This window comes from Pseudomonas sp. (assembly GCF_030698175.1).
Taxonomy (GTDB): Bacteria; Pseudomonadota; Gammaproteobacteria; order Pseudomonadales; family Pseudomonadaceae; genus Aquipseudomonas.
Map to the genome: position 1 here is coordinate 1 of NZ_JAUYNT010000020.1, position 56510 is coordinate 56510.

52 protein-coding genes, 1 pseudogene and 3 riboswitches are annotated in these 56510 nt (G+C 62.2%); of the genes and pseudogenes, 28 read left to right on the top strand and 25 right to left on the bottom strand.

What is annotated here, in order from left to right; all coding sequences use genetic code 11:
* Positions 1-195 precede the first annotated feature (195 nt).
* From Q8R10_RS09895 to Q8R10_RS09915, 5 genes are all read right to left on the bottom strand, one after another.
* Positions 196-411: a DUF2970 domain-containing protein gene (locus Q8R10_RS09895; protein WP_305653322.1), complete on the bottom strand. Its 216-nt coding sequence runs from the start codon at positions 409-411 to the stop codon at positions 196-198.
* Between the two features lie 171 nt (positions 412-582).
* A complete protein-coding gene (gene cobM, locus Q8R10_RS09900; RefSeq protein ID WP_305653324.1) occupies positions 583-1329 on the bottom strand; it encodes a precorrin-4 C(11)-methyltransferase in 747 nt (248 codons plus the stop codon).
* On the bottom strand, positions 1326-1742 hold the full coding sequence (locus Q8R10_RS09905) for a cobalamin biosynthesis protein (RefSeq protein WP_305653326.1): 417 nt from the start codon (positions 1740-1742) through the stop codon (positions 1326-1328). The genes cobM and Q8R10_RS09905 overlap by 4 nt, the downstream gene beginning before the upstream one ends.
* Before the next feature lie 13 nt (positions 1743-1755).
* Positions 1756-2481, bottom strand: a complete 726-nt coding sequence (locus Q8R10_RS09910; protein WP_305653328.1) for a CbtA family protein — start codon at positions 2479-2481, stop codon at positions 1756-1758.
* 154 nt (positions 2482-2635) lie between these two features.
* On the bottom strand, positions 2636-2821 hold the full coding sequence (locus Q8R10_RS09915; RefSeq protein WP_305653330.1) for a CbtB-domain containing protein: 186 nt from the start codon (positions 2819-2821) through the stop codon (positions 2636-2638).
* A gap of 98 nt (positions 2822-2919) precedes the next feature.
* A riboswitch (cobalamin riboswitch) is annotated at positions 2920-3292 on the bottom strand.
* A gap of 58 nt (positions 3293-3350) precedes the next feature.
* A riboswitch (cobalamin riboswitch) is annotated at positions 3351-3546 on the top strand.
* A gap of 99 nt (positions 3547-3645) precedes the next feature.
* Here Q8R10_RS09915 and cobW point away from each other — a divergent pair.
* The 7 genes from cobW to Q8R10_RS09950 all read left to right on the top strand — a co-directional run bounded on the left by cobW (position 3646) and on the right by Q8R10_RS09950 (position 13408).
* Positions 3646-4701: a cobalamin biosynthesis protein CobW gene (gene cobW / locus Q8R10_RS09920; RefSeq protein WP_305653332.1), complete on the top strand. Its 1056-nt coding sequence runs from the start codon at positions 3646-3648 to the stop codon at positions 4699-4701.
* 6 nt (positions 4702-4707) lie between these two features.
* Positions 4708-8454, top strand: a complete 3747-nt coding sequence (gene cobN / locus Q8R10_RS09925) for a cobaltochelatase subunit CobN (protein WP_305653334.1) — start codon at positions 4708-4710, stop codon at positions 8452-8454.
* Between the two features lie 211 nt (positions 8455-8665).
* Positions 8666-9694 carry an ATP-binding protein gene (locus tag Q8R10_RS09930; protein WP_305653336.1) on the top strand — a complete coding sequence of 343 codons (1029 nt, stop codon included), beginning with the start codon at positions 8666-8668 and terminating at the stop codon, positions 9692-9694.
* Between the two features lie 2 nt (positions 9695-9696).
* Complete coding sequence (locus Q8R10_RS09935) at positions 9697-10362, top strand: VWA domain-containing protein (RefSeq protein WP_371133321.1); 666 nt, start codon at positions 9697-9699, stop codon at positions 10360-10362.
* A gap of 234 nt (positions 10363-10596) precedes the next feature.
* Positions 10597-11439, top strand: a complete 843-nt coding sequence (locus Q8R10_RS09940) for a tetratricopeptide repeat protein (RefSeq protein ID WP_305653338.1) — start codon at positions 10597-10599, stop codon at positions 11437-11439.
* A 153-nt stretch (positions 11440-11592) separates the two neighbouring features.
* A complete protein-coding gene (locus Q8R10_RS09945) occupies positions 11593-12399 on the top strand; it encodes a PaaX family transcriptional regulator C-terminal domain-containing protein (protein ID WP_305653340.1) in 807 nt (268 codons plus the stop codon).
* 28 nt (positions 12400-12427) lie between these two features.
* The gene (locus Q8R10_RS09950) at positions 12428-13408 is read left to right on the top strand and encodes a fatty acid desaturase (protein ID WP_305653342.1); all 981 of its coding nucleotides are present in this window, start codon (positions 12428-12430) and stop codon (positions 13406-13408) included.
* A gap of 89 nt (positions 13409-13497) precedes the next feature.
* Here the strand turns inward: Q8R10_RS09950 and Q8R10_RS09955 are convergent, their stop codons facing one another.
* The 3 genes from Q8R10_RS09955 to Q8R10_RS09965 form a co-directional block, all read right to left on the bottom strand.
* Complete coding sequence (locus Q8R10_RS09955; protein ID WP_305653344.1) at positions 13498-13842, bottom strand: cupin domain-containing protein; 345 nt, start codon at positions 13840-13842, stop codon at positions 13498-13500.
* Between the two features lie 180 nt (positions 13843-14022).
* Positions 14023-15333: an MFS transporter gene (locus Q8R10_RS09960; protein ID WP_305653345.1), complete on the bottom strand. Its 1311-nt coding sequence runs from the start codon at positions 15331-15333 to the stop codon at positions 14023-14025.
* A 142-nt stretch (positions 15334-15475) separates the two neighbouring features.
* A complete protein-coding gene (locus Q8R10_RS09965) occupies positions 15476-15757 on the bottom strand; it encodes a hypothetical protein (protein ID WP_305653347.1) in 282 nt (93 codons plus the stop codon).
* Between the two features lie 403 nt (positions 15758-16160).
* Here Q8R10_RS09965 and Q8R10_RS09970 point away from each other — a divergent pair, with 403 nt between their 5' ends.
* A complete protein-coding gene (locus Q8R10_RS09970) occupies positions 16161-16760 on the top strand; it encodes a hypothetical protein (protein WP_305653348.1) in 600 nt (199 codons plus the stop codon).
* A gap of 172 nt (positions 16761-16932) precedes the next feature.
* Here the strand turns inward: Q8R10_RS09970 and Q8R10_RS09975 are convergent.
* The 6 genes and pseudogenes from Q8R10_RS09975 to cobG all read right to left on the bottom strand — a co-directional run bounded on the left by Q8R10_RS09975 (position 16933) and on the right by cobG (position 24011).
* Positions 16933-17213, bottom strand: a pseudogene (locus Q8R10_RS09975) (hypothetical protein).
* A 230-nt stretch (positions 17214-17443) separates the two neighbouring features.
* On the bottom strand, positions 17444-19420 hold the full coding sequence (locus Q8R10_RS09980; protein ID WP_305653349.1) for a tetratricopeptide repeat protein: 1977 nt from the start codon (positions 19418-19420) through the stop codon (positions 17444-17446).
* A gap of 107 nt (positions 19421-19527) precedes the next feature.
* Complete coding sequence (gene cobJ / locus Q8R10_RS09985; RefSeq protein WP_305653350.1) at positions 19528-21192, bottom strand: precorrin-3B C(17)-methyltransferase; 1665 nt, start codon at positions 21190-21192, stop codon at positions 19528-19530.
* 110 nt (positions 21193-21302) lie between these two features.
* Positions 21303-22055 (bottom strand): precorrin-2 C(20)-methyltransferase, encoded by a 753-nt coding sequence (locus Q8R10_RS09990; RefSeq protein ID WP_305653625.1) that lies wholly within the window; start codon positions 22053-22055, stop codon positions 21303-21305.
* Positions 22052-22678: a precorrin-8X methylmutase gene (locus tag Q8R10_RS09995; protein WP_305653351.1), complete on the bottom strand. Its 627-nt coding sequence runs from the start codon at positions 22676-22678 to the stop codon at positions 22052-22054. Before Q8R10_RS09995 ends, Q8R10_RS09990 begins: the two co-directional genes overlap by 4 nt.
* Complete coding sequence (gene cobG / locus Q8R10_RS10000; RefSeq protein ID WP_305653353.1) at positions 22671-24011, bottom strand: precorrin-3B synthase; 1341 nt, start codon at positions 24009-24011, stop codon at positions 22671-22673. Before cobG ends, Q8R10_RS09995 begins: the two co-directional genes overlap by 8 nt.
* A 212-nt stretch (positions 24012-24223) precedes the next feature.
* Between cobG and cbiE the strand changes: the two genes are divergently transcribed.
* Positions 24224-25429: a precorrin-6y C5,15-methyltransferase (decarboxylating) subunit CbiE gene (cbiE, locus tag Q8R10_RS10005; protein WP_305653355.1), complete on the top strand. Its 1206-nt coding sequence runs from the start codon at positions 24224-24226 to the stop codon at positions 25427-25429.
* Between the two features lie 169 nt (positions 25430-25598).
* Positions 25599-25817: a DUF1127 domain-containing protein gene (locus Q8R10_RS10010; RefSeq protein WP_305653356.1), complete on the top strand. Its 219-nt coding sequence runs from the start codon at positions 25599-25601 to the stop codon at positions 25815-25817.
* A 113-nt stretch (positions 25818-25930) separates the two neighbouring features.
* Here the strand turns inward: Q8R10_RS10010 and Q8R10_RS10015 are convergent, their stop codons facing one another.
* Complete coding sequence (locus Q8R10_RS10015; protein ID WP_305653358.1) at positions 25931-27055, bottom strand: chemotaxis protein CheX; 1125 nt, start codon at positions 27053-27055, stop codon at positions 25931-25933.
* 56 nt (positions 27056-27111) lie between these two features.
* On the opposite strand from Q8R10_RS10015, the gene Q8R10_RS10020 reads away from it, so the two are divergent.
* The 13 genes from Q8R10_RS10020 to Q8R10_RS10080 all read left to right on the top strand — a co-directional run bounded on the left by Q8R10_RS10020 (position 27112) and on the right by Q8R10_RS10080 (position 39485).
* The gene (locus tag Q8R10_RS10020; RefSeq protein ID WP_305653360.1) at positions 27112-28209 is read left to right on the top strand and encodes a cobalt-precorrin-5B (C(1))-methyltransferase; all 1098 of its coding nucleotides are present in this window, start codon (positions 27112-27114) and stop codon (positions 28207-28209) included.
* The gene (locus Q8R10_RS10025; RefSeq protein ID WP_305653362.1) at positions 28206-28943 is read left to right on the top strand and encodes a cobalt-precorrin-6A reductase; all 738 of its coding nucleotides are present in this window, start codon (positions 28206-28208) and stop codon (positions 28941-28943) included. Before Q8R10_RS10020 ends, Q8R10_RS10025 begins: the two co-directional genes overlap by 4 nt.
* A 134-nt stretch (positions 28944-29077) precedes the next feature.
* Positions 29078-29815 carry a ferredoxin gene (locus Q8R10_RS10030; protein WP_305653364.1) on the top strand — a complete coding sequence of 246 codons (738 nt, stop codon included), beginning with the start codon at positions 29078-29080 and terminating at the stop codon, positions 29813-29815.
* 236 nt (positions 29816-30051) lie between these two features.
* Positions 30052-30257, top strand: a riboswitch (cobalamin riboswitch).
* A gap of 200 nt (positions 30258-30457) precedes the next feature.
* Positions 30458-31069: a cob(I)yrinic acid a,c-diamide adenosyltransferase gene (gene cobO / locus Q8R10_RS10035; protein WP_305653366.1), complete on the top strand. Its 612-nt coding sequence runs from the start codon at positions 30458-30460 to the stop codon at positions 31067-31069.
* Positions 31069-32355, top strand: coding sequence for a cobyrinate a,c-diamide synthase (locus Q8R10_RS10040; RefSeq protein WP_305653367.1), 1287 nt, complete (start codon positions 31069-31071; stop codon positions 32353-32355). The genes cobO and Q8R10_RS10040 overlap by 1 nt, the downstream gene beginning before the upstream one ends.
* A complete protein-coding gene (bluB, locus tag Q8R10_RS10045) occupies positions 32352-33017 on the top strand; it encodes a 5,6-dimethylbenzimidazole synthase (protein WP_305653369.1) in 666 nt (221 codons plus the stop codon). Before Q8R10_RS10040 ends, bluB begins: the two co-directional genes overlap by 4 nt.
* Complete coding sequence (gene cbiB / locus Q8R10_RS10050) at positions 33014-33922, top strand: adenosylcobinamide-phosphate synthase CbiB (protein WP_305653627.1); 909 nt, start codon at positions 33014-33016, stop codon at positions 33920-33922. The genes bluB and cbiB overlap by 4 nt, the downstream gene beginning before the upstream one ends.
* Before the next feature lie 132 nt (positions 33923-34054).
* Entirely contained in the window at positions 34055-35050 is a 996-nt protein-coding gene (cobD, locus tag Q8R10_RS10055; protein WP_305653371.1) for a threonine-phosphate decarboxylase CobD, read from the top strand.
* Positions 35047-36507 (top strand): cobyric acid synthase, encoded by a 1461-nt coding sequence (locus tag Q8R10_RS10060; protein WP_305653373.1) that lies wholly within the window; start codon positions 35047-35049, stop codon positions 36505-36507. The genes cobD and Q8R10_RS10060 overlap by 4 nt, the downstream gene beginning before the upstream one ends.
* A gap of 92 nt (positions 36508-36599) precedes the next feature.
* Positions 36600-37121, top strand: coding sequence for a bifunctional adenosylcobinamide kinase/adenosylcobinamide-phosphate guanylyltransferase (gene cobU, locus Q8R10_RS10065; RefSeq protein ID WP_305653375.1), 522 nt, complete (start codon positions 36600-36602; stop codon positions 37119-37121).
* A complete protein-coding gene (gene cobT / locus Q8R10_RS10070; protein ID WP_305653377.1) occupies positions 37118-38176 on the top strand; it encodes a nicotinate-nucleotide--dimethylbenzimidazole phosphoribosyltransferase in 1059 nt (352 codons plus the stop codon). The genes cobU and cobT overlap by 4 nt, the downstream gene beginning before the upstream one ends.
* Complete coding sequence (locus Q8R10_RS10075; RefSeq protein WP_305653379.1) at positions 38173-38760, top strand: histidine phosphatase family protein; 588 nt, start codon at positions 38173-38175, stop codon at positions 38758-38760. The genes cobT and Q8R10_RS10075 overlap by 4 nt, the downstream gene beginning before the upstream one ends.
* A complete protein-coding gene (locus tag Q8R10_RS10080) occupies positions 38745-39485 on the top strand; it encodes an adenosylcobinamide-GDP ribazoletransferase (RefSeq protein WP_305653381.1) in 741 nt (246 codons plus the stop codon). The genes Q8R10_RS10075 and Q8R10_RS10080 overlap by 16 nt, the downstream gene beginning before the upstream one ends.
* A gap of 214 nt (positions 39486-39699) precedes the next feature.
* Here the strand turns inward: Q8R10_RS10080 and Q8R10_RS10085 are convergent, their stop codons facing one another.
* The 8 genes from Q8R10_RS10085 to Q8R10_RS10120 form a co-directional block, all read right to left on the bottom strand.
* The gene (locus Q8R10_RS10085) at positions 39700-40644 is read right to left on the bottom strand and encodes a homoserine kinase (protein WP_305653383.1); all 945 of its coding nucleotides are present in this window, start codon (positions 40642-40644) and stop codon (positions 39700-39702) included.
* Positions 40645-40822: 178 nt separating this feature from the next.
* Complete coding sequence (betA, locus tag Q8R10_RS10090; protein ID WP_305653385.1) at positions 40823-42505, bottom strand: choline dehydrogenase; 1683 nt, start codon at positions 42503-42505, stop codon at positions 40823-40825.
* Between the two features lie 195 nt (positions 42506-42700).
* Positions 42701-44176 (bottom strand): betaine-aldehyde dehydrogenase, encoded by a 1476-nt coding sequence (betB, locus tag Q8R10_RS10095; RefSeq protein ID WP_305653387.1) that lies wholly within the window; start codon positions 44174-44176, stop codon positions 42701-42703.
* Positions 44177-44408: 232 nt separating this feature from the next.
* Complete coding sequence (gene betI / locus Q8R10_RS10100) at positions 44409-45008, bottom strand: transcriptional regulator BetI (protein WP_305653389.1); 600 nt, start codon at positions 45006-45008, stop codon at positions 44409-44411.
* 44 nt (positions 45009-45052) lie between these two features.
* Entirely contained in the window at positions 45053-46231 is a 1179-nt protein-coding gene (gene choV, locus Q8R10_RS10105; protein WP_305653391.1) for a choline ABC transporter ATP-binding protein, read from the bottom strand.
* Positions 46228-47073, bottom strand: coding sequence for a choline ABC transporter permease subunit (choW, locus tag Q8R10_RS10110; RefSeq protein WP_305653393.1), 846 nt, complete (start codon positions 47071-47073; stop codon positions 46228-46230). The genes choV and choW overlap by 4 nt, the downstream gene beginning before the upstream one ends.
* A 113-nt stretch (positions 47074-47186) precedes the next feature.
* On the bottom strand, positions 47187-48125 hold the full coding sequence (locus tag Q8R10_RS10115; protein ID WP_305653394.1) for a choline ABC transporter substrate-binding protein: 939 nt from the start codon (positions 48123-48125) through the stop codon (positions 47187-47189).
* Between the two features lie 342 nt (positions 48126-48467).
* Positions 48468-49367, bottom strand: a complete 900-nt coding sequence (locus Q8R10_RS10120; protein WP_305653396.1) for a LysR family transcriptional regulator — start codon at positions 49365-49367, stop codon at positions 48468-48470.
* Between the two features lie 106 nt (positions 49368-49473).
* Here Q8R10_RS10120 and Q8R10_RS10125 point away from each other — a divergent pair, with 106 nt between their 5' ends.
* The 3 genes from Q8R10_RS10125 (at position 49474) to Q8R10_RS10135 (ending at position 51264) form a co-directional block, all read left to right on the top strand.
* Positions 49474-49956, top strand: a complete 483-nt coding sequence (locus Q8R10_RS10125) for a luciferase family protein (RefSeq protein WP_305653397.1) — start codon at positions 49474-49476, stop codon at positions 49954-49956.
* Between the two features lie 58 nt (positions 49957-50014).
* Positions 50015-50620 carry a short chain dehydrogenase gene (locus Q8R10_RS10130; protein WP_305653399.1) on the top strand — a complete coding sequence of 202 codons (606 nt, stop codon included), beginning with the start codon at positions 50015-50017 and terminating at the stop codon, positions 50618-50620.
* Positions 50621-50823: 203 nt separating this feature from the next.
* Positions 50824-51264: a hypothetical protein gene (locus Q8R10_RS10135; RefSeq protein ID WP_305653401.1), complete on the top strand. Its 441-nt coding sequence runs from the start codon at positions 50824-50826 to the stop codon at positions 51262-51264.
* A 5-nt stretch (positions 51265-51269) separates the two neighbouring features.
* Here Q8R10_RS10135 and choX read toward each other — a convergent pair whose 3' ends face one another.
* Entirely contained in the window at positions 51270-52211 is a 942-nt protein-coding gene (gene choX / locus Q8R10_RS10140; protein WP_305653403.1) for a choline ABC transporter substrate-binding protein, read from the bottom strand.
* Positions 52212-52524: 313 nt separating this feature from the next.
* On the opposite strand from choX, the gene Q8R10_RS10145 reads away from it, so the two are divergent.
* Positions 52525-53901: an L-serine ammonia-lyase gene (locus tag Q8R10_RS10145; protein WP_305653405.1), complete on the top strand. Its 1377-nt coding sequence runs from the start codon at positions 52525-52527 to the stop codon at positions 53899-53901.
* Positions 53902-54443: 542 nt separating this feature from the next.
* Positions 54444-55547 carry a GlxA family transcriptional regulator gene (locus Q8R10_RS10150; protein WP_305653407.1) on the top strand — a complete coding sequence of 368 codons (1104 nt, stop codon included), beginning with the start codon at positions 54444-54446 and terminating at the stop codon, positions 55545-55547.
* Positions 55548-55717: 170 nt separating this feature from the next.
* On the opposite strand, the gene Q8R10_RS10155 is transcribed toward Q8R10_RS10150, so the two are convergent.
* The gene (locus tag Q8R10_RS10155; RefSeq protein ID WP_305653409.1) at positions 55718-55978 is read right to left on the bottom strand and encodes a hypothetical protein; all 261 of its coding nucleotides are present in this window, start codon (positions 55976-55978) and stop codon (positions 55718-55720) included.
* Positions 55979-56510: the final 532 nt, after the last annotated feature.

Genomic DNA, 56510 nt, shown 5'->3' on the forward strand with positions numbered 1-56510 from the left:
CCCATCCCGAACTCAGTAGTGAAACGATTCATCGCCGATGGTAGTGTGGGGTTTCCCCATGTGAGAGTAGGTCATCGTCAAGCTTAAACACCAAACCCCTGATCATCGTAAGATGGTCGGGGGTTTGTCTTTGCGCGCAGACAAGTTACAGCGAGTATGTCGTTGTTAATTAGCTGCAATTAATTAACGACGAAATTAGATACCGGCGAAATACAGCACCAACTTCACCAGACCAAATACCACCAGCACGAAGCACAGTGTGAATAACAAGCCCAGCGCAATAAACTGACTGGGCTTGCCGTGGCCAAAGTCGCGTGCTCGGTTCTTCCCGCTCTGCACACCAAAGGCCGCCGCCAGCACGCTGTGCAGCATCTGCCAGAAAGTCGGTGGCTGTGGGGTTTGATCGTTCATATGCGGCTCCTGTTTGTTTAGAGCTTAGTCGCTATAACGTCAGCGGCTCACTGCAATCTTTGCAACTGCAGTTCAATGCCTTAAATAAGGAGCGTGCCATGTTCAATCAGGCAGGCGAAGGGGAGCCCGCTCAAAGCGTTACAGGCATTAAGGTGGCGTGAGTCTGAGCGGCTACGGGCGGTATAGGTGTTGGGTATCTGTGTGATACAGCGCCGAATCGGCGAACTGTTCAGCGCCCAGTACCCGTCCAATCAAAATCAACGCTGTGCGGCGAAAGCCTTTGGCTTGGACCTTGGCTTCGATATCGGCGAGCGTACCGCTGACCCAATCCTGGTCTGGCCAACTGGCGCGGTGTACCACGGCAATTGGGCAGTCGCTGCCGTAGTGCGGCAGCAGCTCGGCAATGATGCGGCTTAGGTGGCTGACACCCAGGTGAATCGCCATGCTCGCGCCGTGGCGTGCCAGATCACCCAACTGCTCGCCATCAGGCATCTCGGACTTGGTGGCATAGCGGGTGAGAATCAGCGTTTGCGAGATGCCCGGCAGCGTCAGCTCGCTTTCCAGCAACGCCGCGCAGGCGGCAGTGGCGGTGACGCCGGGGATAATCTGGAAGGGAATATTCAGCGCACGCAGATGACGGATTTGCTCGCCAATGGCGCCGTACAGTGACGGATCGCCGGAATGCACGCGGGCGACGTCTTGACCTTTTTCGTGGGCCTCGTGCAGCAGTTGAATGATGGCTTCCAAGTGCAACTCTGCGGTGTTGACCACGAGTTCGGCGTTATGGCCTTCGAGCAAAGCTTCTGGCACCAGAGAGCCGGCGTACAGAATGACCGGGCAACTGCGTAGCAAACGCTGGCCTTTTACTGTGATGAGCTCGGGATCGCCGGGACCGGCACCGATGAAATAGACGGTCATGGAGTCTCCAGAATGGTCGTCACGGCAATGGCGCAGGTGGCGTTGGCGTTATTCAGTCGCTCGCCAATCAGCTCTGCCCGGCGTGCGCTAAGTTGCTCCGCCAGTGCCAGTGCGCTGGCTTGGGCAACCCCGGCGCTGCCGGTTATCCGCAGGCTGAGGGGCGAGTGCAGGGTAAGGCGCTCAGTATAAAGGCCCAGCAGCTCTGCGCTGGCAAATACCAACGGCAACTGCAAGTGCATGGCCAATTGCTGCAGGCCGGGTTCATCTTGCTTGTGATTGCTGCTGGCCAGCGCGCTGAGATCAGTGATCTTTAGCTGGTGCTGGTCTAAGGCTTGTTGCAGCAGGTCAAACAACGGCTGCATCAAGCAACCCCGCCGACAACCAAGACCTGCGACATACAGCGGCTTGGTCACGGCGCGGGCTGATTCAGGCGGATTGCTGGCTGCGGCTGAAGAACCAGGCGCTCGCCAAGCCAAGGGCCGCCCAGAACAACGCATTGGTCAGCAGGGAGGCGGTTACAAATTGCTCAGCCAGCGCTTGTGGCGCCAGGCTTGCGTGTACCTCGGGTTGCGGTGCGCCGATTAGATGGGGCGCGGCCAGTAGCAACAAGCCTGCAACGCGCAGCGTCCAATGGCCGGCGAATGCCAGCAGGCTCAGGCCGGTCGCGGTGGCTAGCGCAGTGCCCACCCACCAGCTTTGGCGCTGGACTAAGTCCGCTGCTGCGGTGCCGGGCACCTCTGGTGGTAAGCCGGCAGCCGGGGCCAGGCAGAAGGTGGCAAAACCGGCAAAACCCCAGAGCAAGCCTTGCCAGGTTTTGTTCGGTGCGCGCAGGGTGAATAAACCTGTAAGCAGCAGCGCAAAGCCAATCGCCATCACCAGATTACTCAGGCCAGTCGACAGGGTGCGCTGCCAGCCATCTTCCGGAGCCCAGGCCTCGGCGTCGTGCTCATGGGGTGCGGCTTCAGCGTGCTCATGTTGATGGGCTGTCGGCATGCTCGATTCATGGTTCTGCTCGGCCACTGGCGCGGCGCTGTTCTCGTAGGTTTCTGCTTCAAGAATTATCGGCGTGACCCACAGGCTTTGCAGTAGGGTCAGTAGGAGGGCGGCGAGCAGGCCGGCAAAACCAGCGGTTTGAGCGATACGTTTAAACATAAGCAAAATATCTCAACATTTTTTTACCGTAAATAAACAGCGCCCGACTCAGCGCGGCGCGCGAGCAATCGCAATGCGCAAAATTCCCTAGGCAGGCGCAGACATCCTGCCGGCTCCGCTACTAGCGAATTGTCCAGCCGCGCAGCCTAAAGGCTCAGTGGCAAGGAAAGGCGGCGCTGTGGCGGGTGTCGTGAGCGGCGTTATGCAGCGCGTCGACAGGCGCGAAGCCTGCCAGGAAGATCAGCGCCGCGCCGAGCAGGCAGCTGCCGACGGCCAGAATCAGGCGTTGCGACAGGGGGAGGGCGAGGGTAGTGGCGGACGACAAAGTGCGAGTAGACATACTGAGGCCTTCTAATCTGAGTTAAACAAGGCAGTAGAGTCGCAGCACGAGCACAGGCGGCAGGGCCTGAAATTCGGCGCGCACCCGCCCACCGCGGATTGCCAAACAAGGATTCAGGCCGGTCTCCGGGCTTGCGACGACTGTCGTACTGACAGTAGCAGGGTCAGCGTTCCCATGCCCAAAAGCACAGTGACTACGACGACCCTACCAGACCGTTGAAAAACTACTGCGCTCGGCCATGCAGCGTTGAAATCAGCCTCAGAATGCTCATTTACGCCAAGTAAACTGCGCTTCTTCGGCTGATTTCGCCTTGCCTGACCTTCGCTCGCTACGTTTTTCAGCGGCCTGTTACGTCTGCTTACCGTTGCGGGGGCAGCGCCGGACTCGCCCGCTCTTTCGAGATCAGGCCCACCGGCTTCCCGTTTCACCTCGCACACGACGGTGCGAGACACCTGAAACAGCCGTCTAGAAAATCACGAAGCAGGCCTAATCGTCAACCTCGGCGATTGACCTCCGGCATGCCACTGCGTAGCCTGCAGCCTTTCGAGGTTCTTCGGCACGGGTTGCCGAAGCTAAGAGGGAACACGGCAAAACCGTGGCTGCCCCCGCAACTGTAAACGGTCAAAAACCCTTCGACATACCACTGCCAGCCGGCGGGAAGGTGAGGGGATTGCGCAAGGCGCGGACCGTAAGCCAGGAGACCTGCCTCGCAATGTTTTTGACCACCGGGCGGGGTGTTCCGGTACTGCATGCTTGGCGATCTAGTACTCGCCGTGCCTGTTGCTGCCGCCCGCCGATCCTATCGATCTCACCCAGGGCCGCAGATGAAAACCCTCGCTAAACTCCCCGTCACCATAGTCACCGGCTTTCTCGGCGCCGGCAAAACTACCTTGCTGCGGCATATGCTGACCCACGCCGAAGGCCGGCGCATCGCTGTGATAGTCAACGAGTTCGGCGAGCTGGGTATCGACGGCGAAATCCTCAAGCAATGCTCGATCGGCTGCTCGGAAGAAGAAGCCAACGGCCGCGTCTACGAGCTGGCCAACGGCTGCCTGTGCTGCACCGTGCAGGAGGAATTCTTCCCGGTGATGCGCGAGCTGGTGGCGCGCCGTGGCGATCTGGACCATATCCTCATCGAAACCTCAGGTTTGGCCTTGCCCAAGCCGTTGGTGCAGGCCTTCAACTGGCCGGAAATCCGCAATGCCTGCACGGTGGACGCGGTGATCACCGTGGTCGATAGCCCGGCCGTGGCCGCCGGCACCTTCGCCGCCTTCCCGGAACAGGTGGATGCCCAGCGCCAACTGGACCCCAACCTGGATCATGAATCGCCGCTGCACGAATTGTTCGCCGACCAGTTGGCCAGCGCCGATCTGGTCATCCTCAACAAGGCGGACTTGCTCAGCAGCGATGCCTTGGCCGCAGTGCGCGCGGAGGTGGCCGAAGAGTTGCCATCGGCGGTCAAGGTGATCGAGGCCCATGGCGGTGAGCTGCCATTGAGCGTGTTGCTGGGACTCAACTGCGAGACCGAGCTGCACATCGACAGCCGCAAGACCCATCACGATCTCGAAGGCCATGAAGAGCACGATCACGACGAGTTCGACTCCTTCGCCATCGAGTTGCCGGCCGTGGCCGAGACTCAGTTGCTGCAAGCCCTGAAAGATGCGGTGAGTAAGCACGGTATCCTGCGCATCAAGGGCTTCGCGGCCATCCCCGGCAAGCCGATGCGCCTGTTGCTGCAAGGTGTCGGTCAGCGCTTCGACAAGCACTTCGACCGTGCCTGGCTGGCCGACGAAGCCCGGGTGACGCGTCTGGTGATCATCGGCCAAACCCTCGATCAAGCCGTGATCGAAGCCGAACTCAACGCTGCGCTAGCCGGTTAACTCGCCATGCACCTGCTGCGCACCCAGCCCGGCAGCCAAGTGCCGGCCGACAGCATCGCCGACCTGCAACAGACGCCCGCCGAGCTGGTGATTCTCTGCACCGGCGACTCGCACCTGTCGTTGCTGGCCGAGGTGGCGCAGCAGTTGCCGGCCGATTACCCGAGCCTGCGCCTGGCCAGCCCGGCGCAGCTGAGCAATAACGCCTCGATCGATTTCTACGTCGAGCAGGTGCTGCAGCACGCCAAGGTCATTTTGATTTCCGTGCACGGGGGCGTCAGCTATTGGCGCTACGGCATCGAGCGGCTGGTGGAGCTGGCCGAGCGCGGCGCGCGGGTGATTCTGGTGCCCGGCGACGACAGCCCCGATCCGGAGCTGACGGGTCTCAGCAATGTGCCGGCGGCCGAGGCCGAGCGGCTCTGGCAGTTCCTGCGTCAGGGCGGTGTGGATAACGCCCGGCAGTTATTCAATTGCCTGGCCAGCCGCTGGTTGCAACGCGATTACCCCTGGCAGGAGCCCAGTGCTTTGCCGCGTGTGGTGCTTTATCACCCGCGGCAGGCCAAGGCCGAACTGGCCGATTGGCGCGCTGACTGGCAACTGGCGGGGCAGGGCGACAATCCGGTGGTGGCGCTGCTGTTCTACCGCACCCAGGTGCAGGCGGCCAACACCGGTTTTATCGATGTGTTCTGTGGGCGCTTGCAAGCTCAGGGCCTGAATCCGTTGCCCATTGCCGTCGCTAGTCTGAAAGAAGCGGCCTGTTTGGCTCAGGTGGAAAGTTGGCTGGATCAGACCAGCGCCGCGCTGATTATCAACACCACCGGCTTTGCCATGTCCAACCCCGAGGCGCCGGATTTGCGCCCGTTTAGCCGCGACATCCCGGTGCTGCAGGCCATCTGCGCCTTGGATAACCATGAGCAATGGCAAGCCAGCGCCCAAGGCCTGGGTTCCCGTGACTTGGCCATGCACATAGTGCTGCCCGAGCTGGACGGTCGCTTGATCACCCGGCCGATCAGCTTCAAGGGTCTGGCCTGGCGCAGTGAGCGCAGCCAGAGCGATGTGGTTTGCTATAAGCCGCACTTGCCGGGGATGGATTTTGTCGCCGAGTTGGCGCGGCGCTGGACCGAACTGGCGCGCCTGCCCAATAGCGATAAACGCATTGCCCTGGTGCTGGCCAACTACCCGACCCGCGACGGCCGCATCGGCAATGGCGTGGGGTTGGACACGCCGGCGGCGGCGCTAAATATCCTGTGCGCACTCGAACAGCAGGGCTATCCGGTCGAAGGCTTACCGGAGACTGGTACCGCCCTGATTCACCAGCTGCTCGGTGGCGTGACTAACGATCTCGACAGCAGCGACCTGCGCCCCTGCGCCCAGAGCCTGGCGCTGGGCGACTACCAGGCGTTCTTCGCCCAGTTGCCGGCGGCCAATCAGCAGGCGGTGCTGGAGCGTTGGGGCGGCCCCGAGCAGGACCCGATGTTTCGCGGCGGTCGCTTGATGATCGCCGGCCTGCGCTTCGGTTTGACCTTCGTCGGCATCCAGCCGGCCCGGGGTTATCAGGTGGATGCCAGCGCGGTCTATCACGATCCGGATCTGGTGCCCCCCCATGGCTATCTGGCGTTTTATTGCTGGCTGCGCACGGTGTTCGCCGCCAATGCCGTGGTGCATGTCGGCAAGCACGGCAATCTGGAATGGCTGCCGGGCAAGAGCGTCGGCCTCTCGGCGCAATGCTGGCCGGATGCGATCCTCGGCCCGCTGCCGAATGTTTATCCCTTTATCGTCAACGATCCGGGCGAGGGCGCCCAGGCCAAACGCCGCACCCAGGCGGTGATCATCGACCACCTGATGCCGCCGCTGACCCGCGCCGACAGCTACGGCCCGTTGCGTGATATCGAGCGGTTGGCCGATGAATATTACGAGGCCAGCCAGCTGGACCTGCGCCGCGCCGGTGAGTTGCGCGGTGAAATCCTCGCCCTGGTGCGTGCCAGTCATCTGGATCAGGAGCTGGGCCTGCAGCTGAATGACGACCCCAATAGCTGGCTGCCGCAGCTGGATGCCTACCTGTGCGACTTGAAGGAGTCGCAGATCCGCGACGGCCTGCATGTGTTCGGTGAGTCGCCGGTCGGCACCTTGCGCCGCGACACCTTGTTGGCCTTGTTGCGCATCCCTCGCGGTGATGGCCGGGAGGGCAATGCCAGCCTGTTGCGCGCCCTGGCCCGTGATCTTGAGCTGGGTTTCGATCCACTGGATTGCGCCATGGCCGCGCCTTGGTCGGGGCCGCGTCCACAGTTGCTGCAAGGCTGCGGCAGCGATGCCTGGCGCACCACCGGCGACACTCGCGAACGTCTGGAGTTGCTGGCCTTGGGTCTGATCGAGGCAACGGATTTCGAATCCGTTGGGCCGCGCAGTGCCTTGGTCTTGCAGCGCCTGCATGAGCAAGTAGCGCCGCTGCTGGATGCCTGCGGCCCGGCAGAAATGAGCGGTCTGCTGGCGGCCTTGGCCGGCCGCTTCGTGCCGGCTGGCCCTAGCGGCGCCCCCAGTCGCGGTCGCCTGGATGTGCTGCCGACCGGGCGCAATTTCTATTCGGTGGATGTGCGTAATCTGCCGACGCCGACTGCCTGGCGCATCGGCGTGCAGGCCACCGAGCGGCTGTTGGAGCGGCATCGGCAGGACCACGGCGAGCACTTGGCCCAGCTGGGTTTGTCGGTGTGGGGCACCGCCACCATGCGTACCGGCGGCGACGACATCGCCCAGGCGCTGGCGCTGATCGGCGTGCGGCCAATCTGGCAGGCCGGCAGTCAGCGGGTCGAACGCTTCGAGGTGCTGAGCCTGGAGCAACTTGGTCGGCCCCGAGTCGACGTGACCCTGCGGGTCTCGGGGTTCTTTCGCGATGCCTTCAGCAACCTGATCCGGCTGTTCGATGAGGCCGTGCAGGCAGTCGCCGAATTGGATGAGCCGGCGGAGATGAATCCACTGTCGGCGCGAGTCTGGCAGGCGGCGCTGCGCTTGCAAGATGACGGCTTGAGCGAGGCCGAGGCGCGGCGTCAGGCCGGCTGGCGAATCTTCGGCTCCAAGCCCGGCGCCTATGGCGCCGGCATCCAGAACGCCATCGAAGAGCGGCTGTGGCAGAGTCGCAGCGATCTGGCCGAGGTCTACCTGAACTGGGGCGGCTATGCCTATGGCAAGGGCGCCGAGGGCGCGCCCGCCCGCGAGCGCTTCGCCGAGCAGCTAGAGGGTCTGCAAGCGGTGCTGCACAACCAGGACAATCGCGAGCACGACCTGCTCGATTCCAACGATTACTATCAGTTCCAAGGCGGCATGCTGGCGGCGGTGGAAACCTTGCGCGGCGCCAAGGTGGCCAGCTACCACGGCGACAACAGCCAGCCGGATTGCCCACGGATTCGCACCCTCAAAGAAGAACTTAATCGAGTGGTGCGAGCGCGGGCGGCTAACCCAAAGTGGATCGCGGGCATGAAGCGCCACGGCTACAAGGGTGCGTTCGAGCTGGCGGCGACCATCGATTACCTGTTCGCCTTCGATGCCACCAGCGAGCTGATCGACGATCACCAGTACGCCCTGCTGACCGATGCCTATTTGCTCGATAAGGCCACCCGCGATTTCATCCAACAGCACAACCCCGGTGCCCTGCAAGATATCCTCGAACGCCTGCTGGAGGCCCAGCAACGCGGCCTGTGGCAGAACCCCGGCGACTATCAGGCAGCCCTGGAAAGTCTGCTGCTGGACAGCGAAGAGTCATGAACACACGCATTCCCGTCGATCCCGTAGGGTGGGTTAGCCGCATGTCGCGGTTGTCGAACAACACACCGAAATTGATGCGGCGTAACCCACCATGGGCGCAACGCGGTCCATCGCTTGGTGGGGTACGCGGCGCGCCACCATCGCGTTTGAATTATCGTTCATTGTTCCGCGCCGCTAACCCACCCTACACCAGACATAACGGATTGCTCCCATGACCGACAGCCATTTCCCCCTTTCTGCCGTGGTTGGTGCCGATGATCTGAAGTTGGCCCTGTGCCTGGCGGCCATCGATCCGGCCATCGGTGGCGTGCTGATCGAAGGCCCGCGCGGCATGGCCAAGTCAACCCTGGCCCGTGGTTTGGCCGACCTGCTGGCCAGCGGGCTGTTCGTCACCCTGCCGCTGGGCGCCAGCGAGGAGCGCATCGTTGGCACCCTGGATCTGGACGCGGCACTTGGCGAGGGCCGTGCGCAGTTCTCGCCGGGCTTGCTGGCCAAGGCCAATGGCGGCGTCTTGTACGTAGATGAGGTCAATCTGCTGCCCGATCATCTGGTCGATCTGTTGCTGGACGCCGCCGCCAGTGGGGTCAACCATATCGAGCGCGACGGCATCTCCCATCGGCACGCCGCGCGCTTCGTGCTGATCGGCACCATGAACGCTGAGGAGGGCGAGCTACGCCCGCAACTGCTCGACCGTTTCGGCCTGAATCTGGCCTTGAGTGGCTTGCCACAACCGACCGAGCGGGCCGAGATAGTTCGCCGCCGCCTGGCCTTCGATGCCGATCCGCCGGCATTCCTGCAGCGCTGGGCGGCGCCCCAGGAAGAATTGCGCGAGCGTTGCCAAAACGCCCGCGAGCAGCTCAATAGCATTCCACTGGATGACGCGGCATTGAATGCCATCAGCCAGCGCTGCTTCGACGCCGGTGTCGATGGCCTGCGCGCAGATCTGGTCTGGTTGCGTGCCGCCCGTGCCCATGCGGCGTGGCGCGGCAGCCCGCAGATCGAAACCGAAGATATCGAGGCGGTGGCCGACTTCGTCCTGCGCCATCGTCAGCGTCATCCGTCGCCATCGGCCACGCCGCCGCAGCAAAAGCTGGAACAGCAAAGCCCGCAGCGGCCAAACAGCCAAACATCATCGACCAGTCAGCCGCCGCAAGACGAAGGCCAGTGGGGCGAGTTGCCGGCGCAGCCGCAAACTGTGGGTGTTCGGCGTGAACCGCCGCGCTGGGCAAAAAAGCCCTAAGCATCCGCCCGCGCACAGCCTCAGGCGCGGATGCACGACCCTCTCCAGGGCGACTCAAGGGTGGACTCAGCGGCGCCAGTCGCAGCGGCCAAACCGGGCGCATTGACTGGCCCGCCACGCTGTTGCGCGGACGCCCGCGCACGCGCCAGGACTTGCTGCAACGGCCACGCAGTGCGGCGGCTGGTGAGTTGTGGTTGGTGGTCGTGGATGCCTCGGCCTCGACCCGTCGTCACGGTGCGCTCAGCCAAGCCAAAGGCCTGCTGGCCCAGCTGTTCGAGCAGGCCTACCGCCAGCGCGCACGCTTGGCTGTGCTGCACGCCAGCGGTGCGCAGGCGCAGTGGCTCTGGCAAGGGCAGCAATCCGGTGCCGCTGTGCAGACTTGGTTGGCGGAACTCGGTGCCGGCGGTGGCACGCCGCTGCTCGAGGCGCTGCAACAGGCCAGCCGCTGGCTGAGTCGGCGCCAGCAACTCAAGCCCGCCGAGCAACAGCGGCTGTTGATCCTTACCGATGGCCGTCTGCGCGATTGGCCGGCATTGCCGCCCGCCAGTTGCCCGGCGCTGCTGGTAGATATCGAGTGCGCGCCGATCCGCCTAGGTCGTGGCCGATTGTTAGCCCGTGAGCTGGGCGCGCAGTACTGGCATATAGAGGAGTTGCCTGGTGGATATTGAATGCGCGACACCCATTGCCGCCTCGGTCGCGCTCGCCTATTGGCTGCGCAGCTGGGCGCGGAATATCGGCATATCGACGCCTTGCCGGTCCTCTAAACGCACGCGGTCGCGGGCGGCCAGGTGCTTTGGTTGATTCGCAGACCGCCAAGGGTTGGCCTGAACTGCGCAGTCAACCACGCCTATTGGCAGGCTTTGCGCCTATTATCCGCCGCTTATTGCCATGGAGGTTTGCCCTTGTTCACGCTCAAAGCCCTGTTACGCCTAGCCTTGCTGAGCCTGTGCCTGCTCAGTTCATTTACCCTGCAGGCGGCCAAGGCCGGCCCCTGTGCGGTGCTTGAGGTGGCCGATGAAGCGGCTGAAAGCAGTTTGGCCAGTGCGGCCAACGGGGGTGATGCCTGCGCCCAGTTCAACCTCGGTTTCTGGCATTACGGTCAGCAGGATTACAGTCGCGCCGAGCACTGGTATGCAAAAGCGGCGAAGCAGGGGAATGCCCGAGCGGCGTTTGAAATCGCCATTTTGTATCGCGACGACTTACTGACCGATGATGCCGAGCAGCGTCAACACTGGCTGCAACAGGCTGCCGAGCAAGGCTTGGATTTGGCCCAGATTGAATTGGCACTGGATTTTATCGAGGCGCAAGACCAACTCAGCGCCATGCATTGGTTTGAGCAAGCAGCGGCGCAAGGCAATGCCCAGGCCCAGTACCTGCTTGGCGAGCAATATTGGAGTGACCAGCGTGGCGTGGAGGATGCCGCTGAGGGTGACGTGCGCGCCATGCGTTACAGCGGCAGTGATGCCAAGGCCTTGTACTGGACCTGCCTGGCCGCCGAGCAGGATTATCCCGCCGCGCAATACGCCATGAGCGAGGCCTATAGCAACGGTCGCGGCCTGCCGGTGAGTCGTGCGCAGCGGCAGTTATGGCTGCAAAAGGCCGCCGCCAACGGCCACGAAGAGGCGATCTTGTCTGCCGATCCGAGTGCCGAGCCTTGGTACTCGCGCACCGAGCAATGGCTGCAGCGTCAAGTTGATCGCAGCGTGATCAGCTGCCCGCACGACTCGCAAGTGCTGGCGCAATAACCCGGTCGGCCGGCTCGGCTGCGCTAAAGGTGCAGGATAAAAATCATTGAAATATTACTTAAAATAAAATAAAAATACTGATCATGTAATCTTTGTTCGACGCTGCTCAGCCTCTGGGGCTGACAGCGCCGTGCAGCAAAGAGGCCAATCGGTATGCAACCCAATGCTAAAACCCTGATTCTGAACCTGCTCAGCGCCGGCAATGGCCAACCCTTGCAGGCCCGTGAGGCGATTATTGCTGCGGCGCTGTTTGGCATTAGCGCCAATAGCGTGCGGGTCGGGCTGGCGCGTTTGTCGGCCGAGGCGCTGGTTGAAGCAGCGGGTCGTGGCAGTTATCAGCTGGGGCCGCAGGCGCTGGAACTGTATGGCGACGTGGCCACCTGGCGCTCGGTGCAGCAACGGCTGCGGCCCTGGCTTGGGGATTATCTGGCGGTGTTCAGCGCCGCCCTGGGTCGTACCGATCGCGCAGCCTTACGTCGGCGCGAGCGGGCCCTGCAATTGCTGGGGTTTCGTGAGCTGGAAAAAGGCCTGCATATCCGCCCGAACAATATCGAAGCCGATGTTCCGGCGGTGCGCCAGCGCCTCGACAATCTCGGGCTGGAGCCGCAGGCGCGGCTGTTCGTTGCCAGTGGCTTCGATCAACACAGCACCGCGCAGATCCATGGGCTCTGGGATGGTCCGGCGCTGACCGCCCGTTACCAGCAGCTGGGTAAGCAATTAGCCGACTGGCTGCAGCGCGCGCCGCAGCTGGAGACCGAGGTGGCCGCTCGCGAGGCCTTCTTGCTTGGCAATAACGCCATTCGCCAGGTGGTCTTCGACCCCTTGTTGCCCGAGCCCTTGGTCGATAGCGCCACCCGCCAGGCCTTTTTTGCCGACGTACTGCGCTTCGATCAGGCCGGTCATCAGATCTGGAGCCGGCTGTACGCCGGCCAATCCGGCCCATCCCCAACACAGCCATAACTCAGACCCTGCCCTCAAGAGTCCAGCCATGACCACTAAAACAAAAATAACCGAGATCTTCACTCGCGCTGAAATCCAGCAGCTCACCGCCCGCTCGGACTGGATGGGCGCCTGGGCGGTGGGTTCGACCTGGGCCGTGATCGGTCTGACGTTCGCCGCCCTGGCCTATGCCCGCGAGCATTTGCCGTTGTGGGGTTTCGTCTTGGCGCTGCTGCTGGGGTTGCTGATCATCGGCGGCCGTCAGCTGTGTCTGGCAATCCTGCAGCACGATGCCGCCCACGGCACGCTGTTCAACAGCAAGTGGGGCAACGAGGTGCTGGCCGACTGGCTCTGCGCCCGGCCACTGTGGAATGACGTGTCCAAGTACCGCCCTTACCACTTGGTGCACCACGCCAAGACCTCCAGCGCGCAAGATCCTGATCTGTCGCTGGTCAGCGGTTTTCCCACCACCCGGCTGTCGCTGCTGCGCAAGTTGCTGCGCGATATTAGCGGCCTGACTGGGCTGAAGTTTGTCCTCGGCCGGGTGCTGATGGACGCCGGGCTGCTCAAATGGACGGTGGCCAACGACGTGCAGCGCTTGCCGCAAGAAGGACGGCGCTGGTGGGACTATGGCCTGGATTTCGCGGCCAACAGTGGCGGCATGTTGCTGACCAATGCGCTGCTCTTGGCGCTGCTCTGGCAGACCGGTGAGGCCTGGTTATTCGGGGTGTGGCTGCTGGCCTATGTGACGCCGTTTCCGCTGCTGGTGCGCATTCGTTCGATGGCCGAGCACGCCTGCCTGGAAGACAGCCGCGACACCCTGCGCAACACCCGCAGCACGGCGGCCGGTTGGCTGGCGCGGATCACAGTGGCGCCGCTGCGAGTGAACTTTCATATCGAGCATCACCTGATGGCCTCGGTGCCGTACTTCCGTTTGCCGCAGATGCATCAGCTGCTGCGTGAGCGCGGCCTGGTACCCACGCCGCCGACTTACTTGGCGGTGTTGCAGCAGGTTAGCCAGCGGCGCTGAAGGCGCTGGCTTAGGCGGTGAGTGTGCTTCTTGCTGCATTTGCACACCGGCTGGGCTGACGGCGTTTAGGTTGGCGAGGCGCTGCCGGTTCAGGCAAACACGAAGTATTTACGCACCGTCTCAACTACCTCCCAAGTGCCTTTCATGCCGGGTTCAACGATAAAAATATCACCGGCCCTCAAGTGGATAGGCTCCTTGCCATCAGGAGTAATGATGCAGTACCCCTCCCGAAAATCGCAGTACTCCCACTTCACATACTCTACGTACCACTTGCCCGGTGTGCAGATCCAGGTGCCCATGATTTTGCTGCCATCTTCCGAGGTGTAGGCATTCAGGTTGACGGTGTGCGGGTCGCCTGCGAGCTTTTGCCATTTGCAGGCATCTAGCATTGGCACGGGGGCGGTATCGCGAAGGACGGTGATGGGGTTAAACATGACGGCTCCAGGGTAACGGGCTGAAATAGCACCCGCTTAACATAGAGCCCTTGATGGTGGTGCAGATGTCTGTGGTCGACACTCAGCTACCTAGAACCGCGCGTAGCTGCAGCAGGCATACCGAGGGAGTTGGCGGCGGTTAGCCACCCGTAAGGTGCTAAGCATCGTCCCGGCGGTCTCTCAGCGTGGCGAGTGCTCTTCTGGTTCTGCCGGTAGTTCGGACTCAGGAGCCACAGGGTTCTGCATCTGCTCCTGGATCATGTTTTCATCGATCCGCGGGTCAAGTGCCGCCGAGAGTGGCGAGGTCAGGTTGCCCGGCATCGGAACGTGCTGCAGCGGAGCATCTTCGATCTGCGGCATGTTCTTTGTTGTCTCCCGGACCCGAAAAATCAGGATAAAAGCACAGACACTGACGAAGGCATAGAGCGTGTTAGGGCCCAGTTCGCTCATCAATACCCCCGTTACCAGCGGCCCCACGCAGGCACCAATGCCAAAGGTGACGAGCAACATGGCAGTCAAGGACACCCGGTGTTCGCTCTCTATATAGTCATTTGAAAAAGCCACGGCCAATGGATAGAGGCTGAACTGCAGCAGGCTGAGCACAAATCCCAGCGAGAACAACAGTTCCAGCGGTAGTGCCGGCATCAGCGCCAACGGCAAAGCCGCCAGTGTCAGCAGCAACGCGCAAACACGGATTAAGCGGCCGCGATCATAGCGATCAGACAACCAGCCCAGCGGCCACTGCACCAGCAAGCCGGCAAACACGCAAGAGCCCATAAACAAACCGACCTGCTGAGTGCTCAGCCCTAAGCGCAAGGCATGCAGCGGCGCCAGGCCATAAAACGAACCTATCACCAACCCGGAGACTAAGACTGTGGTTAACGACTGCGGCACCCGTTGGATGAAAAAACGGGGTTCCAGCGGTGCCGGGTGCATCGGCGCTGGATGCGTCCTGCGGGTCATTGCCACCGGCACCAGGCACAGAGCAAAGCACAGCGCCACCAGCATGAGTAACTCCGGACCGAGGGCCGAGTGCAGTACCAGCGCCAGTTGGCCCAGCACCAAGCCGAGGTAGGAGGCAATCATGTAGCCGGAAAACACCGCGCCGCGCTGGCTCGCATTGGCCTGCTCGTTGAGCCAGCTCTCGATCACCATGTACTGGCACATCATGCCGAGGCCAACGATAACCCGCAGCACGATCCAGGCCGGCAACCAGTCGAGCAAACCATGACCCAGTGCGGCAGCGCTGACCATTCCGGCGCATGAAACATAGGCGCGCATATGCCCTACCCGGGCGATCAGGCGATGGCCGACTTTGCCGCCTAGCGCCAAGCCGAAGTAGTTGGCGGCCATCAAGGCACCGATCCAGATGGTATCGATCTTATCCGCGGCCAGTCGCAGCCCCAGATAGGTGCTCAGCAGTCCCGAGCCAATCAGCATCAGCAGGGTGGCGAAATACAACGATCGAAAAGACTTCCAGATACTAGGCATTGGCTTTCCGTGCAGCTGCGTTAAACAGTTCGGGCGCAGAGCACAGTGCGCCCCGCAAGTGAGAGTTTAAGCCTGAGTCGCTAGGGTGCGGCACTGCTCGCCCGCAGCCGTACGCCGCTAATCGTGGCCGGTCGCTACGCGCTCAGCGCCCAGCCCGTGATTCGCGAATATAGAACCGGGCTTTTTCCGCTTTGCGCGTGCAGCCTTCAAAGGCCTCGAACTGTTGTTGAGTCTTGGCGGCGGTTAGCAGCGACATGGCTTTGGTGTAGCTGACGCTGCCGGCGAAGCCTTCGGTTTTGGCGATGTCGGATTCGCGCCAAGCGGCGTCCAGTTGGCTGCCACAGTTGTCTCGATAGGGTTTGTGGCTGCCGGCGCAACCGGCGAGTGTCAGGGCGATCAGGGGTAAGCAGATCCAAGCTTTCATCGCAAATACTCCACAAGTAACAGTGCTGTTCGGTTGATTGATTTTGAGCAAAAAAACAAGCTACGGAATTACCCAGCGGCTGTCTATCGAGTTGCCGCGCAGGCACAGTCTGCGGTGTTGGACTACAGCCAGCCTGGAAAGTTGAGTGCGTGTTGCTGCGCCGTGTTGGATGCCGCTGGCTAGCGTGCTTATTGGTGCTGTGACGGCTGGCTGCATATGGCATCGTCCCTCGGACAACTTTATAAAAACCTAACCAGGGCTAGCCATCTATGACCAATACGACCATTGCACTGCTCGTTTTTGCCTGTTTTTTTGGCGCCACGCCGCGCTGCCGGAGCACCACCTGAACTCCGACAATAAGGATGCGATACACATCGGCATTGGCCTGGGCCTGGTCGCGACTATGGCGGCGCTGGTGCTGCTGATTTCCTCGACCAAGGGCGCGTACGACACCGAGCGTGCGGGGGTGATCCAGATGTCCAGCAAAATCATTTACCTCGATCGTCTGCTGAGCAGTTACGGCGCCGACGCGGCGGCAACCCGTGAACTATTGCGGCAGGCGACTGTGGGCTCAATTAAACGCATGTGGCCGGCACAAAAAAACGCCCATGGGCCAGTGGCGCCCGGCGCTACCCTAACCGAGGCGCTGCCCCGGTCGATCCAGCAACTGACGCCGCAAAACGATATGCAGCGCTCGCTCAAGTCCCTGGCGGTGAGTATCGCCAGCGACCTCGGACAGATGCGTTGGCTGTTGTTCGAGCCGCGGGAGTCGTCCATCTCGATGCCGCTGCTGATCGTGGTCACCGTCTGGCTGGCCATTATTTTTGCCTGCAGCGGCTTGTTCGCACAGTTCAATGGCGCAGTCATCGTGGCGCTGATGTTGGCGGCGCTGTCGGTGGCGGGTGCGATCTTCCTGATTCTGGAGCTTGATACGCCGTTTGACGGGCTGATCCAGATATCCAACGAGCCGATGCTGAGCGCCCTGAAGCATCTAGGCCATTAACAGGCCGTTGAAAAATGTAGCGAGCGACGGCTCGTGCGACGTCCGCTCCTGCGGGCTAGCTGCATTTCCCACATCCATGTGGGGCACAAGGCACAACGAAGCAACAGAACGGTAGGGTGAAAGGGCAATGGCTGCGCGGGCTTCATTGGCCCTAGATGGCGCTCTGCTTCAATCAGCGGCTAGCCCTTGATTCTCGAATATAGAAGCGCGCTTTTTCCGCTTTGCTGGTGCAGCCTTCGAAGGCCTCGAACTGTTGCTTGGTCTTGGCGGCGGTTAGCAGTGACATGGCCTTGGTGTAGCTGACGCTGCCGGCGAAGCCTTCGATTTGGCGATGTCGGATTCGTGCCAGGCGACGTCCAGTTGGCTGCCACAGCTGTCGCGGTAAGGCTTGTTGCCGCCGGCGCAGCCGACCAAAACCAGAGCGATCAGGGGGCGGCAAATCAAGACTTTCATGGTGTGGTTCCTTATGGGCAAGGGCGGACTAATGCAGGGACGCGTGGGGCAAAAAGCCACGCTACGGAAATGCGCGGTGCCTGTTTATCGCCAGGTGTGTCACGGATCACCTAGCGAACTGTTCGCTACATTCCTGAGTCCTAGCAGTCTGTCGGTTAGTCCGCGGATACCAGCGCTGCAGTTATGGCTTATGGCTTGATCTGGCAGCGAATTTTTAAGCGCCGCTGAAGTTAGGAGGTCGTTCTAAGGTGCCACATTTTTTTAAATGCTAACTCTAGATTCTTGGCGAAGCGCGGCGCGTCAGTTATTGGGGACTTAAGCATTGTCGCGCGAAGGCTGCTGCGTAATTGTATGAGCGATTCGGTATTGGCTGCGAATGACAAGGCTTTATCAATGTACTCGTTTTCGTTGTGGGCTATCCAGGCGGATAGGCCGACACAACTGAGTAAGCTGGCGCCTTGACGCGCTAGCATGCTGTTACCCATTAATGTGAGAGTTGGTACGCCCATCCACAGGGCTTCGCATGTGGTGGTGCCGCCGGTGAACGGAAAGGTGTCAAGGATTATGTCCACCTGCGAGTAAGCCTCAAGATAATCGGCTCTCGGCATCTCGTTAATTATTATAATTTGCTCGGCGACTATACCGAAGGTAGCGAGTCGCTGTTGTAGCTGTGCTTGAGCTGTAGGGCAATTCATTTGTTTGTTTTGTAGGCGTAGGCGCGCATGGGGTAATGCTTTAAGTATGTCTCCCCAGAGGCGCAAAATATTATCGTTGATCTTTGTTAGTTTTTGAAAGCAACCAAAAGTAATATAACCATTGTTCTGCACGGGAGCGGATGTAACAGGCAGTTGCGTATCGCTGGTAGGTGGGTTAAAGCATAAGCGGGTCTGCGGCAGATACCACGGTTTTTCGCTAAAGTGTGATTTGTTGGTGGCGGGCAGCGAAATGTGGTCGGCGAGAATATAATCCATACCGATAACGCCGGTGCTGGCAAAATAACCTAGCCAGCTGACTTGTACGGGGGCCGGCTTCCATGCGAATACTGGTAGTCGGTTGTGGGCGGTGTGTCCCGCTAGGTCGATTAAAATTTGAATTTCATCGTTATGAATAAGTTGTGCGGCCATGGCATCGCTGCGCCCGACAATGCTTTGCCACTGACTAAAATATGGCTGCAAACGATGGGTTAACTCATCTTCGAGCGGTTGCGTGGTATAGGCAAAAAGCTCTATATCCGCAGGGTTAAGGTGTTTGACGATGCTTTCAAGAAAATACCCTACGGGATGTGTTTTCAGGTCGCCAGAAACAATGCCTATTCGTAGTTTGTCTTCGCGGCTTGGCGCCGCGCTTAGGCAGGGCCACTGGCTAAATGGTTTGGCTAGCGTCAGTGTAAGTTGACCATAGCTCTGCGCTTCTTCACGGTATTGTTGCGCCGAGCAGTTCTCATAGGTGCTAAGACTAAAGAGTAAGTTGCTGCGCAGGGTGGGATTGTTGGGCGAGAGGCTAATAGCCTGATGGTAGTTTGTTAAGGCGGCTGCATGTCGGCCTTGTGCTTGCAGTGCATTGCCGAGGTTATTATAGGCATCAACATGATTTTTATCAATGCTAAGGGCTCGGTTGTAGCTTTTTTCGGATTTATCTAACTCGCCGAGCGCTTGATAGGCATTGCCAAGATTGTTATGGCTGTCGGCGTAGTTGGGGTTTAACGTAAGTGCTTGCTGGTAGATTTGTATCGCTGCGAGTAGTTTGCCTTGGGCTTTAAGTGTGCTGCCTAGGGCATTATAGGCGGGGGTGTAGTTGGGGTTGCTGGTGATTGCGTGGTTGAAACTAGCAACAGCTGCGCTAAATTTACCTTGCGCGCGCAAGGCAATGCCAAGGTTAGTATGGGTTTCAAAGGAGTCAGCTTGAAGTTCAATTGAGGCTTGGTAGTGGGTGGTGGCGGCTTGATATTTATTTTGTGCCAGATACGCGTGACCAATATTTGCATGCATGATTGCGGAGGGCGCCAGTGCGAGTGCCATATCAATAAGCTTGGTTGCAGTTTCATGCTGGCCAGTTTGGCTTGAAAGTATCCCGAGAAAATGCAGCGCGTCGCAATGCTTAGGTTCTAGTTGGATTGTCTGTAAATACAAAGTTTGCGCTTGGGCAAAATCACCGGCTTGGTGACATTGCAGGGCTTTGGCGAAAATTTCGGCTGCGTGCTTTGGCATTTAGGTTAAGTCCATTTTCTAGAATGGTTGGACCGCAAGTCGTGGCTTTTTGCGTCTATGGCTGTCGAGTTCGTGCCTATAAATTTTGTTGCCTTGTACTGTTTTTTTCAATCTGCCGGATACCAGCGCGGGGTGTAGACCCAGTAACCACCCTCGGCGCGCGGGAAGCGGCGGGTGGTGCTGGAGCCGATAATCACCAGGGTGCGCATATCCACGTGCTCGGGGGTTAGCTCGCCGAGGGTGGTGATAGTCAGCGCTTCGGCGGGGCGGCCGATGTCGCGGCCGAGCACCACGATGGTTTCCGGGCGGCGCTGCTGGCGCACTATCTCCAGGGCGCGGCCGAGTTGCCAGGGCCGGGATTTAGAAATCGGGTTGTAGAAGGCCATGGCCAGATCGGCGATGCCGGCATGCTCTAGGCGTTTCTCGATCATGGCCCAGGGCTTGAGGTTGTCCGACAGCGACAGCATGCAAAAGTCATGGCCCAGGGGTGCGCCGGCCTTGGCGGCGGTGGCCAGGGCGGCGGACACGCCGGGCAGCATCTGCAGTTCGACGTTGTGCCAGTCGCTATTAGTGCTGGCTTCCAGCGCTTCCAATACGGCAGCGGCCATGGCGAACACGCCAGGGTCGCCGGACGACACCATCACCACCCGCCGGCCTTGGGCGGCCAGCTCGAAGGCGTGGGCGGCGCGCTGCAGCTCTTCGCGGTTATCGCTGTTGTGCTGCAACTGCTCGGGACGAAAGGGGCCGGCCATGGTCACATAGGTTTCGTAGCCGAGCACGTCTTCGGCCTGATCCAAGGCTTGGCGCACGGCCGGCACCATCAAATCGGCGGCGCCGGGGCCGAGGCCGACCACGCTCAGACGGCCACGGGCTTGGCCGATTTTTTGCGCCGCTTCTGGTGTCGCGGCCAGGTGCAGGCTGATCGAATCATCACTGTGCATGGCGTCTGGTAGCTGGCAGCTGGCGTCGATAAACCGCAGCGGTACATTCAGTTCGGCGGCCACGGCAGCCCAGTGCGGTTGAGCCATCTGATTGCGATCCACCAGCAGTGCGGCCAGTGCTGCCTCGGCCAGACCTGCGCCTCGCAGGGCGGCGCGCAGGTTGGTTGCATCGGCATCGGCCTGCTTGAGCTGCGCCAGCACTAGGCGCGGATGGATCAGCAGGGCGTTCGAGTCCGCCGCCAACTCTGGGCTGATGCGGATGCTGCGGCTGGCCTGCTCATCCAGCGGCAAGCGGGCCTCCGCCAGCCAGGGCGCGGCGCCGTCGATGCGCACCGACTGGCCGCCGAGTAAGTCGCTGACCAGGCGTTTGCCGTGCTCCAAGTCGGCCAGCACATAACCGGCCGGCGGATTGAGTACGCAGGTGCCGAAGCGCAGTTCGCCGCTGGTGGTAATGGCCGGTGCCACGGCCAACAGTGCGGCGATCTCCCGGGCCAGGTTATTCACCCCAGCCAGCCCACCGAGCAGCGGCACCACGGCGCTGCCGTCTTCGGCCACGGCCAGCACCGGCGGCTCGGCGTCCTTGGCGCCGAGCACCGGGGCCAGGCTGCGAATGATGATACCGGCGGCGCACAGGGCGATGATCGGCACGTTGCTTTCATACAGCGCGCGCAGGGTGGCGCCGAAGTCGTCATACAGCGCATCGGCGCCCTCGACCCGGCCGCGCAGGCCATGGATCACGGCCTGCGGATAGAGCGCCTGCAGGCGCTTGGCGGTGGCCAGGCTGGCGGCGCCGAGCAGGATGATGGCGGGGGATGAGGTGGCGTTAGGCATGGACGGTTCCGGGAGCAAGAGGCGCGACGATGATTTGTCGGGCGTAGGGTGGATTAGCCGCAGGCGTAATCCACCATGATGGTTTCAAGGGGTAATCCGCCATGCCGGCCTCAACCGCTCCACTTTTCCCCAGGAATAATAATCAGCGAGAAATACGGCGAGGCCATGGGCTCCACGTCATCCAGCGGCACTATGCGCTGGTTGTCCATGGTCGCCCGCTCCACATACAGGGCGCGCTCACTCAGGCCCAGTTCGCCGAGCACCCGGCGGACCTTGTCGAAGTTACGCCCCAGCTTCATCACCACGGCGGCATCGGCATCGGCCAGGCGGCGTTTCAATTCGTCTTCCGGCAGCACCCCGGAGAGCACGCTTAAGCTTTGGTTGCGGTACACCAGCGGCACGCCAAGCACCGCCACGCCGCCGAGCATCGAGCAGACGCCCGGCACCACTTCGGCCTGATAACGCTCGGCCAAACGGTCGTGTAGGTACATATAGGAGCCGTAGAAGAACGGGTCGCCCTCGCAGATCACCGCCACGTCGCGGCCGGCGTCCAGGTGCTCGGCGATCAGCACCGCGCAGGTGTCGTAGAAGTCGCTGATCACCCCTTCATAGGTCAGCGGTGGTTCGAGCTTCTCGGTGGTGACCGGATAGACCAACGGCATGCGCAATTGGCTGTCGCTCAGGTGCGCCTCGATGATGCCAAAGGCATTGCCGCCCTGGCCCTTGTTGGCTTTGGCCTTGGCCACGAAGTAGCCGACCACCGGTGCGGCTTGCAGCAGACGCAGGGATTTTAGGGTGATCAGCTCCGGGTCGCCGGGGCCTACGCCCAGACCCAGTAGCCGGCCTTTAACCAAACTCATTATTCGACCTCCGTGGCCAGCGCATTAATCGCCGCTACCGCCATGGCGCTGCCGCCGCGCCGACCGCGCACTATCACGTAGGGCACGCCACGGCTGTCGGTGGCCAGCGCATCTTTGGACTCGGCGGCGCCGATAAAGCCCACCGGCATACCGATGATCAGCGCCGGTTTCGGTGCGCCAGCGTCGAGCATTTCCAGCAGGTAAAACAGCGCGGTCGGTGCGTTGCCGATCACCACCACGCTGCCGGCCAAATGCGGGCGCCAGCTTTCCAGGGCGGCGGCCGAGCGGGTGTTGCCCAACTCGCGGGCCAGCTCGGGTACGCCGGCATCGTGCAGGGTGCAGATCACTGGGTTGTTGGCGGCCAGGCGCGGGCGAGTGATGCCCTCGGCGACCATTCGCGCATCGCAGAGAATCGGTGCACCGGCGGCCAGCGCGGCACGCCCGGCGGCGCCGGCACCGGCGGAGAAGCGCAGGTCCTGGACGATGTCGACCATGCCGCAGGCGTGAATCAGGCGCACGGCGAGCTTTTCCATGTCCGCCGGGATGGCGCTTAAATCGGCTTCGGCGCGGATGGCGGCGAAGGATTGGCGGTAGATTTCCTGACCATCGCGGATGTACTCAAGCATGCGGGATTCCTGCTGCGGGGGAGGCGGCGGCGAACCAGTCGCCGGCCTGTTCAATACTGATGGCGGCCGCTTGCAACTGGCCCAAACCTGGCCTGCCGGGCAACCGTTGATAGAGCGAATATGTGCCGGGGCTTTGCGCCAGCAAGGTAAAGGGGGCGACATGGGCGCACGCGCAGGAGCGCGGACAGCCGCTTAGGTGTACCTGCGGGCGGGCGGCGCTGTGGCGCAAACGCTCGGCCAGCAGCAACGCATCGGCTTTGCAGTCGGCCAAACCCTTCGCGCAGGCGGCCGAGCCGGTGCAGGCGATGAGGCGCGTTAGCGGCTCGGCGGCATCGGTGAGCAAATCGAGAGCGGCTAATTGTTCGAGAACCTGCACGCTGTTAGCGCTGGGGATATTCGGCAGCAGCAGACCTTGCCACGGCGTGAGGCGCAAGGTGGCATCGCCGTATTGCTCGGTTAAGTCGGCCAGCGCCAGTAATTGACTGGCGCTGATCCGGCCCAAGCGGCTACCGGCGGCGACCATCTGTAGGTCCGTTTGCTGCTGGGCGATAATGCCAATCGGTGCGCTGCACGCCACCGAGCCACGCCGCCAATCAGTAATAGCCGCCTCGCGCAGCAGGGCAAAGGGCAGGCGCGCTTGCAGTTGCTCGATAAAGTCCGTCGCCGGCAGCTCGCTGAGCAATTGACGCATGCGGCTGCGCTCGGGACCGGCTAGTTGCAAAAATAATCTCAGCACGCCCTGCACCAGGGCCACCGCGTGCTCGACCGGCACTGCCGCCAGCGGCGCATCGCTCGGGCAACCGGCCAGACCGAATGCCAGCAATTGCGGCTGGCCGGGCAGGGCGCTGAGCCACAGATCGTGGGGGTGTTGCAGCATGGCCAGCGACTCGCCGCCATCCAGTTGTAGGGCGAATTTGGCCGACAGTGCGTGCAGCTCGGGCTGGTCTTCCAGCAGGCTTAACAGTTGCGCGGCCAGCGGGCGAGTGTCGACTAACGCGGCGCGGTCGAGGCCGGCGGCGGGGCTTAGCAGCAGGTTGCGCACGTCATCGGCGGCTAGGTTGCGCGGGCCGAGGCCGGCGGCCAACAGTTGCTCGATCAGCGCCGCTTCGCTACCCGCGCGCACGCCACGAATCTGCAGGTTGCTGCGGTTGGTCAGCTCCAATACGCCGCTGGCGCAACTGCTAGCGGCGGCAGCAAGCGCCCGCGCCTGACGGCTGCTCAGTTGTCCACCGGCCAGTTTGATTCGGCAAATGCCGCCGTCGCCGGCCTGCACAATCCGCAGCAAACCGGGACACGGCGAGGGGCGGGGTGCGTGGGCGGCGGTAGTGGGCAAGGCAGCGCTCGATGGGTCGGCAGAAAGCACGGTGCGGTATCCGTTAGGTGTTGCGGTTGTGGCGGCAAATAATGGCGCTATTATGCCCGCTTTGCCTTGTTCTTCGACAAACAAACGCGCGAGCCTGCGAGGCTGGGTGAAAACTACTGCACTCGGTTATGCGGCGTTTTCGCGCGGCCTGCTGCGGGCAGATTTATCTCTGGGGACAACGCATGACGGCTTGGTTGACGGTGGTGGGGATCGGTGAGGATGGCTATGCCGGCTTGGGCAAGGCGGCGCGCCGTGCCTTGTTGGCGGCCGAGTTGATTATCGGCGCGCCGCGTCAGCTGCAGTTATTGCCAAAATGCATTCGCGCCCCGCAACAAAACTGGCCGAGCCCGTTCAGCCTTGATGCGTTGCTCGCGCGGCGTGGCATGTCTGTGTGCGTGCTGGCCAGTGGCGACCCGATGCTGTTTGGCGTCGGCGCGAGCCTGGCGCGGCAAGTGCCGGCGCATGAGCTATTGGTGCTGCCGGCGCCGTCGTCCACCTCCTTGGCGGCGGCGCGCATGGCCTGGCCGCTACAGGAAGTGACGGTGCTCAGTCTGGTGGCGCGGCCGTTGGCGGCGTTGCAGGCGCAGATTCATCACGCTGTGCGGTTGTTGATTCTCAGCAACGACGGCAGCAGCCCGGCGGCTATTGCCGCATTGTTGAGCGCGCGCGGCTTCGGCCCCAGTCGCGTCACAGTGCTCGAACATCTGGGCGGCCCGTTGGAGCGCCGCTTTGATGGTTTAGCTGCAAGCTGGGATTGGCCCGAGGCGGCGGCGTTGAATATCGTAGCGGTCGAGTGTGTGGCCGGCGCCAATGCTCAGCGTCTGCCACTGACCATCGGCCTGCCCGACAACACCTATCAACATGATGGCCAGCTGACCAAACGCGATGTGCGCGCCATCACCCTGGCGCGCCTGGCACCGAAACCCGGCGAGTTGCTCTGGGATGTCGGCGCCGGTTGCGGCTCCATCGGTATCGAGTGGCTGCGCAGCCATCCCAGCTGCCGGGCGATTGCCATCGAGGCCGACCCCGGTCGTCAGCAGTTAATCGCCCACAACCGCGACGCCCTCGGAGTGCCGCACCTGCAACTGCTGGCCGGCCACGCCCCCGAGGCTTTGCTCGGACTGGAAGCGCCGGATGCGATCTTTATCGGCGGCGGCGTGACCATCCCTGGCGTGCTGGAGCACTGCTGGCAACAGCTGAAACCCGGCGGGCGGCTGGTGGCCAACGCCGTCACCCTGCAAAGCGAGGCGACCCTGCTGGCCTGGCGCAGCCAGCATGGCGGCGAGCTGACCCGCATCCAGGTCGCCCAGGCCCAACCGCTGGGCGACTTCGATACCTGGCGCAGCGCGCTGCCCATTACTTTGCTGGAGCTGCATAAACCGGGGTAGGGCGGCTGCCAGCCATACAGTCGCTGCTTGCCTGCAGCAGTACAGTTACTCTGGGCGGGGTAACTGTAAGGGCACAATTTTTCTGTGCTGTAGCTGACGGCAAACCGTCATCAACAGCGACCATAGCTCTCCAGATATAGCAGCTCAGCAGGGGCTAACAGGAGGCGCTATGCACCGCTCAGCAGTAACTGAAACTGACCGCGCAGAATATTCATTGGTTGCATCGCGCACGGCTTGCGCTGTGCGTCTGCTGGTTCGTCTGCAGCTTTGGCTGCAAAACAGCCGCACGCGCCGGCAGTTGGCCCAGCTGGATGCACGGCAGTTGGCCGATGCTGGCATCACTCATGTTGAGCGCGACGCTGAGCTGGATAAGCCGTTTTGGCGTTAGACGCTAAGGGCCTGGCGGCGCTCGCGTGCCGGTGCGCGGCATTGCAAGCCGGCGCGGTTGTATGGCTGGGCATTACTGCTGGCGTGAGAAGCATAGTGCGTTGCTCGCCGCGCTCAAAAAATCTCAAGTTCGCCGGCCTTGACCAGCGCCTCAAACGCGGCGTGCTCGTCCAGTAGATTTGGCGACCAAGTCAGGTTAAAGGCAAAACGCTGGAACAATGGGGCGCAAGCTGCCGACGGATCGTTGTGCGGAGTCAAACTGTACTTGATACACAATTGCGGGGTGTCGGTGCCGAAGGAAATGTAGGAGCGCTGATGGTTGATGATGATCGGCACTTGGATCTGTCTAAGATCTTTAATTTGGTCGTGATTACCCACGTAACGATTTTTAAACGCGCCCCAAATCAAATTGCTTGCTTCCGCTAACAGGCCGTTTAAATCCTCGTAAATCGGCGCTCGGGCATCCGCTGCAGCGCTGCTACGCAGTAGGTCGAGCATTTGCTCGGCATCGGTTTGCAGCATCATGTAACCGCGGCACCAATCGCTGTCGATGGCCATCATGCTGAAGATTTCGCCATAAATATTATTGTCATTGACCAGATAAGCCGCCTCGGCGTTGACTGAGCAGTTCTTGAATAACGATTGCAGCGAACTCAGCGACATCTCGGTAATGCCACGAATTAAGTGTTCGGGGTAGTTACGGCTGAAGATCGAGGCTTCGAGGGCCGATCTGAGCGGTTCAAGGTTGCTCAAGTCGAAAACGGCGCACAGAGCTTGTGCATCTGTGCTGGTGAGGGGCACCGTATTGCTGTCACGGCGTAGGAAGATTGGCAGCTCAGGGCGCAGGTTATGAATGAAGCGCAATATAGCTAACCCACGGCCCGGACCACTGTAGTTTTCGGAGATCAACACTCCGCCCAACAAGTCCAGATTTGCATCTAATAGATCGAGCACCCCGGCGAAGCTGTCCATGTTTGGCTTGATCGCCTGCAAGTGCGAGTCAGCACACAGTTGCTTAATAACTGCGAGGCTGGCGAGTTCATCGTCCAGCACCAATATTTTGCTTATCACCACGGCAGTGTCGGTCATGTGCGTCCCTGTTAAAGGCCGATGCCCTGGTTGCTGGGCATGAGTTGGTTTTTTTAGCCTAGTTGGGATTAAAGCATTTAGCCTGCCGCCCTTTGCTCGGCTCGAGATTATGTGGGGCCTGGCAATTTCTGCCGGATATTCGGCTTTCACCCAAGCACCTGTCGCTCGGCCTACAATGCGCTTTTCTAACCTCGACTAAGCCCGCCATGCGTGACGAAACCCCCGAGCAGCCCGCGCCGCTGCGCAGCGGTTACACCACTGGCAGTTGCGCCACCGCCACCAGTTTGGCGGCGGCGCGGCTGTTGCTCGGTGGGCCGGCGCTCGATGCGGTCGAAATAGTGTTACCCAAGGGCCAGCAGGTGTTGATGCGGCTGGAGTTTTGCCGGTTGTGCGCGGCCGGTGCCGAAGCCGGCACCCTCAAGGATGCCGGCGACGACCCGGACGTGACCCACGGCGCGCTGGTGTTTGCCCGGGTGCAGTTGAGTGCCGAATCCGGCGTACGTTTTCATGCGGCCGAAGGCGTTGGCACCGTGACCAAGCCAGGGCTGACCACGCCGGTGGGCGAGCCGGCGATCAATCCGGTGCCACGCCAGATGATGACTCAGCACTTAACCCAGCTGGCCAGCGAGTACGGCTATGGCGGCGGCTTCGAGGTCAATATCGGCGTCGAGGACGGGGCGGCGCTGGCGCTGAAGACCATGAACCCACGGCTGGGCATTCTCGGTGGCCTGTCGATTCTCGGCACCAGCGGCATAGTCCGGCCGTTCTCCTGCGCGGCCTATATTGCCTCCATCCAGCAGGGTATCGACGTGGCCCGCGCCAACGGTTTTAGCCATCTGGCCGCCTGTACCGGCAATGCCAGCGAAGACTGCATGCGTCAGCATTATGGCCTGGCCGACACCGCGCTGATCGAGATGGGCGACTTTATCGGTGCCGTGCTCAAGCACCTGCGTAAGGCGCCGGTGGCCAAACTGAGCATCTGCGGCGGCTTCGGTAAAATCAGTAAACTGGCCGCCGGCCATATGGATTTGCACAGCCGCCACTCCAGCATCGACCTGCCGCAACTGGCGGTTTGGGCCGCCGGCCTGGGTGCCAGTAACGATTTGCAAGTGGCCATCTGCGCGGCCAATACCAGCCAGCAAGCGGTGGCTTTGGCCTGTGCCGAGGGGGTGGCGCTGGGTGATGCGGTCTGCGCCCAGGCCCTGGCCTTTGCCCGCGGCATAGTGCCGGCGCAGGTGCAGTTGGAAGTGTTCGCCATCGACCGCCAAGGGCGGATTGTCGGTCAGGCCCAGGAGTCGCTATGAGTCGAATCTTATTGTTGGGCGGCGTCGGTGATGCCCTGAGCATCGCCCGCCGCCTCGGCCCGCAGGATATTTACAGCCTCGCCGGCCTGGGCAAGCGGCCGGCTGATCTGCCATGCAAGCTGCGGGTCGGTGGCTTCGGCGGCGCCGAGGGACTGGCGGACTTTATTGCCGCCACAGGCATCGACTTGCTGCTGGATATCACCCATCCCTACGCCGCGCAGATCAGCGCCAACGCCGCCCGCGCCGCCGAGCTGAGCGGCGTGCCCTGCTGGGCGCTACACCGTCCTGGCTGGCAGGCGGGAGCCGGTGATGACTGGCGCGAGGTGGCCGACTGGGCCGAACTAAGCGCGGCGCTGGCGCCGTTTAAACGGCCGTTTTTCACCCTCGGTCGTGAGCCGCTGGAGCATCTGGATAGTATTCCTGACAGCCAGTTCTGGACCCTGCGCAGCCTCGATGGCCACCCCGGTAATGCGCGCGCCACTGTGATTGGTGCCCGTGGGCCATTCAACTTAGCGGATGAGCGGGCGCTGTTTGCCGCCGGCCAGTTCGACGTGCTGATCAGCAAAAACAGCGGCAGCAGCGCCACCGAGCCCAAGTTGCAGGTGGCCCGCGAACTGGGCTTGCCGGTGTTGCTGCTGGCGCGGCCGCAGTTGCCGACCGTGGAGCGGGAATTCAGCTGCGTTGAGGGACTGTGGCAGGCGTTGCAGGGCTTGCGCCCGGCCGAGATCCTGTAGGAGCGGGCTTGCCCGCGATGACGGCCACCGCAAAAACATCGCGGGCAAGCCCGCTCCTACAACAGCACTGAGCCTGCAGGTTTCTAATCGCGCCCTGTTAGACTGCGCGGCCGTTTGCTTGCCGAGTCCTGTCCATGCCTGTTGCCACCGCCTATGCCCGCGTCCTGTTCGTCGGCCCAGACCTTGCGCAAGGCTCCCTGGCGGAACTGTTCCAGCGCCAATTGCTGGCCCTGCGCGGTGCGGTGGCCTTGGCCGATATCGTCGATACCAGCGAAGGTTTCGATGGCCTCTGGCAGCGGGTCACGACCTGTATCGAAGGCGCTGAGTTGCCGGTGTTGCTGCTTGATCTCGACCCCAACAGCAGCAGCCCCTATCTGGATTGGCTGCGCAGCGAGTTGCAGCGTTTGGCCGAGCCATTCGGCAAAAGCGATCAGCTGTTTGTCGCCACCACCAAGCAAGGCGAGCAGGTGGATATCGGCGCGGTCTGTGGGCTGATCGAACGCCCCGAGCTGCATCTGGGTTGCGCTTCGGTGCCGGAACTGCCCAGCGCCCACGCTTGGTCGTGCATCCCCACCCACAGCTACCGGGTGCTGCTCTGTAATGGCCCACGTTGCACCCGGCGTGGCGCGCTGCCGCTGTGGAAGAGCCTGCGCGAACAACTAAAAGCCGCCGGCAAATTGGAGTGCGAAGGTGGCGTGCATATCACCCGCACCCAGTGCCAGTTCCCCTGCGACCAAGGCCCGACCCTGAGCGTCTATCCGCCCGGCGCCTGGTATCAGGTGCGCAATCAGGCCGAGTTAAGCCGGGTCATTAATCAGCAGCTAATCGGCGGTCAGTTGGTGCCCGAGTTGTTGATGCGGCCGCTGGATTGATCGAGCCAATCGACCGCCCAGCCTTTGCGGCAAGCGGAGATTGACGCAGCCCCGCAGCCTATCTAACCTTCGCGCCTGCTTCAGGTGCCCGATTAAATAGGCTATGTACTCCTTATGAGTTGATTGGAAAGTGGGTCGTAGGATGTGGTGGAGCGCAGCGATACCCATCACGGGCTTGATCGCTATCGATACTCGATGGGTATCGCAAGCTCAACCCATCCTACAAAGGCCACGCCGGCGCAACACATAACGGGGGCATCGTCATTAAACAGGGTGAAACAGGGAAGCCGGTGATTCTCACGAAGATTCCGGCGCTGCCCCCGCAACGGTAGACGAGCCCAATAATCGCCAGACGACTGTGCGTTTGCATAGGACGCGGCGCTTATCAGCCTTAACGGCGCGCTCGTAAGCCCGGAGACCGGCCTGTTGCAGTCATGGTTTGGCGTGCATTTTTGCCCGCCGGCCGCTCACCACAAGGTCGCGCGGGTGGCGCGACGGAGACGCTTTAATGCGCAAGTCCCTCTACCTGCCTGCGGCTGCTATGCCGTTCGTGCCTGCTGTGTTGCCCGGCCACTGCGCCGACCTATCCCTTTGTGTGTTCATTGTGTCGTCCTGCGTGAGCCGGCCGCCGGAGCTATTGCCATGACTGCCGATCTTGAACGCGACGCCCGCCACAAGGCGCGCATGCAACGCAAAAAAGCCCTGATGGACGGCAAGATCGCCGAGGCTCAAGAGCAGTACGGCCTGCTGCTGGTGCACAGCGGCAACGGCAAGGGCAAAAGCAGTTCGGCCTTTGGCATGCTGGCCCGCGCCCTGGGGCACGGCATGCAGGTGGCGGTGGTGCAATTTATTAAGGGCGCCGCCAGCACCGGCGAGGAGGCGTTTTTTCGGCGGTTCCCCGAGCAGGTGCGTTACCACGTGATGGGCGAGGGCTTTACCTGGGAAACCCAGGACCGTCAGCGCGACATCGAAAAAGCCCAGGCCGCCTGGTTGGTGGCCCGCGAACTGCTGCGCGATGAGTCGATCCACCTGATCGTGCTGGATGAGCTGAACATCGCCCTCAAACACGGCTACCTGCAACTGGATGAAGTGCTCGCCGACATCACTGCGCGGCCGACCCTGCAGCATGTGGTGGTGACTGGCCGTGGCGTATTGCCGGGCATGGTCGAGGCCGCCGACACCGTGACCGAGATGAACATGGTCAAGCATGCCTTCAAGGCCGGCGTTAAGGCGCAAAAAGGGATTGAGTATTAATGCGCCAGTGTCCGGCTTTATTGATCGCCGCCCCGGCCTCTGGGCAGGGTAAAACCACGGTCACCGCCGCCCTGGCCCGCCTGCACACGCGCCAAGGGCGACGGGTGCGGGTGTTCAAATGTGGGCCGGACTTTCTCGATCCGATGATCCTCGCTCGCGCCAGCGGCCACCCGGTCTATCAACTGGATTTGTGGATGGTCGGCGAGGCCGAGAGCCGTCGCCTGCTCTGGGAGGCGGCGGGTGAAGCCGACCTGATTCTGATCGAAGGGGTGATGGGGCTATTTGACGGCGCCCCCTCGGCGGCTGACCTGTCCCGGCACTTCGGCGTGCCGGTGCTGGGGGTGATCGATGCCGGCGCCATGGCCCAGACTTTCGGCGCCCTGGCCTTTGGCTTGGCCAATTTTCAGGCGGATTTGCCCTTCGCCGGCGTCTTGGCCAATCGCACCGGCAGCCTGCGGCATGGCGATATTCTGCGTGACAGCCTGCCGCCGGCCTTGCGCTGGTTCGGCGCCTTGCCGCGCAGCGCCGCCGTGGAGTTGCCGCGTCGCCATCTGGGCTTGATTCAGGCGCAAGAACTGGCCGATTTGGACACGCGCTTAGACGCCGCCGCCGATGCCATCGCCGCCAGCGCCAGTACCGAATTACCCGAACCGGTGAACTTTGCCGTGCCGGATGGGCAACTGATCGAACCGCTGCTGGCCGATGTGCGCATCGGCGTGGCCCGCGACGCGGCCTTCGCCTTTACCTATCAGGCCAATCTGGATCTGCTGCGGCAGCTCGGCGCCGAGCTGGTATTTTTCTCGCCGTTGACCGCGACCGAATTGCCGGTGGTGGACAGTCTGTATTTGCCCGGCGGTTACCCCGAGCTGTACCTGAAAGAATTGGCCGGCAATCAGCCGATGCGTGCGGCGATTTGCGCCCATCATCGGGCCGGCAAACCCTTATTGGCAGAGTGTGGCGGCATGCTCTATTTGCTCGATAGCCTGACCGATGCCGCCGGCGAGCAGGGCGCCATGCTCGGTTTATTGGCTGGCCACGCGACCTTGCAAAAACGTCTGGCAGCGCTGGCCTTGCAAGATGTTGAACTGCCGGAAGGTCTATTGCGCGGGCATACCTATCATCACTCCTTGCTGGATTCTGCACTGACGCCGCTGGCCCGTGGCCGTTGCCCGAACGGCAAACCGACCGCCGAGGCGGTGTTTCGCGACGGCCGCCTGACCGCTTCCTATATCCACTTCTACCTGCCGTCCAATCCCCAAGCGGCGGCAGAGTTGTTCAAACCATGACTGAGCCCGTCAACCAGCACGCCTTTAGCCCAGAGGAACGCGCGGCGGTCTATCGCGCCATCGCCGAGCGTCGCGACATGCGCCACTTTGCCGGCGGTGAGGTAGCGCCCGAGTTGCTCACCCGCTTGCTGGCCGCCGCGCACCGAGCGCCGAGTGTCGGCCTGATGCAGCCGTGGCGCTTTATTCGCATCCAAAGGCCGCAGTTACGCGCGGCTATTCACGATCTGGTCGAGGCCGAACGGCTGCGCACCGCCGAGGCGCTGGGCGAGCGTGGCGACGACTTTATGCGCCTGAAGGTGGAAGGCATTCACGACTGCGCCGAGTTGTTGGTGGCGGCGCTGATGGAAGGCCGCGAGGCGCATATCTTCGGCCGCCGCACTTTGCCGGAAATGGATCTGGCCTCGCTGTCCTGCGCGATCCAGAACCTCTGGCTGGCGGCGCGGGCCGAAGGCTTAGGCATGGGCTGGGTGTCGTTATTCGAGCCGCAGGCGCTGGGTGATTTGCTCGGTTTGCCGGCCGGCGCCAAGGCGGTGGCGATTCTCTGTTTAGGCCCGGTGACCGAATTTTACGCGAAACCCATGCTGGTACAGGAGGGCTGGGCGACTGAGCGGCCGCTGCAGGAATTGCTCTATCAAGACAGCTGGGGGACGCCTGCATGTTGAGTCTGGTATTGGCCGTGCTGGCGGCCGTCAGTCTGGATGTGATCCTCGGTGAGCCACGCCGTTGGCATCCGTTGGTGGCTTTCGGTGCCTTGGTCAATCGGATCGAGCAGCAGTTAAATCCGGCCGGTAGCGGTGGTCGTGGCCAAGGCGTGCTGGCCTGGTGCCTGGCAGTGTTGCCGGCCACGGTGTTGGTCGGCCTACTGGCCCAGCTGCCCGTGATCGGTTGGCTGGTGCAGGTGCTGGCGCTGTATCTGGCCATCGGCCTGCGCAGTTTGGCCGAGCATGCCGAGCCGATTGCGGCGGCTCTGGACGCCGGCGATTTGCCCCGCGCCCGCGAACAGGTCGGGCGCATCGTTAGTCGCGACACCCGTGCTCTGGATGAAGAGGGCGTGGCCCGCGCCGCCAGTGAATCGATGCTGGAGAACGGTAGCGACGCTGTGTTCGCCGCGCTGTTCTGGTTCATTCTCGCCGGCGCGCCGGGGGTGGTGCTCTATCGCCTGAGCAATACCCTGGACGCCATGTGGGGCTACCGCACGCCGCGTTTCTTGAAGTTCGGCTGGGCGGCAGCGCGCCTCGATGACCTGCTTAATTACCTGCCGGCGCGTCTGGTCGCCCTGACCTACGCGCTGTGTGGCCAGACTGCCTTGGCTCTGCGCTGCTGGCGCCAGCAAGCACCGACCTGGGACAGCCCTAACGCCGGCCCGGTGATGGCGGCTGGCGCCGGGGCGCTCGGTTTGGTCCTGGGCGGCGCGGCGATTTATCACGGTGAACTGCATCAGCGCCCGCCCTTGGGCGAAGGTGCCGCGCCGGTGGCGGCAGATATTCGCCGCGCCCTGCAACTGGTGCAACGCGGCGTGGCTGTCTGGCTGGTGCTGCTGTGTGTGGCTGGGGCTTTGTATGCTTGAGCACGGCGGGCGTCTGCTGGCATTGATTTGCGCGCTGTGCGGCCAGACGGCAGGGGTTTTCTATGCTTGAGCACGGCGGGCGTCTGCTGGCATTGATTTGCGCGCTGCACGGCCAGGCGGCAGGAGCTTTCTATGCTTGAGCATGGCGGGCGTCTGCGCGCTGCGGCGCAGCAATACGGCATCCCTCTGGCCGATTGGCTGGACCTGTCCACCGGCCTCGCGCCTTGGCCGTTCGAGTTTCCCGCCGTGCCCCCGAGCGTCTGGCAACGCCTGCCGGAAAGTGAAGATGGTCTGGCGGCAGTGGCCGCTCAGCGCTATGGCGCGCAGTCGGTATTGCCGGTGGCCGGCGCCCAGGCGGCGATTCAGCTGCTGCCGCAATTGCGCAGCGCCGGCAGCCGCGTGGGGATTGTTTCACCCTGTTATGCCGAGCACGCCCAAGCCTGGCAGCGCGCCGGTCATCAGCTGCTGGAACTGAGCGACGATGCAGTCGAGGCCGCGCTGGAGCAACTCGATGTGCTGCTGCTGGTCAATCCGAATAACCCCACCGGCCGCGTATTTGCCCCAGAACAGTTACTCGACTGGCACGAACGCCTGGCCGCCCGTGGCGGCTGGTTGGTGGTGGACGAGGCCTTTATCGATGCCACGCCTGAACTGAGCCTGGCCGCTTACAGCCAGTTGCCGGGGCTGATAGTGCTGCGTTCGTTCGGCAAGTTTTATGGCTTGGCCGGGGTGCGGTTGGGCTTCGTGCTGGCCGAGCAACGCTTGCTCGATCAATTGAACGAACGCCTCGGCCCCTGGGCCGTCAGTGGCCCGGCGCGCTGGATAGGTCTGGCCTGTTTGGCTGACGAGGCGGCCCATCGGCAACAAAGCCTGCGTCTGCAACAGGCCAGTCAACGCCTGGTCACCTTGCTGGCCGAACATGGCCTGGCGGCGCAGGGCGGTTGTGGGCTGTTTCAGTGGTTGCACACGCCCAAGGCCGCCGCGCTGCAGCAGCATTTCGCCCAACGCGGGATTCTGCTGCGGCACTTTACCCAGCCGCAGAGCCTGCGTTTTGGCCTGCCGGCCAGCGAGGCCGACTGGCAGCGCTTGCGTCTGGCCTTAGACGATTTATCTGGGAGCAAGCCATGAAAGCTGCCGCCACTCTGATGGTGCAAGGCACCACCTCCGATGCCGGCAAAAGCACCCTGGTGACGGCTCTGTGCCGCTGGCTGGCGCGTCAGGGCGTGGCGGTGGTGCCGTTCAAACCGCAAAATATGGCGCTCAATTCGGCGGTCACCTTTGATGGCGGCGAGATCGGTCGCGCCCAGGCGGTGCAGGCCCAAGCCGCGGGCCTCGCGCCACACACCGATATGAACCCGGTGCTGCTCAAGCCCAATTCCGACACCGGCGCGCAGGTGATTATCCATGGCCGCGCGGTGGCCAATATGCAGGCCGGGATTTATCACGACTACAAAAAAGTCGCGATGGCGGCGGTGCTGGAATCCCATCAGCGGCTGAGTGGCAGCTATGCGGTGGTGATGGTCGAGGGCGCCGGCTCGCCGGCCGAGATTAATCTGCGCGCCAACGACATCGCCAATATGGGTTTTGCCGAGGCGGTGGATTGCCCGGTGCTGATCATCGCCGACATCGACAAGGGCGGGGTGTTTGCCCATCTGGTCGGTACTCTGGAATTGCTGTCGCCCAGCGAACAGGCGCGGGTCAAAGGCTTCGTGATCAACCGCTTTCGTGGCGATATCGCCCTGCTGCAACCGGGGCTGGACTGGCTGGAGGCGCGCACCGGCAAACCGGTTTTGGGCGTGTTGCCCTACCTGCACAACCTGCACTTGGAGGCCGAAGACGGCATCGATCAGCGCCAGGCAGGTAAAGCTGACCGGGTGCTGAAAGTCGTGGTGCCGGTGCTGCCACGCATCAGCAATCACACCGATTTCGATCCACTGCGCCTGCATCCCCAGGTGGATTTGCAGTTTGTCGCCCCCGGAGCAGCCATTCCGGCGGCCGATCTGATCATCTTGCCCGGCTCAAAAAGCGTGCGAGCCGACCTGGCCTTCTTGCGGGCCAACGGCTGGGAGCCGGCGCTGCAACGCCATCTGCGTTACGGCGGCAAAGTATTGGGCATCTGCGGTGGCTTGCAGATGCTTGGCAGCAGCATCGACGACCCCCTGGGGTTGGAAGGCGCGCCGGGCAGCAGCGCCGGGCTGGGATTATTGGAATTCACCACGGAGCTTGCGGCCGAAAAACAACTGCGCACGGTGCAGGGCCGCCTGTGTCTGGAAGACGCGGCCATCAGCGGTTACGAGATTCATGCCGGAGTCAGCGGCGGTCCGGCGCTGAGTCAGGCGGCGGTGCAGCTGGACGATGGTCGCAGCGACGGCGCCTTGAGCGACGACGGTCAGGTGCTCGGAACCTACCTGCACGGCCTGTTCGAAACCCCCGCCGCCTGCAGCGCCTTATTGCGTTGGGCCGGGGTGGCCGAGGTGCAGGAGTTTGATTACCACGGCCTGCGCGAGCGCGATATTGAACGCCTGGCCGATCTGGTGGAGGCGCATATGGATACCGCAAAATTGCGTGAGCTTTGTGGTTTGTAAATGGGATGTCGTCTTGAGCACCTTGTCGCCTGTAATGGTGGATCGGTGAAGCGTGATCCACCCTACGCTTGCCCGAGCCATTGGAGTAATTGATGCGTGAACTGATCCTCGGCGGCGCCCGTTCCGGCAAGAGCCGTTTGGCCGAAAAGTTGGCGGCGGACAGCGGTTTGGCCGTGACCTATATCGCCACCAGCCAGGCCCTGGATGGCGAGATGAGCGCGCGTATTCGCCAGCACCGCGAGCGCCGCCCGGCCGAGTGGGCGTTGATCGAAGAGCCCATAGCGCTGGCCCGAGTGCTGCAACAACAGGCCAGTTCTGAGCGCTGTTTGCTGGTGGATTGCCTGACTCTGTGGCTGACCAATTTGCTGATGCTGGAAGACGACGCGCGGCTGATTGCCGAGCGCGAGGCGCTGCTCGATTGTCTGTCTGCGTTGCCGGGCCGCATCATTCTGGTCAGCAATGAAACCGGTCTGGGCGTGGTGCCTATGGGCGAGCTGACCCGCCGCTATGTCGATGAGGCCGGCTGGCTGCATCAGGCCATCGCCGAACGTTGCCAGCGGGTGATCTTCACCGTCGCCGGATTACCCATGGTGCTCAAGGGAGAAGCGTTATGACTGAGATCCATTGGTGGCTGGACGCGTGTCGTCAGCCCGATAGCGCCGCCGCCGCCGCCGCCACGGCCCGACAGGGCCAGCTGACCAAGCCGGCCGGGGCGCTGGGCCAACTGGAAACCATCGTCATTCAACTGGCCGGTTTGCAGGGCCGCGAACAGCCGCAGATTGAGCGGCCGTGGCTGAGCCTGTTTGCCGGCGATCATGGCGTGGTGGCGGAGGGCGTGTCGGCCTATCCGCAGGCGGTCACGGCGCAGATGCTGCTTAACTTCGTCAGCGGCGGCGCGGCGGTTAGCGTGTTGGCCAAGGTACAAAACATACCGCTGGAAGTGGTGGATCTCGGCACCATCGACCCTAGTCTGGAGTTGCTCGGCGTGCGCCATCTGCGCCTCGGTGCCGGCACCGCCAATTTTGCTCAAGCCCCGGCGATGAGCGTCGAGCAATGCCAGTTGGCGCTGGCCGCTGGTCGCGATGCGGTGGCGCGGGCCCAGGCAGCTGGCACGGATTTATTTCTCGCCGGCGAGATGGGCATCGGCAATACCAGCGCCGCCACCGCGCTGGCCTGCGCCCTGAGCGCTGCGACTCCGGCGCAGTTGGTCGGCCCCGGCACCGGGCTGGATCAAGCCGGCGTTGCCCATAAACAAGCGGTCATCGAGCGGGCGCTGGCGCTGCATGGCGTAGCGCTGGCCGAGCCTTTCGAGGCCTTGCGCCGCGTCGGTGGTTTCGAGCTGGCAGCCCTGACCGGCGCTTATTTGAGCTGCGCGCAAAGCGGCATACCGGCGCTGGTGGATGGTTTTATTTGCACGGCGGCGGCGCTCTGTGCGCAGCGGCTGAACCCGGTGTGCGCGCCCTGGTTGCTGTTTGCCCACGCCGGCGCCGAGCCCGGGCATGCCGCGCTGCTGGCCAGCTTAAATGCCCGGCCGCTGCTCGACCTAGGCCTGCGCCTAGGCGAGGGCAGTGGCGCGGCCTTGGCTTTACCCTTAATCAAGTTGGCCTGCGAGCTGCATGCGGGCATGGCCACTTTTCAACAAGCAGCAGTGACGGAGCGGCAAGCATGAGCCTACAACTGGATTTATTGCGCCACGGTGAAACCACCGGCGGCAACGGTTTTCGCGGCAGTCTGGATGATCAATTGACCGACAACGGCCACACGCAAATGCAGCAAGCCCTGGCCGATTTTGGCGGCTGGGATCTGGTGATCAGCTCGCCACTGCAGCGCTGCCAAGCGTTCGCCGAGCAATTCGCCGAGGCCCGTGGCTTGCCGCTACGCATCGAAGCGGACCTGCGCGAGTTGCACTTTGGCGAGTGGGAAGGGCGCAACGCCGCCGAGATTCTGTTCGAAGATGAACAAGCCCTGGGCCAGTTCTGGAACGACCCCTACGGTTTCACCCCACCGGCGGCTGAGCCAGTGCGCGAGTTTGCCAACCGGGTGTTGACTACCATCGGGCGCCTGAGCGCCGAACTGGCCGGCCAGCGCGTGCTGGTGATTACTCATGGCGGCGTAATGCGCCTGCTGCTGGCCCGTGCCCGTGGCTTGCCGGAGGCGCACTTGCTGCAAGTGGAAGTGCCGCACGCAACGCTCAAGGGCTTGAGCTGCGTGGCCGGTGAATTTAATGAAGTGGCACCGTGCCGGCTTTCCTGATCGCCCTGCAGTTTCTCACCCGCTTGCCGATCAGCCTGCCGGGCATGCCGGCGACCCAGGAAATGGGCCGTTCGCTGCTCAGTTATCCGCTGGTGGGCTTGCTGATCGGTGCTCTGTTGCTACTGGCGCAGTGGGCGCTGGAGGGCACTGCGCCCTTGCTGCAGGCGGCGCTGCTGTTGCTGTTGTGGGTCGGTCTGACCGGCGGCCTGCATCTGGATGGTTTAGCCGACAGCGCCGATGCTTGGGCCGGCGGTTATGGTGATCGCGAGCGCACCCTGTCGATCATGCAAGACCCGCGCAGCGGGCCGATTGCGGTGGTGGTCTTGGTTTTGCTGCTGCTGCTCAAGTTCGCCGCCCTGGCGACCTTGCTGCAAGCCGGCCAGCCATTGGCCTTGCTGCTGGCGCCCTGGTTGGCGCGGGGTTTGTTGCCGCTGCTGTTTCTGACTACGCCTTACGTGCGCGCTGGCGGTTTAGGCGCGGCCCTGGCCGAGCACTTGCCACGGCGTGAACTGCCGTTCTGGTTGGCCGGCCACGGCCTGTTGCTGCTGGTGCTTGGCGGTTGGTCGGGGCTGTTGGCCGTGCTGGCGGCATTGCTGTTATTGACCGGCCTACGCCAACTGATGCTGCAACGCCTAGGCGGCTGCACCGGCGACACCGCCGGCGCCCTGGTCGAGTTGGCCGAGGCGACTGTGTTGCTAGCGTTGGCGCTGCAGCTGAGCGTCTAAGAGAATAGTTAAGGAGATGTCTGCGTTGCTTTGGCTTCGTAGGGTGCCGGTGAGCCTGCGAACCGCACCACTTTGCGACAGCTCGCTTTTCTCTTGGGTCTCGCCGTAGCCGCTGGTGCGTTACGCCGCTTCGCGGCTAACACACCCTACATAAGCGCAGCCAACCACTGACGGGTACAGAGTCATTATTTAGGCCCGCCGGCACGGCTGCAGATCAACCCGGCAAGGGCGGCGCAGTCTGCCAGCGGCAGGCGAGCAGTTGTTGGTATTGCTGCGGGTCTTTTGGTTGGCCGCTGTGGCCGCGGTAGTCGGCGCTGGCCAGCAGGCGCGACAGCCAGAAGCGCAGGCAGGCGATGCGCAACATCAATGGCCAGAGTTCGGCTTCGGCGCCGCTGAAGGGACGAAGCTGTGCATAACCGGTCAGCAGCGCGGCGCAGCGTTCGGGGTCAAGCTCGCCGTCGTCCAGGCTGCACCAGTCGTTTACGGCAATCGCCAGGTCATAGAGCATCGGCCCCGAGCAGGCGTTGTAAAAGTCGATCACCCCACTCAGTTGCTCACCGTCAAACAGCACATTGTCGCGAAACAGATCGCCATGCAGATTGGCGCTCGGCAGGTGCGGCAGTGCCGCTTGCAGGGCGGGAATCTCGTCCAGGCTGGCGCGCAGCAAAGTGGCGGCGACGGGGTGCAGTTGCGCAGCTTGTTGTCTGCCTTGCTCAAGCATCCAGGTTAAACCACGGTCGGTTTGGCGTGGCAGCGGTTGCGCGGTGGTTGCCAGGTGTAAGCGCGCCAGCCAGGCACCGACTGCGCGGCAATGCTGGGGCGTTGGCTGTTGCACATGTCGGCCGGCCAGGCGTGGTTGCAGCAGTGCCGGTTTGCCGGCCAGTTGCCGTAATGCTTGGCCGTCCGCTGTCGGTACCGCGTAGGGCACGGCAAAATCCTGCTGATGCAGACGCTCCAATAGCTCGATAAAGAATGGCAGCTCGCTGGCCTGGCCGCGCTCGATCAGGGTCAGGACGAACTCGCCTTGCTCCAGACTGACGAAGAAATTGCTGTTCTCGCTGCCCTCGACAATCGGCTGATAGTCGAGCAGTTGGCCCAGCTGATAGGGCTGCACAAAGGCCTCGAGTTGCGCGCGGGTCAGGGGGGTGAATACGGCCATGGGGGGTTACCAGCGGATCGGGTGGGGTGAGGGCTGTGGTTTTGTGGTGGTTCTGTAGGAGGGGCTTTAGCGACCCACATGGATGTGGGAAATGCGGCGAGCCGTATGGAACGGCTGCCGCCCGCGATAGGGCAACAGCATCGCGGTTAAAACCGCTCCTACAAGGATCATCTGTGCTTTAACGCAACGCCTTACCCCGCACCGGCGCATCACCGGCCACGTAATAATCGGCATCGCTGCGCGGCAGCGGCGCGCGGCCACGGATTTGATCGGCGATCTTCTCGGCCAGCATGATGGTCGGGGCATTGAGGTTGCCGGTGGTGATCAGCGGCATGATCGAGGCGTCGACCACCCGCAGCCCTTCGAGGCCATGCACCCGGCCCTGGCCATCGACCACCGCCATGGCATCGCTGCCCATCTTGCACGAGCAGGACGGGTGGAAGGCGGTCTCGGCGTGCTCGCGGATAAATTGATCCAGCTCGGCGTCAGTTTGCAGCGCCAGGCCGGGGCTCAGTTCTTTGCCGCGAAATGGGTCCAGCGCCGGTTGCGCCATGATCTCGCGGGTGATGCGGATGCCGTCGCGAAACTCTTGCCAGTCCTGCTCATGGGCCATGTAGTTGAACAGGATGCTCGGGTGCTGGCGCGGGTCTTTCGAACGCAGGCGGATGCGCCCGCGGCTGGGCGAGCGCATGGAGCCGACATGGGCCTGGAAACCGTGCTCCTTGACTGCGTTGCTGCCGTTGTAATTAATCGCTACCGGCAAGAAGTGGTACTGAATATTCGGCCAGGCGAACTCGGCGCGGGTGCGGATAAAACCACCGGCCTCGAACTGATTACTGGCGCCGCTGCCGGTGCCGAGAAACAACCATTCGGCGCCAATTGCCGGCTGGTTCCACCAGAGCAGGGCCGGGTACAGCGACACCGGTTGGGTGCACTGGTACTGCAGGTACATTTCCAGGTGGTCCTGCAGGTTCTCGCCGACGCCGGGCAAGTCATGCACCACGGCTATGTCCAAATCCCGCAGCAAGTCGGCCGGGCCGACGCCGGAGCGTTGCAGAATCTGTGGTGAGGCAATCGCGCCGCCGCACAGCAGCACTTCGCGCTTGGCCTGCACGCTGATTGGCGTATCGCTGTCGCCCTGCAGATAAGCCACGCCGACGGCGCGCTTGCCGTCGAACAGAATCCGCTCGGTCAGGGCGTGGGTGACTATGGTCAGGTTGGGCCGGCCACGGGCCTGATCCAAGTAACCACGGGCAGTGCTGGAGCGCCGGCCCTTGGGGGTTACGGTGCGGCTCATGGGGCCGAAGCCTTCTTGCTGATAGCCGTTGAGGTCGTCGGTGGCGGGAAAGCCCGCCTGCACACCAGCCTCGACCATGGCCTTGAACAGTGGATTATTGTCGGCCTTGGGGGTGGTCACGCTAACCGGGCCATCGCCGCCGTGGTAGGCGTTGGCGCCCAGGTCGCGGCTTTCGGATTTACGAAAATACGGCAGGCAATGGCTATAGCTCCAGTCTTCCAGGCCTGGGATTTGCGCCCAGCCGTCGTAGTCCAGGGCGTTGCCACGGATGTAGCACATGCCGTTGATCAAGGATGAGCCACCCAGGCCCTTGCCGCGCCCGCACTCCATACGGCGGTTATTCATATGCGGCTCGGGTTCGGTCTGGTAGGCCCAGTTGTAGCGTTTACCCTGCAGCGGATAGGCCAGGGCGGCGGGCATCTGGGTGCGAAAATCCAGCCGATAATCCGGGCCGCCGGCCTCCAGCAACAACACGCTGACGCCGGCATCTTCGCTCAGGCGAGTGGCCAGCACGTTACCCGCCGAGCCGGCGCCGATGATGATGTAGTCGTATTGCTGGGGCATGGAAGATTCCTGTGACGGATGGAGCAAGTTCTGTAGGGTGGGGCGCTTAGCGGCTTTCAGGTTGACAGTCGATAGTCGTGCGCCGTAACCCACCGGTTGAACCCATAGGGATATGGTGGGTTACGTGGCGTCCGCTTTCGGGGGTGACCTTGAGCCTGCAGCCTTACGCCACTAACCCACCCTACGAGTCGTTGTTCAAAACACCGAGCTATAGCCGCCCAACTCGACCTGTACGGATTTGATCCGAGTGTATTGCGCCAGGGTGGTCAGGCCGTTCTCACGGCCGACCCCGGATTGCTTGTAACCGCCAACCGGCATTTCCGCCGGGGACTCGCCCCAGGTGTTGATCCAGCAGATGCCGGCCTCCAACTGATGAATGACGCGGTGGGCGCGATTGATATCCTGGGTCACCACGCCGGCGGCCAGGCCAAATTCGCTGTCGTTGGCGCGGCGGATCACTTCATCCTCATCGTCATAGACCAGGATGCTCATCACCGGGCCGAAGATCTCTTCACGGACGATAGTCATGCTGTCTTTGCAGTCGGTGAACACCGTCGGCGCCACATAGGCGCCGTTGGCGTAGTCGCCCTCGGTGACGCGCTCGCCGCCAATCAGCAACCGTGCGCCCTCGGCTTTGCCCTTGGCGATATAGCCGAGCACGTTGTCCATATGGGCGAAGCTCACCAGCGGGCCGAAGTTGGTGGCTTCATCTTGCGGGCTGCCGAGGCGAATGCGTTTGACCCGCTCCAGCACCTTGGCTTCGAAGCGTGCCTGTAGGCCGCGCGGCACGAACACCCGGGTGCCGTTGGTGCAGACTTGCCCAGAGCTGTAGAAGTTGGCCATTACCGCGATGTCGGCGGCGCGGTTGAGGTTGGCGTCCTCGAAGATGATCAGCGGCGACTTGCCTCCCAGCTCCATGGTGACTTCCTTGAGCGAGGAGCTCGAGGCGCTGGCCATGACTTTTTTGCCGGTGTCGGTGCCGCCGGTGAAGGAGATTTTCTCGATCCGCGGGTGCTCGGTCAGCCAGGTACCGACTTCGCGACCGCTGCCGGTGAGCACGTTGAACACGCCATCGGGCAGGCCGGCGGCGGTGTAGATCTCGGCGAGTTTGAGGGTGGTCAGCGAAGTCATCTCGCTGGGTTTGAAGATCATCGCGTTGCCGGCCGCCAGGGCCGGCGCGGACTTCCACAGGGCGATCTGGATCGGGTAGTTCCAGGCGCCGATGCCGGCCACCACCCCCAGCGGTTCGCGGCGGGTGTAGACGAAGGAGGAGGGCCGCAGCGGGATTTGCTCGCCTTCGATGGCCGGCACTAAGCCGGCGTAATACTCCAGCACGTCGGCGCCGGTGACTATGTCGACATAGCGGGTTTCCGACAGCGGCTTGCCGGTGTCGAGGGTTTCCAGCTCGGCCAGCTCGTCGTTGTGCTCGCGCAGAATATCCACCGCTTTGCGCAAAATGCGCGAGCGCTGCATGGAGGTCATCGCCGCCCAGACTTTTTGTCCCTGCTCGGCGCTGACCACCGCCCGCTCGACATCGGCCTGACTGGCTCGCTGCAGCACAGCTAACACCTCGCCATTGGCCGGGTTGATCGACTCGAAGGTGGCGCCGCTGGTGGCGTCGACATAGATGCCGTGGATATAGAGCTGTTGTTGTTTGGCGAAGCGGGGCATAAAACTCTCCTGCAGCTGGGCAGTAACACCACCGGGCCAGGCCCGGCGGTCAAGAAAATAAGGTCAAACACGAACCTGTAGGAGGGGCTTTAGCGACCCACATGGATGTGGGAAATGCGGTAAGCCGTATGGAACGGCTGCCGCCCGCGATGCTTTTGCGCTGTAAGCACCATCTGATCGCGGCTGAAGCCGCTCCTACACAAGCTGTACCGCTGATCCATTGCGTTAGGTTTCACACCAACACCGGCTGCTTGGCCAACTGTAAATCCAGGTATTCATAGGCGATTTGCAGCGCCTGTTCGACATCGAAGGCCGCACCCGACAGCGCGCCGCGCAGCCACAGGCCATCGACCAGGGCGGCCAAACCACGGGCCGCGCTGCGCGCCTGAGTCAGCGGCAAGACCCGCTTGAACTGGCTGCACAGGTTGGAATACAGCCGGTGGTCGTTGATCCGTTGCAGGCGTTGCAGGGATGGTTGGTGCATGCTGCTGGCCCAGAACGCCAGCCAGGTTTTCATCGCCGGGCCGTTGACCTGGCTGTCGTCGAAATTGCTCTGAATGATGGTGCGCAGGTGTAGCAGCGGTGTGTCCTGTTCGAGGGCTAAACGCCGCTCGCGCTGCACCTCAATCAGTTGGTTCATCAGGTGGCGCATGGTGGCTTCCAGCAGCCCGCCCTTATCCTGAAAATAATGGCTGATGATGCCGTTGGACACCCCCGCCAGCTTGGCGATCAGGGCAATACTGGCGTCATGCATGCCAACCTGATCGACGGCAGTGAGGGTGGCGTCGATCAGCTGCTTACGGCGAATCGGTTGCATTCCGACTTTAGGCATAAAGCACTCTCCTCATCCTTGGCGGATGTTATTCCGCCGGCCTGCTAGCCGTGATTCTTGCCGAGCAGGGCGTGATACATCTCGCTGTCACCGAGTACGCCGACTACCTTGTTTTGTTCGTGCAGCACCAGTTTTTGCCCGGTGTGGTAGCGGATATCCAAGGCTTCGCGCATGCCGATATTGCTGTCCACCAGGGTCGGCTGGCGCTGCAGGCTGCTCATCGGCTGGCCGCTGATCCAGCTCTGCAGGTGCAGCTTGTCGGTGCCTTGGCGGGCGCCGAGCACCAGGTTGTCGGCGCTCAGGCCCAGCCAGGAGTCGCTGCCGGGGTCCAGGCAGACTTCGCCATTGACCCGCGTGCAGTTGTTCAGATTGCGCATCAGGCTGCGGCCGCACAGCACATTCAGCGGATTGGTGTGGGCGACAAACATGCGCACGTATTCATCCACCGGGTTGAGCACTATGTCTTCCGGCTGGCCGTGCTGGATGATCTTGCCGTCTTTCATGATGGCGATGCGCGAGCCGATCTTTAGCGCCTCGTCGAGGTCGTGGCTGACGAATACGATGGTTTTTTGCAGCTGGCGTTGCAGCACCAGCAACTCGTCCTGTAGCTGCTGACGAATCAGCGGGTCGAGGGCCGAGAAGGGTTCGTCCATCAGCAGAATGTCGGCGTCCATGGCCAGAGCGCGGGCCAGGCCGACCCGTTGCTGCATGCCGCCGGACAGCTCGTGGGGGCGCTTGTTGCGCCACTGGGTGAGGCCCACCAGCTCGAGCTTGGCATCGCTGAGCTTGCGACATTCATCGGCGGTGCGGCCCTGCATTTCCAGGCCGAAGCTGATGTTCTCGCGCACCGTCAGCCAAGGCATCAGGGCGAATTTTTGAAAGACCATGGCGATGCGTTTGGTGCGCATCATTTTCAGGGTGGCCGGCGAGCAGGAAACGATATCGATCGCCTGGCCTTCGTGCTCGATGACGATGCGCCCACGGCTGACCTGATTGAGGCCATTGATGCAGCGCAGCAGGCTGGATTTGCCCGAGCCGGACAGGCCCATAAGGACGAAGATTTCGCCGCGCTCGATCTCCAGATTGGCGTTTTCCACGCCCACCACCTGGCCGGTCTGCTTGAGAATTTGGTCGCGGGACTGGCCTTTATCCAACAGCGCCAGCGCTTCACGGGGGGATTTGGAGAAGATCACATCGACCTTCTCGAAGCGAATCAGGCTCATGCTTCGGTCCTCACCTTGGCGTCGGGTTGTTTGCAGATACGGTCGAGCATGATCGCCAGCAGCACTATGGCCAGCCCGGCCTCGAAGCCCAGGGCGATGTCGGCGGTGTTCAGTGCGTTGACCACTGGCCGGCCGAGGCCGTCGGCCCCTACCAGAGCGGCGATTACCACCATCGACAACGACAGCATGATGCATTGGGTAATGCCGGCGGCGATGCTCGGCATGGCATGGGGCAGTTCGATGCGGGTCAGCAATTGGCGCTTGGAGCAGCCGAAAGCCTTGCCGGCGTCCAGCAGTTCTTCCGGCACATCGCAGATGCCCAGGTAGGTCAGGCGGATCGGCGCGGCTACGGCGAACACCACGGTGGAAATCAGCCCCGGCACCACGCCCAGGCCGAACAGGGTGAGAGTGGGGATCAGGTAAACGAAGGTCGGCACCGTCTGCATCAGGTCCAGGACCGGCCGCATGATGGTGTAGAACACCGGTTTGTGGGCGGCAATGATGCCCAGCGGTACGCCGATGATGATGCACACCAGGGTGGCAAACAGCACCTGGGCCAGGGTTTCCATGGTTTCTTGCCAGTAACCGAGGTTAAGGATCAGCAAGAAGGCCAGCGCGCAGAACAGGGTCAGGCCCCATTTGCGCTGAATAAAATGCGCCAGTAAGGCGAACAGGCCGATCAATACCAGCGGGTTGAACCAGGTCAGGGCGAAGGTGACGCCGTGAATCATCAGCGTCAGGGCATCGGCAAAGGCGTCGAAATACTCGGCGCCGTTGTCGGTCAGCCATTCGACGAACTGGGCGATGTACTGGCCTAGCGGGAGTTTGTAGTCAGTCAGCATGGTATTGAGCGTCCACCAGCAGAGATAAAACGGTAAGGCACAGACTAACTGTCAGGCGGTTGCTGGCAGACCACGCTTTGTTCGGCGTGGGCTGCCAGCGCGTTGACAGACTGTTAGGGCGCCAGTTTGGCTTTGGCAGCGTCCAGTGCTGGTTTGCCGTCGCGGCTGGTCACGCCGGCCAGCCAGGTGTCGAGCACCTGCGGGTTGGCTTTGATCCAGGCCTTGGCGGCGGCGTCGGGTTTTTGGTTATTGTTGAGCACGGCGTCCATCAACTGGTTTTCCATCTCCAGGCTGAACACCAGGTTATTCAATAGCTTGCCGACGTTACCGCACTCTTGGGTGTAACCCTTGCGCACGTTGGTGTAAATGGTGGCCTTGCCGAAATCGGGGCCAAAGTACTCATCGCCGCCGGTCAGGTACTTCATCTTGAAACGGGTATTCATCGGGTGCGGTTCCCAGCCGAGGAACACCATGGTCTGGTCGCGGCGCTCCGCGCGCTGCACTTGCGAGAGCATGGCCGCTTCGCTGGACTCAACCACCTTGAACTTGCCCAGGCCGAAGGCATTTTTGTCGATCATGCTCTGGATCAGGCGGTTGCCGTCATTGCCCGGTTCGATGCCGTAGACTTTGCCGTCGAGTTTGTCGGCGAACTTGGCAATGTCGGCGAAGTCTTTCAGGCCGGCGTCGTAGGCCGCTTGCGGTACGGCCAGGGTGTATTTGGCGCCTTCCAGGTTGGCCCGCAGGGATTCCACCGTGCCCTTGTCGCGATAGGCCTTGATGTCGTTTTCCATGGTCGGCATCCAGTTGCCGAGGAACACGTCGATGTCCTTGTTCTCCAGCGACTTGTAGGTCACCGGCACCGCCAGCAGATTGGTCTTGGTCTGGTAACCGAGGGATTCCAGTACCGCGCTGGTCACTGCGGTGGTGACGGTGATGTCGGTCCAGCCGACATCGGCGAAACGCACCAGACCACAGGATTCGGGCTCACTGGCCTGGGCCAGCAGCGGCAAGCTCAGGGATGCAGCCAACAGCAGTGATGGGCAACCTTTCATGGGCGAACTCCTTGCAAATGAATAGTGGCGCTGCTCGCTTGAGCAGAGGTTGTCGCAAGCGTTAATGCCGGCTCGAGCTTGGCCGGGGCCAAACTGGACTGAGTGCAAATACCGAGCTTGCCGATTGCTTCGAGACCGATCATGGAACAGTAAAAATCAAACGCCTACAGGGGGGGTCGCATCCAGTGCGCACGGAGTCGTATCCAGTAGCAGTGGTGTCGCATATGACGTATTCGCCGTGATCGAGGGCCGCCAATAGCCGGTTTGGGTGGTTTTAAAGGCGTATTTTTATGCCCGCTGCGCCTGCCAGTTAAGCGTTGCGCCGTGGTTTGCCTGCGGTGCTCAAGTGCGGCGGAAATGCGGGTTCTGGGCCAAGGCCTGGGTCACGAAGTCCATAAAGGCCGACAGTTTGCGCGGGGTGCTGCGGGCGCTGGGGTAGACCATATGGATGGTCGACGGCGGCAGGTGCCAGTCGGGCAGCACCCGCTCCAGTTGCCCCATCTGCAACGGCTCGTAGACATGAAAACCCGGTACCCAGCCGATGCCCACCCCGGCCAAGAGGCTCGGCAACAGGGCGTCGGCGGGCGCGCAGACTAGGCTGGCGTGCAGGCTGAGGTGCTGCTTGGCGCCCGCGCTGGACGCCATATCGAACGCCTGCAACTCCCGCGTCAGCGCTAGGAAGCGGTGCTGGCGCAGATCGCTGGGTTGTTGTGGCCGGCCATGGGCGTCCAGATAACCCGGGCTGGCGCAGAGCACGCGCTCGACCGTGCCGACCGTGCGGGCGATCAGCGCGCTGTCGGCCAGCGCACCCATGCGAAAGGCCAGATCGACGCCCTCTTCAATGAGGTTGACCCGGCGATCGACCAGCAGCGCCTCGACCTCGATGGCCGGGTAGCGCGCCATAAATTCGGCGATCAGCGGCGCCAGCACCACGCGACCGAAGCTGCTCGGCGCGGTCAGGCGCAGCAAACCGCGCGGCTCGGCCGTGGCGTGGGCGGCCAGTTGCAGCTCTTCCTTGAGCAGCTGCACCTGGGCGGCGGTGCGCTGGTACAACTGCCGGCCGTCCTCGCTCAGGGTCAGCGCGCGGGTACTGCGCTGCACCAGACGCAAGCCCAGCTCAGTCTCTAGTCGCGCCAGGTTGCGCGACAGGGTGGAGGTAGGGACGCCAGTGCGGCTGCTGGCCTTGGCCAGGCTGCCGGCCTCAGCGATGTCGATAAAGCTGGAGAGCAGATCGAGGTGCATGGCGACTGTTCCATAAATGGGATTGCGGTCGGCAAATTTACGGTATTCCACGGCTAATTTGAAATGATTACAGTGGTCTCACTCGCACCGAACCGGAGTTTTCGCCATGCAACAGTACACCCATCTACCGTCCAGACTCGGCCCCAAGCCCCGCACCACGCCGCGCACGCCGCACCAGCAACTCGATCAGACCAGCCCGGTGGCGTTGCAGGAGCGCCTCTGGCAACGCATGGCCAGTCTCGCCGGCGTCAGCGTGCGCCCCAGCGGCATTGCGCTGCCTGGCACCCGCGCCCTGTGGCTGGAACAGGGCGGCAACCCCGAGGCGTTTATGGTCGGCCGTGAATTTGCCCATCTGCACCCCGCCGATGATGGCAGCCTGCACATGATTCTCGATCCGCACAGCCATGCGTTGGCCATCGCCGGCGGCTGGGCCGAACCCCATCCCCTGGCCGGCCGCTTCACCGCAGCCACCAATGCCCTGGTGTACGGGCCGCGCGACGAGGCCGAGCTGGAGCTGGTGTGGTGGTTGGTCCAGCGGTCCTATAGCTACGCCAGCGGCCTGCCCCCTGAACGGCTGCCGGCGTCGTAGCGCTAACGCCGAAAAGCCTGCACTAAAGTCTTACCCCCAACCTTAAGAAGGAAACACCATGAACATTCTCCTGATCGGTAGCACCGGCACCATCGGCTCGGCCGTCAAGCAACTCCTGAACGAGCACGGCCACCACGTGATCGGCGCCAACCACAGCAGCGGCGACTACCGGGTCGACCTAGGGAACAAGGCCTCCATCAGCGCCTTGTTCGAACGGGTGGGCAAGGTCGACGCCATCGTCTCCACCGCCGGCCAAGCGCAGTTCGGTCCCTTGCTGGAATTGAGCGACTCAGCCTTCGCCCTGGGCCTGGACAACAAACTGATGGGTCAGGTGAATTTACTGCGCGAAGGGGTGAAGCATCTCCACGACGGCGGTTCGATCACCCTGACCAGTGGCCTGCTGGCGCAAGCGCCGATGCCCGGCAGCGCGGCGATCAGTCCGGTCAATGCCGCAGTCGAAGGCTTCGTGCGCGCCGCTGCGCTGGAATTGCCCCGTGGCCTGCGGGTCAACGCGGCGAGCCCGGTGTTCGTCACCGAGACCGCTGCCGCCATGGGCATGGACACTGGCCACACGCTGTCGGCGGCGACCACGGCCAAGACCTATCTGGCCAGCGTCGAAGGTAGCATGAGCGGCCAGGTGCTCGACGCACGCAACTACGCCTGATGAGTGGCGGGTACCGGCGCCGATGCCGTCGGCCGGACCCGGCCCATAGTGCCCGTCAGGTGACGGGCACTATGGGGGGCGGAAGATTATTTTTGCCGGCACGGAGTTTATTGCCACGGCGATGATCGTATTGAGTGGGAGAGCTGAGATCTCCCGGATACCGGTATTCGCCGGCGTCGTCCCTGCAGTCGTAGGAAACCGCCATGATTTGCCGAATAGTACCCGCAGTTCTGTTGTCGTTGAGTTTGTCGCTGAGCGGCTGTGCTGTTTACGATCTGGATAGCCCGCGCTATTCCTCCTCGCGTTATTCAGGATATGGCTATCAACAGTCCGACTATCGCGCCACGCGTTCGGATTATGGCTACCGACCCAGCTACCCGGTGGTGCGTTACCGCGAGTACCCGGCGCCGGTCTATCGCTACCCGGCGCGGCAGCCGGTGTATATCTATCGGCAGGCACCGTCACGCTATGACTGGCAAGGCTACCGCGCCGACGACCGCCATGACCGCCGTGCTTATCAGCGCGATCAGCGCGAACGGTACGAGCGCCATGAACGCCATGAGCGTGACGGCGATCGGCGCCGCGACCGGGATGACTACCGCGGTAGAGATGAGCACCACGGCTGGGAGGTGCGGCGCAATTGAGGCTGTTACTGCAGCCCCAACTTGGCCTTGACCACGGCCAGCGCCGGTTCGCCGGTGCGGCTGGTAACACCCTGCAACCAGCCATCCAGCGCCTGTGGATTGCTCTTTAACCAGGTCAGCGCCGCTTGGCGGCGGCTGATATGTTGATTGAGCACGGCGTCCATCAGTTGGTTTTCCATGTCCAGGCTAAACACCAGGTTGTTCAATAGCTTCCCGCTGTTCGGGCACTGCTGCATAAAGCCGGCGCGCACGTTGGTGGCGACTGTGGCACCGCCATAGTTGGGGCCGAACACCGCATCGCCGCCGTCGAGATAGTGCATCTGCAGGCGGGTGTTCATCGGGTGCGGCTCCCAACCGAGAAACACCACCCACTGTTTGAGTTTCTCGGCGCGCTTAACGTTGGCGAGCATTTTTGCTTCGCTGCCTTCGATCAACTTGAAGCTGCCCAAGCCATAGGCATTGTCTTTGATCATCTTGCTGATCAGCTGATTGCCGTCGTTACCCGGCTCGATGCCGTAAATCTTGTGGTCCAGTTGCTCGGCGTATTTGGCGATGTCGTTGAAGTTTTGCAGGCCGCCAGCATAAGCCTCGGCCGGCACCGCTAAGGTGTATTTAGCCCCCTCAAGATTGACCCGTAGGGTTTCGATGCTGCGCTTGTCCAGATAGGGCTGCAGGTCGGCCTGCATGCTCGGCAGCCAAGTGCCGAGAAACACATCGAGCTTGTTGTCGCCCAGTGCGGCGAAAGTTTCGGGCACCGACATGCGCTTGACGTTGGTGCGATAGCCCAAGGCGTCGAGCAAGATCCGCGTGGTGGCGGTGGTCATGGTGATGTCGGTCCAGCCAACGTCGGCAAAGCGCACCAGCGCGCAACTGTCCGCCTCACTGGCGTTGGCCAGCAGACTGGTACTGAGGCACAGCGCCAGGGCACTAGAGAGTAGAGCTTTCATACTTGCGATCCTTGGCCAGGGGCGGTGCAGAGGTGCCCGCGCGCGCCGATCATGAATCAGAGGGTGGCGGGTTGTCCGCTGGATGGCGTGATTAGGTTGGTCGAGGTCGTGCTGGTGACAGAAGTCTACTGGCACTCTGCTGGCCACTCGACTGGGGCGGGCGTTGATGGATATGACCGAGTCGGTGTTAGGGCTGGCGTGCGCCGGTAAAAGGCTGATGATGTCTATATCAGTGGCCCGCCTTCTATGCGCCGGCCACGCCGCCATCGCACTGGGTTTGAGTGAGTGGCGCTGCCTGTAGTCGGAGAAAGTTATGGCCATTAGTGTGTTTGACCTGTTCAAAATCGGCATAGGGCCGTCCAGTTCCCATACGGTCGGGCCGATGCGCGCCGCCGCGCTCTTTGTCCAGGGCTTGCGCGAGCGTGGCCAGTTGGCGGCGGTGCGGCGCGTCGAGGTGCGCCTGTATGGTTCGCTGTCGGCCACCGGGGTGGGCCACGGCAGCGACAACGCGATTCTCATGGGGCTGATGGGTGAATGGCCGGACTCGATCGATCCGGCCAGCATCGGCCCACGCATCACGGCGCTGCGCGAGTCCGGCAGTTTGCTGCTGGGCGCCGAGCAACCGTTGGCCTTTGACTGGCCACGGGATGTGCTGCTGCTGGAGGAAAATCTGCCTTACCACCCGAATGCCATGACCCTGATTGCCGAGGATGGTAGCGGCGAGCTGCACCGCGATACCTACTATTCAGTCGGCGGCGGTTTCGTGGTGGATGCGGCCCAGGCCGCCAGCGGTGTGCTGGATCAGGATCGCACCGAGTTGCCCTATGACTTTTCCAGCGCCGCCGAGTTGCTGGCGCTGTGCAAACAGCACAATTTGCGCGTAGCGCAGTTGATGATGGCCAACGAGCGGGCCTGGCGCAGTGAGGCCGAGATCCGCCAAGGTCTGTTGCGCCTCTGGCAAGCCATGCGTGACTGCGTGGATAACGGCCTCAAGCACGAAGGCATTCTGCCCGGTGGCCTGAACGTTAAACGCCGCGCCGCCAAGCTGCACCGCAGCTTGCAGGAGCTGGGCAAACCCAATGTGATCGGCTCGACCCTGAGCGGCATGGAGTGGGTCAATTTGTTCGCCCTGGCGGTCAACGAAGAAAACGCCGCCGGCGGGCGCATGGTCACCGCGCCGACCAATGGCGCGGCTGGGATCATTCCGGCGGTGCTGCATTACTTCGTCAAGTTCAGCCCCAGCGTCACTGAGGAGCAAGTGGTTGATTACTTCTTGGCCGCCGCCGCCGTGGGCATCTTGTGCAAGAAGAACGCCTCGATCTCCGGCGCCGAAGTCGGTTGTCAGGGTGAAGTGGGTTCGGCCTGCGCCATGGCCGCCGCCGGCTTGGCGGAGATTCTCGGTGCCACCCCGGAGCAGTTGGAAAACGCCGCCGAAATCGGCCTGGAACATAACCTCGGGCTGACCTGCGACCCGGTCGGCGGCCTGGTGCAAATTCCCTGCATCGAGCGCAATGCCATCGCCGCCGTCAAAGCCATCAACGCCGCGCAAATGGCCCTGCGCGGTGACGGCGAGCACCATATCTCGCTGGACCGGGTGATCCGCACCATGCGCGACACCGGTGCTGACATGCACGACAAATACAAAGAAACCTCCCGCGGCGGTTTGGCCGTTAGCGCCATCGAGTGTTGAGTCGAGGGTTTCTATTTTGTAGGAGCGGCTTTAGCCGCGATTTGGCTGTAGCCATCATGCAGATCCTGACTTTGCTGCGCCGCGCAGAATTCGGTCGCGGGCGGCAGCCGTTCCGTACGGCTCGCCGCATTTCCCACATCCATGTGGGTCGCTAAAGCCGCTCCTACAGATGGTTCGCATCGCGTGCCGATGCCTTGTTTTGGCGCAATCTGTGCGCCGGTGTAGTCCTGATGGGGCAAGTCAGGCGTGACGAATTGCCGCACAGGGCTATGGCTGAATCGGGCCAACTGCTACCAAAGGCCCCAGGCCTTGTGTCCAGGCCTGGCTCGCGGCCGTTGTGGGCGGGCGACATATGCGTAAGCGACGCCGTTTTAGACGCATGCAGCCGTACTATTTTTTATATTGAACGCTCAATCAATTTAGGCACGGGCTTTGCTCTTGCTTAGCCATAGCCTGGGTATTGAGTGCTGTGCCGCCCAGAGCCAAGAAAAAATAAGAGCCTCATACGAGGCCATCCGTGCTTTGCGTGAGGAGAGACCCTGATGACGCCGTTCAACCAAGGGGCGCAGCCCCAGAACCGTGCCCCACAGTCCATCGGCTTTCTGCTGTTGGACAACTTCACTTTAATCTCCCTGGCCTCGGCGGTTGAACCGCTGCGCATGGCCAATCAACTGTCCGGCCGCGAGCTGTACCGCTGGAGCACCCTGAGCCTGAATGGCAACCAGGTGTGGGCCAGTGATGGTCTGCAGATCACCCCGGATTGCGCGGTGGCCGCCGCGCCGGCCCTGGATACGGTGATCGTCTGTGGTGGTGTTGGCATTCAGCGCAGCGTCACCCGCGAGCACCTGAGCTGGCTGCAAAGCCAGGCGCGGCAAGGGCGCAAGCTCGGCGCCGTGTGTACCGGCAGTTGGGCCTTGGCCTGCGCCGGCTTGCTGGATGGTTTCGATTGCAGCGTGCATTGGGAATGTTTGGCGGCCATGCAAGAGGCCTTCCCGCGGGTGGTGCTGAGTACCCGTTTGTTTACCCTCGACCGCAATAGATTTACCAGCTCCGGCGGCACCGCGCCGCTGGACATGATGCTGCACCTGATTTCCCGCGAGCATGGTCGCGAGCTGTCGGCGGCGATCTCGGAGATGTTCGTCTACGAGCGCATCCGTAACGAGCAGGATCACCAGCGTGTGCCGCTCAAGCACATGCTCGGCACCAATCAGCCCAAGTTGCAGGAAATAGTCGCGCTGATGGAGGCCAATCTGGAGGAGCCGATTGAGCTGGATGAACTGGCCACCTACGTCAGCGTCTCGCGCCGCCAGCTGGAGCGCTTGTTTCAGAAGTACCTGAGCTGCTCGCCGTCGCGCTATTACCTGAAGCTGCGCCTGATCCGCGCGCGGCAATTGCTCAAGCAATCGCCGATGTCGATCATCGAAGTGGCGGCCGTTTGTGGCTTCGTTTCCACCCCGCATTTCTCCAAGTGTTACCGCGAGTACTTCGGCATTCCACCGCGGGATGAACGCACCGGCTCAAATACCTCGCAGCAAACCAGCATGTTGGCGATTCCGCAGGTGCTGGTGCTGGCGCCGATGTCCGGCGCCCTGACCGCCATGAGCCAGGCACGCAACGAGTCGACCTTTGCCAGTGTGAGGTTGTAGGCGCGGCCTTGGCCGTGATGGGGTTTCACCACAAGGTAAAAGTTGTGGTGACGCTTGGATTGCTATCGCGGCTAAAGCCCCTCCTACAACAACCCGGCACCTGCAGCTATTTCAGCGCCTGGCACCGTCCTGTAGGAGGGGCTTTAGCCGCGACCAAGGCCGACGTGGTCTCAGCTACGACTCTGCTGATACTCCGCCAGCGCCGGTAGCAACTGCCGCGAGATCGCCTCGCGCACGGTCGGCAACATGGTCGCGCCACTGCCGAGCATTTGTTCGATCATGCTCCGTAGCGCCCGTGCCCGCGTCTCATCCAAGCCTTGCAGGGCTCGGACGCAGGCGTGTTCGGGGTCGGCATCGGCGGGCAGTTGTACGCCGATCAGTTGCAGGCGTTCACGCAGGTCATCCTGATCGATCAAGTCGGTATGCATCATGGCGTCATTCCTCATGGCGGGGGCTTTGTCGATTCTGTGACGCCGCTACCGTTGCGGCAAGGGGCCCGCGCGGCAATGACCGCAACACCTATGCGCAGGTCGTTTTTAACTAAGTTAGCCCAGCTGCCGGGCAGCACAATGGCTGACGATTTTTTACTAGCAGGTCGTTGAAAAATGTAGCGAGCGACGGCTAGGCAAGGCGAAATCAGCCGAAAAAGCGCAGTGTACGAGCAGTACATGAGCATTTTGAGGCTGATTTCAACGCCGCATAGCCGAGCGCAGTAGTTTTTCAATGGCCTGCCATGCTCACCTCGTGACTCTGTGATGAGACACCTTTAGACCTCCGCTTATGTGTCGGCATGCGGAGGTCTTTTTTTGCCTGCAATAAAGTGCCGTCCGGCGCCCCGTACTCGATCAGCTGGGTTGCGCGGGTGACGCTTTCGACAATTCCCCGGTCGTTTTTGCGCCCTAGCGCCGCAGCCCCCAGGACTATGCTGGCCACACAGCAGCAGTCAGTAATTTGGCTGCGCAC

Bases quoted from the DNA above. Each gene is read 5' to 3' on its own strand.
- Q8R10_RS09895 (WP_305653322.1), bottom strand. From the start codon at position 411: ATGAACGATCAAACCCCACAGCCACCGACTTTCTGGCAGATGCTGCAC.
- cobM (WP_305653324.1), bottom strand. From the start codon at position 1,329: ATGACCGTCTATTTCATCGGTGCCGGTCCCGGCGATCCCGAGCTCATC.
- Q8R10_RS09910 (WP_305653328.1), bottom strand. From the start codon at position 2,481: ATGTTTAAACGTATCGCTCAAACCGCTGGTTTTGCCGGCCTGCTCGCC.
- Q8R10_RS09915 (WP_305653330.1), bottom strand. From the start codon at position 2,821: ATGTCTACTCGCACTTTGTCGTCCGCCACTACCCTCGCCCTCCCCCTG.
- cobW (WP_305653332.1), top strand. From the start codon at position 3,646: ATGAAAACCCTCGCTAAACTCCCCGTCACCATAGTCACCGGCTTTCTC.
- cobN (WP_305653334.1), top strand. From the start codon at position 4,708: ATGCACCTGCTGCGCACCCAGCCCGGCAGCCAAGTGCCGGCCGACAGC.
- Q8R10_RS09930 (WP_305653336.1), top strand. From the start codon at position 8,666: ATGACCGACAGCCATTTCCCCCTTTCTGCCGTGGTTGGTGCCGATGAT.
- Q8R10_RS09945 (WP_305653340.1), top strand. From the start codon at position 11,593: ATGCAACCCAATGCTAAAACCCTGATTCTGAACCTGCTCAGCGCCGGC.
- Q8R10_RS09950 (WP_305653342.1), top strand. From the start codon at position 12,428: ATGACCACTAAAACAAAAATAACCGAGATCTTCACTCGCGCTGAAATC.
- Q8R10_RS09955 (WP_305653344.1), bottom strand. From the start codon at position 13,842: ATGTTTAACCCCATCACCGTCCTTCGCGATACCGCCCCCGTGCCAATG.
- Q8R10_RS09960 (WP_305653345.1), bottom strand. From the start codon at position 15,333: ATGCCTAGTATCTGGAAGTCTTTTCGATCGTTGTATTTCGCCACCCTG.
- Q8R10_RS09965 (WP_305653347.1), bottom strand. From the start codon at position 15,757: ATGAAAGCTTGGATCTGCTTACCCCTGATCGCCCTGACACTCGCCGGT.
- Q8R10_RS09970 (WP_305653348.1), top strand. From the start codon at position 16,161: ATGGCGGCGCTGGTGCTGCTGATTTCCTCGACCAAGGGCGCGTACGAC.
- Q8R10_RS09980 (WP_305653349.1), bottom strand. From the start codon at position 19,420: ATGCCAAAGCACGCAGCCGAAATTTTCGCCAAAGCCCTGCAATGTCAC.
- cobJ (WP_305653350.1), bottom strand. From the start codon at position 21,192: ATGCCTAACGCCACCTCATCCCCCGCCATCATCCTGCTCGGCGCCGCC.
- Q8R10_RS09995 (WP_305653351.1), bottom strand. From the start codon at position 22,678: ATGCTTGAGTACATCCGCGATGGTCAGGAAATCTACCGCCAATCCTTC.
- cbiE (WP_305653355.1), top strand. From the start codon at position 24,224: ATGACGGCTTGGTTGACGGTGGTGGGGATCGGTGAGGATGGCTATGCC.
- Q8R10_RS10010 (WP_305653356.1), top strand. From the start codon at position 25,599: ATGCACCGCTCAGCAGTAACTGAAACTGACCGCGCAGAATATTCATTG.
- Q8R10_RS10020 (WP_305653360.1), top strand. From the start codon at position 27,112: ATGCGTGACGAAACCCCCGAGCAGCCCGCGCCGCTGCGCAGCGGTTAC.
- Q8R10_RS10025 (WP_305653362.1), top strand. From the start codon at position 28,206: ATGAGTCGAATCTTATTGTTGGGCGGCGTCGGTGATGCCCTGAGCATC.
- Q8R10_RS10030 (WP_305653364.1), top strand. From the start codon at position 29,078: ATGCCTGTTGCCACCGCCTATGCCCGCGTCCTGTTCGTCGGCCCAGAC.
- cobO (WP_305653366.1), top strand. From the start codon at position 30,458: ATGACTGCCGATCTTGAACGCGACGCCCGCCACAAGGCGCGCATGCAA.
- Q8R10_RS10040 (WP_305653367.1), top strand. From the start codon at position 31,069: ATGCGCCAGTGTCCGGCTTTATTGATCGCCGCCCCGGCCTCTGGGCAG.
- bluB (WP_305653369.1), top strand. From the start codon at position 32,352: ATGACTGAGCCCGTCAACCAGCACGCCTTTAGCCCAGAGGAACGCGCG.
- cobD (WP_305653371.1), top strand. From the start codon at position 34,055: ATGCTTGAGCATGGCGGGCGTCTGCGCGCTGCGGCGCAGCAATACGGC.
- Q8R10_RS10060 (WP_305653373.1), top strand. From the start codon at position 35,047: ATGAAAGCTGCCGCCACTCTGATGGTGCAAGGCACCACCTCCGATGCC.
- cobU (WP_305653375.1), top strand. From the start codon at position 36,600: ATGCGTGAACTGATCCTCGGCGGCGCCCGTTCCGGCAAGAGCCGTTTG.
- cobT (WP_305653377.1), top strand. From the start codon at position 37,118: ATGACTGAGATCCATTGGTGGCTGGACGCGTGTCGTCAGCCCGATAGC.
- Q8R10_RS10075 (WP_305653379.1), top strand. From the start codon at position 38,173: ATGAGCCTACAACTGGATTTATTGCGCCACGGTGAAACCACCGGCGGC.
- Q8R10_RS10085 (WP_305653383.1), bottom strand. From the start codon at position 40,644: ATGGCCGTATTCACCCCCCTGACCCGCGCGCAACTCGAGGCCTTTGTG.
- betA (WP_305653385.1), bottom strand. From the start codon at position 42,505: ATGCCCCAGCAATACGACTACATCATCATCGGCGCCGGCTCGGCGGGT.
- betB (WP_305653387.1), bottom strand. From the start codon at position 44,176: ATGCCCCGCTTCGCCAAACAACAACAGCTCTATATCCACGGCATCTAT.
- betI (WP_305653389.1), bottom strand. From the start codon at position 45,008: ATGCCTAAAGTCGGAATGCAACCGATTCGCCGTAAGCAGCTGATCGAC.
- choV (WP_305653391.1), bottom strand. From the start codon at position 46,231: ATGAGCCTGATTCGCTTCGAGAAGGTCGATGTGATCTTCTCCAAATCC.
- choW (WP_305653393.1), bottom strand. From the start codon at position 47,073: ATGCTGACTGACTACAAACTCCCGCTAGGCCAGTACATCGCCCAGTTC.
- Q8R10_RS10115 (WP_305653394.1), bottom strand. From the start codon at position 48,125: ATGAAAGGTTGCCCATCACTGCTGTTGGCTGCATCCCTGAGCTTGCCG.
- Q8R10_RS10120 (WP_305653396.1), bottom strand. From the start codon at position 49,367: ATGCACCTCGATCTGCTCTCCAGCTTTATCGACATCGCTGAGGCCGGC.
- Q8R10_RS10125 (WP_305653397.1), top strand. From the start codon at position 49,474: ATGCAACAGTACACCCATCTACCGTCCAGACTCGGCCCCAAGCCCCGC.
- Q8R10_RS10130 (WP_305653399.1), top strand. From the start codon at position 50,015: ATGAACATTCTCCTGATCGGTAGCACCGGCACCATCGGCTCGGCCGTC.
- Q8R10_RS10135 (WP_305653401.1), top strand. From the start codon at position 50,824: ATGATTTGCCGAATAGTACCCGCAGTTCTGTTGTCGTTGAGTTTGTCG.
- choX (WP_305653403.1), bottom strand. From the start codon at position 52,211: ATGAAAGCTCTACTCTCTAGTGCCCTGGCGCTGTGCCTCAGTACCAGT.
- Q8R10_RS10145 (WP_305653405.1), top strand. From the start codon at position 52,525: ATGGCCATTAGTGTGTTTGACCTGTTCAAAATCGGCATAGGGCCGTCC.
- Q8R10_RS10150 (WP_305653407.1), top strand. From the start codon at position 54,444: ATGACGCCGTTCAACCAAGGGGCGCAGCCCCAGAACCGTGCCCCACAG.
- Q8R10_RS10155 (WP_305653409.1), bottom strand. From the start codon at position 55,978: ATGATGCATACCGACTTGATCGATCAGGATGACCTGCGTGAACGCCTG.